Source organism: Brachybacterium sp. J144 (assembly GCF_036321705.1).
Classification (GTDB): Bacteria; Actinomycetota; Actinomycetes; order Actinomycetales; family Dermabacteraceae; genus Brachybacterium.
The window spans coordinates 112,178-169,848 of record NZ_JAZDCG010000004.1 but is presented as its reverse complement, the minus strand read 5'-3'; the positions used below and the strand labels follow the sequence as shown (position 1 = coordinate 169,848).

The following is a 57,671-nucleotide window of genomic DNA, read 5'->3' as shown; positions in this document are numbered from 1 at the left end:
ACGAGTACGAGGGCGCCGTCACCGTGCGGACCCTCAAGCCCCTCGCGCACGAGGTCGCGGTGCTCCTGCCCGACGGCACCACCGCGGCGATGGAGCATGAGTACGACGGCATCTGGACCGCGGTCCTGCCGCAGCCCCACCTGCCCTCCTACCGGGTGCGGGTGACCTGGTCCGAGGGCGCGGACCCGGTGGACCTCGAGGAGCCCTACCGCTTCCTGCCCACGATCGGCGAGCTCGACCTGCACCTCATGCGCGAGGGCCGCCACGAGGAGCTGTGGCGGGCGCTCGGCGCTCACGTGCGCACGATCGACGGGGTCGCGGGCACCTCCTTCACGGTGTGGGCCCCCAACGCCCGCGCCGTGCAGGTCGTCGGCGGCTTCAACGGCTGGCGCGGACGCGGCCACGCGCTGCGCAGCCTCGGCGCCTCGGGCGTGTGGGAGATCTTCGTACCCGGCGTCGGCGTCGGCGAGGTGTACAAGCTCCGGATCCTCGGCGCCGACTCGACCTGGCGCGACAAGGCCGACCCCATGGCGCGACGCACCGAGGTGCCGCCGGCGACCGGATCGATCGTGACCGACTCGGACTTCGAGTGGAGCGATGACGCCTGGCTCGCCGAGCGCGCCGACCACGATCCGCTCGCCACGCGGATGTCCGTCTACGAGGTCCATCTCGCGAGCTGGCGTCCCGGGCTCGGCTACCGCGAGCTGGCCGTCGAGCTGGTGGACTACGTGCGCGACATGGGATTCAGCCATGTCGAGTTCATGCCCGTCGCGGAGCATCCCTTCGGCGGCTCGTGGGGCTATCAGGTCACCGGCTACTACGCCCCGACCTCCCGGCTGGGAACCCCCGACGAGCTGCGCCATCTGATCAACGCCCTGCACGAGGCCGGGATCGGCGTGATCCTGGACTGGGTCCCCGCCCACTTCCCGAAGGACGAGTGGGCGCTCGCGCGCTTCGACGGCACCCCGCTGTACGAGCATGCCGACCCGCGCCGCGGCGAGCATCCGGACTGGGGCACGTACGTCTTCGACACCGGCCGGCACGAGGTGCGCAACTTCCTCGTGGCCAACGCCTGCTACTGGCTCGAGGAGTTCCACGTGGACGGCCTGCGGGTCGACGCGGTGGCGTCGATGCTGTACCTCGACTACTCGCGCGCCGAGGGGCAGTGGATCCCCAACCGCTATGGCGGACGCGAGGACCTGGAGAACATCGGCTTCCTGCAGGAGGCCACGGCGACCGCCGCCAAACGGGCCCCCGGCATCGTGATGATCGCCGAGGAGTCCACGTCATTCCCCGGCGTCACCCGGCCCACCTCCGAGGGCGGGCTCGGCTTCCACTTCAAGTGGAACATGGGCTGGATGCACGACACCCTCGCCTACGTGGGCCAGGACCCGATCCACCGCCAGTACCACCACGGCGAGATGACCTTCGCGATGGTGTACCAGTACTCCGAGAACTTCGTGCTGCCCATCAGCCACGACGAGGTCGTGCACGGCAAGGGCTCCCTGCTGCGCAAGGCTCCGGGGGACGACTGGCAGCAGGCGGCCACGCTGCGGACGACTCTCGCCCTGCAGTGGACGCATCCCGGCAAGCAGCTGCTGTTCATGGGCACCGAGTTCGCCCAGGGCACCGAATGGTCGGAGCAGGCGGGCCTGCCCTGGTGGCTGCTCGAGTACCCGTTGCATCGCGGCACCCACCAGCTGGTCAAGGACCTCAATGCCCTCCAGCGGGAGCTGCCCGCGCTCTACCAGCGGGATCAGGATCCGGGCGGTTTCGAGTGGCTGCTGGGCGACGACGCGGTCCACAACGTCTTCGCCTACCTGCGCCGGGACCAGGCGGGCGATCCGGTGGTCGTGGTGCTGAACTACTCGGCGCAGGCCTGGCACGAGCACCGGATCCCGCTGCCCGAGGGCGGGACGTGGCTCGAGGTGCTCAACTCCGACGCCCCGGTCTACGGCGGCAGCGGGGTCGGGAACCTCGGCCGGGTCCACGCCGAGCCGGTGGGGATGCACGGTCGCGAGCACTCCGTGCGGCTGTCGGTCCCGCCGCTCGGAGCGGTGGTGCTGATCCCCGAGCGGCTGCGTGCCGGCTGAGCCCCGCCCGCCGGCAGGCGCCTCAGAACAGGAGGTTCGCGAGGCGCTTGCGGGCGGGTCCGACGCGCGGATCCTCGGTGCCGGCGATCTCGAAGAGCTCGAGCAGGCGGGTGCGGACCGCGTCCTTCGTGTCCTGATCGGCGCCGCGCAGCAGGTCCAGCAGACGCCCGAAGGCATCGTCGACATGACCGCCCAGCATGTCCACATCGGCGGCGAGCATCTGGGCGGAGAGATCCCCGGGCTTCTCGGCGGCCGCCCGGCGCACCTCGTCGAGATCGACGCCCTGCGTGCGTCGCATGAGGGTGACGGTGGCGAGTCCGGTCCGCGCCTCGGCGTCGGCGGGGTTCTCGCGCAGATGCTTCTCGAAGGCGGCGACGGCACCGTCGAGGTCGCCCCGGTCGATCGCCTCGTAGGCCTCCGCGATGAACGGCGGCAGCGGCTCGGCGGCAGGCTCCTCGGCGCCCTCGGACCCCTCGCCCCCGGGCACCTCGAGGCCCTGCTGGCGCGCGAGGTCAAGGACCTGCGTGAGCAGCGTGTCGATCTCGCCGTCGGGCAGCACCCCGGCGACGATCGGCTGGACCTGGCCGAGCAGGAGCAGCAGCAGGCTCGGCAGCTGTTGGACCTGGAGCGCCTGGGCGACGCGCGGCTGCGTGTCGGCGTCGACCACCGCGAGGCGGACCGCCCCGGCGTGGGCGTCGACGCCGCGGCGCAGGGAGGCGAGGAAGCCGGCGCCCTCGGGCACGCGGGAGCTCGTGACCAGGAGCAGGGTCGGGACCTGCTGCGAGTCCGCGACGATCTGCTGCAGCCCCTGCTCGGTGACCGTCACCTCGTGCGCGGAGGCCTCCCCCGCGGTGGCGCCGCCGTCGGCGGGCTGCTTGAGGGCGGCGAGATCGATAATGCCGTAGGGATCGGTCACGGAGGAGCTCCTTCGACGGGTTCAGGACCCTGACAGTCTAGGGAACTCTCCCCGGGTGCGTCGTCACGCCCTCCGTCTCAGGAGCCGGTGGCGGTGAGCGCGGTGAGGGTGGCCCCGACGGGCTGGACCTGACCGCCGGCCTCGGCCGAGGGGATGTACAGCGCGACGTGGGTGCCGAAGGTGCGCACGAACTCCTTCGTGAACTCGCGGGTGCCGACCACCTTGGTGTACGCGTTGTCCTCGGCGTAGCGCATGGTCGCGCCGTCCTTGATGGTGACCTTGCGGGTGGAGGTGAGGGTGCCCATGACGAGCGCGCCGCCGTCGTCCGTGCGCAGGCCCGCGAACTCGTCCTCGCGCACCGCATACGTCTCGCGGATGGTCGCGCCCTCGTCCCACTCGACCCCGGCGTTGAGCGCCTTGCGCTCCTCCTGGATCTCGCTGTGCCGCGAGGTGATGAAGGGGTCGACGGCCAGCTGGTCCTCGGGATCCTTCGCGTCGCCGTCGGTGAGCACCGTCGCGTAGAGTGCCAGCGCCTCCGCGGGGGTCATCACCAGGTCCGCGGCGTCGATCGCGACGGCCTCGGAGCCGACGGCGGCGTCCGCGACGGTGGGCATGGCCACGTCGACCGCCTGCTGGGCCCAGCCCCAGGTGGTGTACGGCGAGCGGGCGTCGGCCTGCTGCAGGGCGACGAAGAAGGGCACGCCGTCAGCGGCCGAGTTCTCGACCAGGCCGATCGCGGTGCGCGGGAAGTCAGTGCCGGTCGTGGACATCGGCACCACGAGGGCGGCCCCGGGCACGGTGAGCTGGGCGGCCCACTCCTCGGCTTTGGCGATCAGCGCGTAGGCGGCGGTGCGGAACTCGACCGCGGAGCCGATGACGCGGGGCGCCAGCTGGGCGGGGTCGCGGGCCTCGTCGGCCGCGGTCACCGCGGTGCTGATCTCCGCGACGACGGCGTCGAGCTGCTCGGTGGTCTGCGCCGGGGTGGGCTCAGCGATCTCCGGTCCGGCGGGCGGGGCGGGCGGTGCCTCCGGCTCGGAGGCGCAGGCGGAGAGGACGCCGCCGACGAGGAGCGCGCCGGAGCCCGCGAAGAGGCTGCGGCGGGCGAGCGGGCGAGAAGTCATCGGGAGGTCCTTACTCAGGGGCGGGTGCGGAGCGGGCCGGGTCATCGGGGCTCCTGCCCCGGAGCGGGCTGCTCGTCGGACTCCGCGGACGGGTCGGACGGAGCGGACGGATCGAGCTCGGTGGACGGGTCAGCATCGGGCAACGCGTCGGCATCGGCGGAGCTATCGGAACCGGCGGCCTGCGCGGTCTTTGCGGTCTCTGCGGACTCGGCGTCTGCAGGATCCTCGGCCTCCTCGGCTTCCTCCGCCTCCACGGGCGCGAGCACCGCGGTGTCCTCGCCGTCCGCGGAGGCGCGGCCAGCGGGCGCCCCGGCGACGGACCAGGCGTTGGCGTCCTCGGCGTCCGCCCGGTCGTCGGCATCGCCGACGGCGCCGGCCGCCGCGGACCCGCCGACCACGATCGGAGCGGACGCACCCGGCTCGGCGCTCTCGAAGGCGTCGCTCTCCTGCGTCTCCTCGATCTCGTCCTCGTCGAGCCGCTCGCGGCGGCGTCCTCCGAGGGAGACCACGAGGAGCACCAGGCCGATCACGGCGACGGCCGCACCGCCGGCGTAGGCGAAGGGGACCCACTCGTTCTCGTCGTGCACGGGCCAGGTGATCGAGACCTGGTCCGCTCCGGGGGCGGTGCCGTCGGTGACGATGAGGATCGCGCGGTACACCTGCGCGTTCTCTCCGTGCTCGCCGGCGTAGAAGTCGGCCACGTCGATCGTCGCGGGGCTCGGGGTGGTCTCCACGGAGCGCCACAGGTCCGAGGTGGTCGGATCGGTCAGCTCGGCGGAACCGTCGGGGTTGACCTCCTGCGTGCTCAGGGTGGTCCAGTCGCTCGCCCCGGTGATGCGGGTGTAGCGGGTGCCCTCGAGGTAGGCCTCGAGGTCGGCGTTGGAGGCGGTGATGATCGAGACGTCGCTCGCGCCCTCGATGGTCACGGTGCCCTCCTCGCCGCCGACGTAGAGCACGCCGGGATCGATGAGCACCGCGGGCCCCGGATCGGAGAGGGAGACGGTCGCGGTGGTCTCGGTGTCGGGGGCCCAGGTGGTCTCGCCGAGGCGGCCCAGCACCAGTCCGATCAGTCCGAGCAGGACCAGGAGGACGGCGAGGAGTCGTTGCACGTGGAAGCTCCGTATCAGGCGGCCCGGACCGGGCACGAGGTGGTGGACCCGTCCACGATAGGCGGACGAGCCCGCCGGGGACACCTCCACGTGAGGTCCTCCACCTGGGTAAAGGCCCTCTCATGAGCGTCTCATCGGCGTCTCATGGGGCGGCCTGACGTACTCTGTCGGGGTGCGTCTCGTCGTTGCCCGCTGCTCCGTCGACTACACCGGTCGACTCACCGCCCACCTGCCCCTGGCCCCGCGCCTGCTGATCGTCAAGGCCGACGGCAGCGTGCTGGTCCACTCCGACGGGGGCAGTTACAAGCCCCTGAACTGGATGAGCCCGCCCGCGACGTTGCAGACCAGCACCCGCAGCGCCGAGGAGGCCGCGGCGGATCCCGAGGGCGACTGGCTCGAGCAGTGGGACGTGGTGCACGACAAAACCGGCGACCGCCTCCGGGTGCGCCTGCACGAGACCTACGAGGACTCCGCCCATGAGCTCGGCGTCGATCCGGGCCTGCAGAAGGACGGCGTCGAGGCGCACCTCCAGGCGCTGCTCGCGGACAACATCGAGACCCTCGGCAGCGGGTGGTCGCTCGTGCGCCGCGAGTACGGCACTGCGATCGGTCCGGTCGACATCCTCGCGCGCGACCCCGAGGGCCGCGCCGTCGCGATCGAGATCAAGCGCCGCGGGGAGATCGACGGCGTCGAGCAGCTGACCCGCTACCTCGAGCTGCTCAACCGCGATCCGCTGCTCGCCCCGGTGCGGGGGATCTTCGCCGCCCAGGCGATCAAGCCCCAGGCGCGCGTCCTCGCCGGGGACCGCGGCATCGACTGCGTGACCCTCGACTACGACGCCCTGCGCGGTATCGACGACGTCGAGTCCCGCCTGTTCTGACCCCTCCCCCTCTCGCGTCCGGAGACCCATGGGCACGCTCGCCGATCCGTCCACCCCGCTGAGGGTCGACCTTGCCCTCCGCGGCACCGCCGTGCTCCCCCAGGGCCTCGTCCCCGACGCGCTCGTGCTCATCACCGGCGAGCACATCGTCTGGGCGGGCGCCGCGCCGGCGGCCCCCGAGCACACGGCTCTCGCCGAGCGGGCGCACGACGGGCTGCTGCTGCCGGGGCTCGTCGACCTCCACTGCCACGGCGGCGGAGGAGCCTCCTTCCCCGATGCGGCCGATGCCGCGGAGATGCTCACCGCGGTGCGCGAGCATCGTCGCCACGGCACCACCTCGCTCGTCGCCTCTCTCGTCACCGCCGACGCCGACACGCTGCGCGCCCGGGTCGCGGACCTCGCCCGCCTCGCCGCCGACGACGAGATCGCCGGCATCCACCTCGAGGGTCCCTTCCTCTCCGTCGCCCGCTGCGGCGCCCAGAACCCCGAGCACATCGTCGCCGGAGACGCCGACCTCGTGCGGGAGCTCGCCCAGACCGCCGGCGGCGCCCTCGCCACCATGACCGTGGCCCCCGAGGCAGAGCAGGCCGACGCCGTGATCGACGCCCTCGCCGAGGTGGGCGCGATCCCCTCGCTCGGGCACACCGACGGCTCGAGCGCGACGATGACGGAGGCCGTGGCGCGGTCCCGTCGGGAGCTGCGCCGCGAACAGGGTCGCTCCCCCCGCCCCACCGCGACCCACCTGTTCAACGGGATGCGGCCGATCCACCACCGCGATCCGGGGCCGGCCCTCGCCGCGCTCGACGCCGCCTCCCGCGGGGAGCTCGTGGTGGAGGTGATCGCGGACGGCGTCCATCTCGACCACCGCACCGTCGCCCACGTCTTCGCCGTCGCCGCGGAGGGCGCGGTCGTCCTGGTGACCGATGCGATGGCCGCCGCCGGCATGCCCGACGGGCAGTACCGGCTGGGGTCGCTGGACGTCACGGTGGCGGAGGGCGTCGCGACCCTCACCGAGCAGGGGGCGATCGCGGGCGGCACCGCGCACCTCCTCGACGTGGTGCGCTGCGCCGTGCTCGAGGCCGGGGTGGACCTGGTCGACGCGGTCCGCGCGGCCTCCCTCGTGCCCGCGGAGGTGCTCGGGCAGCAGGACCGGATCGGCTCCCTCGCGGCAGGTCGTCGTGCCGACGCGGTCCTCGTCGACCGCGAGCTGCGGCCGCTGGAGGTCCTGCGCGGCGGAGTCCGGGTCGCCGACTGACCCGTCGGCGTCGTCGCCGACCGATCAGTCGGCGTCGCCGAGCACCATCCCGGTGGGGGCGGCCTCGAGCCAGGAAGTCATCGCCGCCCCGGAGACCCGGTCGACGACGGCGCGGAGCCGGCGCTCCCCCAGGAGGGAGAACTCGAGCAGGCAGCGCTCGGGCTCCCCGTCGAGCTGCGGGGGCAGGAACTCCCGGCGGACGTCGAGGATCTCCTCCCGGCGGATCACCACCTCCGGGCCCAGTCGCAGCGAGAAGGCCCGGAACCAGCGGAGCCGGTCCGGGCCGAAGCGCATCATGCCGTGTTGCCAGCTGGGCCCGCCCACCCAGGCGGACCGCCACAGGGTGCAGTCGAATGCGCCGCGCTGGCGGCTGAGCCCCACGTGCCGCAGCACGATCGCGCCCGCCGCCAGAACGACGAGCATCCCGATCCCCAGCAGGAGGATCGGGATGCTCACATGGTTCATCGGAGTCGGTCGCGGATCAGCGCGCCTGGGCGTCGACCTGCTCGGCGTCGTCCACGCCGATGGTCACGACATCCGAGTCGACCGAGACGAAGCCGCCGTGGACCACGCGCTCGGTGGCGGTGCCGTCCTCGGCCAGGATGCGCACCGCGCCGTCGCCGAGAATGGCGAGGGTCGGCTGCATCTGCGGCAGGATGCCCATCGAGCCGTCGACGGCCGGGACCACGACCTGTGCGGCGCGGCCGCTCCAGACCGTGCGGTCCGCGGTGACGAAGGTGACCTCGAGAGCACTCACGCCCCGAGCTCCTTGTCGATGCGGTGCTGGTTCTCGAGCACCATGTCGATGCCGCCGACGTTGAAGAAGGCCGACTCGGTGATGTGGTCGAACTCGCCGTCGCAGATGCCCTTGAAGCCCTCGATGGTGTCCTTCAGCGGGACGTCCGAGCCGTCCACACCGGTGAACTGCTTCGCGAGGTGGGTGTTCTGCGAGAGGAACTGCTGGATGCGGCGAGCGCGCGAGACGATCACCTTGTCCTCCTCGGAGAGCTCGTCGACGCCGAGCATCGCGATGATGTCCTGGAGCTCCTTGTTGCGCTGAAGGATCTGCTTCACGCGCACCGCGGTGTCGTAGTGGTCCTGGCCCACGTAGCGCGGGTCGAGGATGCGCGAGGTCGACGCCAGCGGGTCGATCGCCGGGTACAGACCGCGCGAGGCGATCTCGCGGGAGAGCTCGGTGGTCGCGTCCAGGTGGGCGAAGGTGGTCGCCGGGGCCGGGTCGGTGTAGTCGTCGGCCGGGACGTAGATCGCCTGCATCGAGGTGATCGAGTGGCCGCGGGTCGAGGTGATCCGCTCCTGGAGCACACCCATCTCGTCGGCCAGGTTGGGCTGGTAGCCCACCGCGGAGGGCATGCGGCCCAGCAGGGTCGACACCTCGGAGCCCGCCTGGGTGAAGCGGAAGATGTTATCGATGAACAGCAGCACGTCCTGGCTCTGCACATCGCGGAAGTACTCCGCCATGGTGAGAGCCGACAGCGCCACGCGCAGACGGGTGCCCGGCGGCTCGTCCATCTGGCCGAAGACCAGGGCGGTCTTGTCGATGACGCCCGACTCGGTCATCTCCTCGATGAGGTCCCAGCCCTCACGGGTGCGCTCGCCGACGCCGGCGAACACGGAGACGCCGTCGTGGTTGTTGGCCACGCGGTAGATCATCTCCTGGATGAGAACGGTCTTGCCGACGCCCGCGCCGCCGAACAGGCCGATCTTGCCGCCCTGCACGTACGGGGTGAGGAGGTCGATCGACTTGATGCCGGTCTCGAACATGGTGGTCTTCGACTCGAGCTGGTCGAAGTTCGGTGCCTTGCGGTGGATCGGCCAGCGCTCGGAGACCTGCAGCTCTGAGGCCGGCTTGTTCAGCGGGTTGCCGACCACGTCGAAGACGGTGCCGAGGGTCGCGTCGCCCACGGGCACGGAGATCGCGGCGCCGGTGTCGGTCACGGCCTGCCCGCGGACCACGCCGTCGGTCGGCTTCAGCGCGATCGCGCGGACCATGCCGTCACCGAGGTGCTGAGCGGTCTCGAGGGTCAGGGTCGAGTCCTCGAGGCCGGAACCCTCGGCGCGGATCTCGATCTGCAGGGCGTTGTACAGATCGGGGATGTTGCCCGGGGGGAACTCGATGTCGATCACGGCGCCGGTGACGCGTGCGACGCGCCCGGTGGCGGTCTGGGTCGGCGAGGGGGCGGTGGTGGTCATGTGCGGTGTCTCCAATGGGTGCGTCGGCGGGGCGGGGCGATACCGCCCGGGTGTCTGCGGGGTCTCAGCGTTCCGCGCGGCCGGAGCCGGCGAGGGCGTCGGCACCGCCGACGATCTCCGTGATCTCCTGGGTGATCTCCGCCTGGCGCGCGGTGTTCGCCAGTCGGGTGAACTTCCTGATCTGGGTCTCGGCGTTGTCCGTGGCCGTCTTCATCGCCCGCTGGGTCGACGCGTGCTCGGACGCCATCGCCTGCAGCAGGATGTTGATGATGCGGGCCTCGACGTAGCGCGGGAGCAGCTCGGCGACGACGGTCTCGGCATCGGGGGCGAAGGCGTACAGCGGGTACACCGGACGCTCCTCGCTCTCCTCCGCGTCCACCAGGCCCATCGGGACCAGGCGGACGGAACGGGTCTCTTGCACGAAGCGGGAGCGGAAACGCGTGCCCACCACGTACAGCTCGTCGAGGTGGACCGAGGGGTCCTCGTCGAGCAGGTCGGCCGTGACCGCCTGGGCGATCTCGCGACCGAGCTCGGGCAGCTCCGCCTCCTTGTAGGGGGTCCAGGCACGGTGCGGCGGACGGTTGCGGAAGCGGTAGTAGGTGTCGCCCTTGCGGCCGACGACGTACATGACCGGCTCCTTGCCCTGGTCCCGCAGCAGGTTCGCGAGCTGCTCGGCGTCCCGGATCACGTTGTGCGAGTACGGCCCGGTCATACCGCGGTCCGCGGTGATCATCAGGATGCCGACCCGGCCCGAGGAAGTGCGCTCCGCCTGCAGGAAGGGGTGGGCGATCTCGTCGGAGTGCGTGGCCACCGAGCCGATGGCGCGGGTTAGCGCCTCGGCGTAGGGCGTGGTGGCGAGCACGCGAGCGTGCGCCTTGGCGATGCGCGATGCCGCGACCATCTCCTTGGCCTTGAAGATCTTCTTCATGCCCTGAGCGGACCGGATCCGCTGCTTGTAGACCCTCTGCTGGGCTCCCATGTCTCTCCTCGTGCGGGGTGGATGCGTCCGGGCGGTGCCGCCGCCCCGTCTCCGGGGCGGCGGCGCTCGCATCAGCCGCGGACGATCTGCTCCTGCTCGATCTGATCGGCGTCGGCGCGGGCGTGCACGTCGCTGCGTGCCGCATCCTCGCCGCGGCCGGCCAGGAAGTCCCGCTTGACCTCGTCGAGGATGCGCGAGAGCTCCTCCTCCGTGGAGGACTCGAACTTGCCGGTGGTGCGGATGGCGTCGAGCACGCCGCCGTTGTGGCGCAGGTGCTCGAGCAGCTGGGCCTCGAACTCGCGGACGTCCTCGACCTCGATCTCGTCGAGCTTGCCGGTGGTGCCTGCCCAGATCGAGACGACCTGCTCCTCGACCGGGAACGGCGAGTTCTGGGACTGCTTCAGCAGCTCCATCAGGCGGGCGCCGCGGCTCAGCTGCTGCTTCGACGCGCCGTCGAGGTCCGAGGCGAACATGGCGAAGGCCTCGAGATCACGGAACTGCGCGAGCGAGATCTTCAGGGTGCCCGAGACCGCCTTCATGGCCTTGGTCTGCGCGGAGCCGCCGACGCGGGAGACCGAGATGCCGACGTCGACCGCCGGGCGCTGGTTCGCGTTGAACAGGTCCGACTGCAGGAAGCACTGGCCGTCGGTGATCGAGATGACGTTGGTCGGGATGTACGCCGAGACGTCGTTGGCCTTGGTCTCGATGATCGGCAGACCGGTCATCGAGCCGCCGCCCATCTCGTCGCTGAGCTTCGCGCAGCGCTCGAGCAGACGGGAGTGCAGGTAGAAGACGTCACCCGGGTAGGCCTCGCGGCCCGGCGGACGGCGCAGCAGCAGGGACACGGCGCGGTAGGCCTCGGCCTGCTTCGAGAGGTCGTCGAAGACGATGAGGACGTGCTTGCCCTCGTACATCCAGTGCTGGCCGATCGCGGAGCCGGTGTAGGGCGCGATGTACTTGAAGCCCGCCGGATCGGAGGCCGGAGCCGCCACGATGGTGGTGTACTCGAGCGCGCCGTTCTCCTCGAGGGTGGCGCGGACCGAGGCGATGGTGGAGCCCTTCTGGCCGACCGCGACGTAGATGCAGCGCACCTGCTTGTCGGGGTCGCCGGACTCCCAGTTCGCCTTCTGGTTGAGGATCGTGTCGATGCCGATCGTGGTCTTGCCGGTCTGGCGGTCACCGATGATCAGCTGACGCTGGCCGCGGCCGATCGGGGTCATCGCGTCGATGGCCTTGAGACCGGTCTGCATCGGCTCCTTGACCGCCTTGCGCTGCATGACGCCGGGGGCCTGGAGCTCGAGGGCGCGGCGGCCCACGGTCTCGATCTCGCCGAGACCGTCGATCGGGGCACCGGTGGGATCGACCACGCGGCCGAGGTAGCCGTCGCCGACGGGCACGGAGAGCACCTGACCGGTGCGGCGGACCTGCTGGCCCTCCTCGATGCCGCTGAACTCGCCGAGGACGACGACGCCGACCTCGCGGAGCTCGAGGTTCAGGGCGAGGCCGAGGGTGCCGTCCTCGAAGCTGACCAGCTCGTTGGCCATGACGTCGGGCAGACCCTCGACGCGCGCGATGCCGTCAGCGGCCTCGCTGACGCGACCGATCTCCTCGCGCACGGTGGCGCCGGCCTGGTAGGTGGACACCGCGGTGTCCAGGGCGTTCCGGATCTCCTCCGGGCTGATCGTGAGCTCAGCCATGTGCTGCTTCGCTTCCTCTCGGTCTCCCCGTCACCGGGGATGGTCTGGAAAATGCTGGGGACGCCGGGGCGTCGGTCGGGCCGTTCAGGCCACCAGCTGCCGGCGCGCCTGGGCGAGCCGGGCCAGTACGGTGGCGTCGTAGAGGTCGTCTCCGACCTGGATCCGCAGACCGCCCACGACATCCGGGTCGACCTGGAAGTTCATCTGCACCTGGCGGCCATACAGGCCCGCCAGGATGCCGCTCAGGCGGCCCTGCTGGGCCTCGCTCAGCGGCACCGCGCTGGACACCGACGCGAGTGCCCGGCGGCGGCGCTCGGAGGCGAAGCTCGCGAGCTCCGCGACCCGCCGCGCCGGCTTGACGTCGGAACGGCGGCCTGCGGCCCGGGCGGCCAGCGCCGCGGTCAGGCGGTGCGTGCGGCCCGAGAGCAGGGTGGAGAGGATCTGGGCGCGTCGCCCCGGGTTCTCCCGCTCCCCGTCGAGGGCACCGGTGAGCTCACCGCTGCCGTCGATGAGGCGCTTGACCTGGAACAGCTCCACCTCGACCTGCTCGAGCACTCCCTCGCTCTCCGCCTGCGCAAGCAGGGCGGAGACGCCGAGCAGCTCGAGGGCGTCGAGGATGTCCTCCTGCTCGGACCAGCGCCGACGGACGACCTCGAGAAGCAGCTCGAGAGCCTCGGCGCTGATCCTGCCGGCGAACAGCGAGCGGACGGCCTCCTCCTTCACGGCGGCCGGACGGCCGGGATCGGAGAGCAGGCGCACGAGCTGGTTGCTGCCGTCGACGGCATCCGCCGTCGAGAACAGCTCCTCGGCGAGGGGCTCGAGCGGACCGGAGCCGGAGACCGTGCGGAACACGGTCTCGGCCTGCCGGAGCGCCTCGTCGAAGGAGGCGGAGGAGGTTCCTCGCATCACAGGTCCTTATCGGGTGGTGGTCTGGGTCGACTCGAGGTCGTCCAGGAACCGGTCGATCACACGGCGGGAGCGCTCGTCGTCGGAGAGGGACTCGCCGACGATCTTGGAGGCCAGGTCGCTCGCGAGCGAGCCCACCTCTCCGCGCAGCTGCGTGGAGGCGGCGATCCGCTCCGCGTGCAGCTGCTGACGGCCGGCGGTGAGCACGCGGTCCGACTCGGCCTCGGCGCGTGCCTTGGCGTCGTCGACGATGGCCTGGCCGTCCTGGCGGGCCTTCTCGCGGATCGCGGCGGCCTCCTGACGGGCGGCGGCCAGCTCCTTCTCCTGCTCGGAGCGGAGGGAGTCGGCCTGCTCCTGGATCTTCTCGGCGTGGCGGATGCCGCCCTCGATCTTCTCGGCACGCTCGTCGAGCACGGCATTCATGCGGGGCAGCACGAACTTCATGAAGACGATCGCGAAGATCAGCAGGAAGAGCGCCGACCAGAAGATCTCCTCGGGGAGCGGGATCAGCAGGCGCCAGCCGGGGACGGTGTCTGCTCCTTCAGCCAGAATCATGGGCTGGGGCTCAGACGAAGATGAGGCCGGTGACGATCGCCAGCAGCGCGAGGATCTCGGTGAAGGCGACACCGATCAGCATGGTGGTCTGCAGCTGCGAGCGCATCTCGGGCTGACGGGCCTGCGCCTCGGCGGTCTTGCCGACGAGGATGCCGAGGCCGATGCCGGGGCCGATCGCGGCGAGGCCGTAGCCGATGGTGCCGATGTTTCCGGTCAGCTCGGCGAGGATCGTGGGCTCCATGGGGTGTTTCCTTTCATCGTGTCGCTGTGGCGCGACGATCAGGTCTGGCGTCGGGGGTGGTGCGGGATCCGCCGGCGGTGGCCCCTGGGCCTCCCGCCGGAGCGGAGGTCAGTGCTCGTCGCTCGTGGCGAGCTGGATGTAGACGGCGGTCAGCATCGTGAAGATGAATGCCTGCAGCGCCGCGACGAAGATCTCGAAGCCGTAGATGCCGATCGCCATGGCACCCGCGAAGGGGCTGATCGCCATGAGCCAGTCGCCCGAGAACACGAGCGCATGGGTCATACCGATGAAGACGACGATCATCATGTGGCCCGCGACCATGTTGGCGAGCAGTCGGATGGTCAGCGAGGCCCAGCGGATCACGAGCACCTGCAACAGCTCGATCGGGATCAGCAGGATGTAGATCGGCCACGGGATGCCGGGGGGCATGGTCTCGGACTTGAAGTAGCCGAGGAAGCCGTGCTTGCTGATGCCCGCGCCGACGTAGGTGACGAAGGTCCACAGGGCCATGAGCAGCGGCAGGCCGATCACGGAGGTGCCAGCGAGGTTGAGGCCGGGGATGACGCCCGCGAGGTTCATCGACAGGATGAAGAAGAACATCGTGATGAGCATCGGCGAGAACCGCTTGCCGTCCTTGAGGCCTAGCGTGTTCGCGATGATCGTGTTGTTCACGAAGTCCATCAGCAGCTCGATCACGCTCTGCATCCGGCCGGGGACCAGCTTCGCGCGAGAGGCGATGATGCAGGTGAGCAGCAGCACCGCGACCAGGATGATGAGGCGCACGAGCTGCACGCGGTTGAACTCGAAGGGAGTTCCCGCGAAGAGGATCGCGTCAGGGAAGAACTCCCCGAGCGTCGGGATGTGGAAGAACGATTCGCCCTCCGCGTAGAGGGCGGGGCTGTGGTCTGCGGTGTCCAGCACGATCTCCCAGGCGTTTCAGGCCTGACGCGCGGCGGCGTCGGCACTAGCTGTCACGTCGATCGAGTCCACTGCCGGTTGACGGCCACCGTGTGTGCGGCGATGGTCTGCGCCAGGGCGTACGGGGTGGTCGATCAGCGCTCCCACCTGCCCTGTCGGGTGTCCGCGAGCCGCGGTGTCGGCGCCTTGGGAAGCATAACAGAGAGTCAGGCCCCGGCCCGGTCGCGAGAGTCCTCCGTGGGGCCCTCGCGCGGGTCGACGTCGAGGGGCTGGCGCGAGCGAGCCATGAGCACGCCCTCGATCGTGATCGCCGGAACCGCTCCGACCAGCAGGGCGAGCCCGATCCAGAGCGACGAGACCGCGGCCAGGTCCTTCACCAGGACCAGGACGAGGATCACAATCAGCATCTTCCCCGCCCAGCTCCCGAGCACGGTGGCCGCCATGGTCAACGGGGACATGCGTGCACCGACGATGGTGATCACCAGGGTCGGCACGATGATGACGAGAGTCAGTCCGGTGCCGATCAGAGCGCCGTTGACCGCGGGCCCCTCTCCTCGGGCCAGGGCGATCGCGAGCACGATCAGGTCGAGCACCAGGCCGACGATCAGGGCGATCACGGCCGCGCGACGCATGGCGCGATCGCCGACGGCACGATGGCGGCGGGAATCGCCCGGACGGGGCGCGACGGCGCGCTCCGCGCCGTGCGGGGTGGTCTCATCAGACGGAGCGGGCATCGGTGGGGTCCTTCCGGTGACGGGCATGTCGCCACCTGAGCGGGTCGAAGGTCAGCAGGAGGGCCAGCAGCACGCCGCCGGTCCAGAAGAGCACCACGCCGCGCGTGTCGAGCACGAGGGGCGCGAGCAGCCCGGCGGAGATCACGACGGTCCAGAGGTACATGATCAGCACGGCCGTGCGCTTGGAGTGGCCCAGGCCCAGCAGGCGGTGATGGAGGTGGAGCTTGTCGGCGTGGAAGGGCGAGCGGCCGGAGCCGATCCTCCGCACCACGGCGAGCGCGAAGTCGAGGAACGGGATCACCATGACGCCGATCGGCAGCAGGATCGGCAAGAACTGCCCGAAGAAGTCCGCGCCGGAGAGGCGGGCGGGATCGACCTGACCCGTGACCGCGATGGTCGAGGCGGCGAGGAGCAGCCCGAGGAGCATCGATCCGGAGTCGCCCATGAAGATGCGCGCCCGGGTGAGGTTGTGCGGCAGGAAGCCTGCGCAGGCGCCAATCATCATCGCGGTGAGGAGAGCGGCCAGGGAGGAGTAGTCCGTCGCCGAGGCGCTGCGGGTGAGCAGGTAGGCGTAGGCGAAGAAGGCACTGCCGCCGATCGCCATCACACCGGCGGCGAGCCCGTCGAGGCCGTCGACGAAGTTGACGGCGTTCATGCTCACCACCACCACCAGCACGGTGAGGATCAGCGAGGCACGGGGCGAGAGGAGCGTGACTCCGCCGATGGGCAGGGTCACCAGCTGCACGCCCTGCCAGGCGAGGAGCAGCGCGGCGAGGATCTGCCCCGCCAGCTTGGTCATCCAGTCCAGGTCCCATTTGTCGTCCGCCGCGCCGAGCAGGCACACCAGGGCTGCCGCGGCGAGGATGCCCCAGGCCTGGCGCGAAGCGCGGAAGAGCCCCTCGAGGAAGGGCACGTTCGACGCGATCAGCATCGCGGCCACCACCCCGGCCAGCATCGCCACCCCGCCCAGACGCGGGGTCACCGCGTCGTGGACGTCCCGGGAACGCACCGCGGTCATCGCGCCCGCGCGCCGGGCCATCAGCCTCACGGCGGGCGTGGTCAGGAAGGTGACGGCCGCGGAGACGAGCAGGATGAACAGGTAGATCCTCACCCGGCGGGCTTCTCCTCGCCGGCCGCCGGGTCCGTCGCGGGCTCGGCCGGGACGGGCTCGGCCGGGACGGGCTCGGCGCTCTCCGAGAGCTCGGCGAGCTCGGGCTCCGAGGGGAGGTCGAGGGCCGGAGTCGGAGCGTCCTCGGGGCCCGCCCCCGCGGTCTCCTCCGTGACGTCGGCGGACCCGTCCGCTCCGGGTGCAACGTCTCCCGCGCCGGGCTCGTCCGTTGCGGCGGCGGACCCCTCGCCCGACTCCTCCCCGGACTCCTCGCCGGACTCCTCGCTGTGCGGCGCCGCGAAGATGTCGCCCACCGCCTCGATGATCTGCTCCCTGCTCAGCGACCCCTCGCGGACGATCTCCGCGGGGGTCACGGTCGTGTCGATGATGGTGGAGCTGGTCCCGAGGCGGGCGGTGCCGCCGTCGAGGTATACCTCGACCGCGTCGCCGAGCTGGGTCGCCGCGTCCAGGACGGTGAGCGCCGCGGGCTTGCCGTGGCGGTTCGCGCTCGAGACGGCGAGCGGCCCGGTGCGGCGCAGCAGGTCCAGCGCCACCTCGTCATCGGGCATGCGCAGGGCGACCGTGCCCCGGGTCTCCCCCAGATCCCAGGTGAGGGAGGGTTGCGCCTGCAGGATCAGGGTCAGCGCGCCGGGCCAGAAGGCGTCGGCGAGGTCCTCGACATACGGGGGGAGGTCGACAGCGAGGGCGAGCAGCACGGCATGGTCGCCGATGAGCACCGGCGGAGGGGTGTCCCGGCCGCGACCCTTCGCCTCGAGGAGCGCCTCGACGGACTCCGGGGAGAAGGCGTCGGCGCCGATGCCGTAGACGGTGTCCGTCGGCAGGACGATGAGGCGGCTCTCGCGGACGGCCTCGACGGCGGCCGTCAGCGCCGACTCGCGGGATTCGGGGTTCTGGGTGTCATGCACGCTCACCGGGTCAGTCTCTCACTTCCGTCTGCGGGCTCCGCCGATGTCCGACGGGCGATCAGGAAGCGGTCCCGGCCGGTGAGGTCGGCGGCGGTGGAGATCTCGGAGAAGCCGCCGGCCGCGCGAGCGGCCGCGCGGGCGGAGGGGCCCTGCACGTCGGCGTGCTCCATCACCAGCAGCCCGCCGGGACGCAGCAGCCGCCGCGCCCATCCGATCACGGCGCGCGGCACCTCGAGGCCGTCCTCCCCGCCCCCGAAGAGGGCGCGATGCGGATCGTGCGCGAGCACCTCCGCCTCCCGCGGGACCGCCTCCCGCGGGATGTACGGCGGGTTCGAGACGATCGCGTCGACGGGCCCCGCCGTGGCGAGTCCGGCCGGTTCGCCGAGCAGGTCGCCCTCGAGCACGCTCCCCCGCCGCGGGTCGACCGCCGCGAGGTTCTCGCGGGCGAGCGCGGCGGCGAGCGGATCGACCTCGACGGCGAGGACCTCGAGGCCGGGCAGCTCGTCGAGAGCGGCCGCGGCGAGGGCTCCGCTCCCTGTGCACAGGTCGACCAGGTGCTCGAGCGGCCCCCGGTGGTGCTCACGGAGCAGGTCGAGGGCAAGCTCCGTCTCGGGTCGCGGGATGAACACGCCGGGGCGGACGATCAGGTCCAGGCGGCGGAAGGGGGCGCGGCCGAGGATCAGCTGGAGCGGCTCGCGGGCCTCGCGACGGGCGGTGAGGCGCTCGAGCTCCGCGGCGAAGTCGGCCGGGAGGGCGTCGAGCAGGACCAGCGGACGGTCGGTGCGCGCGGCGGCGGCGAGCAGGGCGCGGGCGTCCGTGCTCGGCGAGGGGACGCCGGCGTGGCCGAGGCGCTCGGTGGTCGCGGCGAGCGCGGCGCGCAGCACGTGGCGCGGCTCGGGCGCCGACGCGGGCGGGAGCGTCATCCGGCGTCCTCCGCGGCCGCGTCCTGCTGCGCCTCGGCGAGGCGGGCGTGGCGCTCGGCGGCCCGGGAGGAGGCCACGAGGTCCTCGAGGTCGCCCGCGAGCACCTGGGAGAGGTTGCCGGCCTTGTACCCGGTGCGGTGGTCGGCCACGCGGGACTCGGGGAAGTTGTAAGTGCGGATCCGCTCCGAGCGGTCTACGGTGCGGACCTGGGAGCGGCGCGCGGCGGAGGAGGCCTGGTCCTGCTCGGCGCGGCGCGCGTCCAGCAGACGAGTGCGGAGGATCCGCAGGGCCTGCTCGCGGTTCTGCAGCTGGCTCTTCTGGTCCTGGCAGGAGACGACGAGCCCCGTCGGCAGATGGGTGATGCGCACCGCCGAGTCGGTGGTGTTCACGCTCTGCCCGCCGGGGCCGGAGGAGCGGAAGACGTCGATGCGCAGGTTCGCCGGGGCCATCGCCTCGGCGAGCAGCTCGCTCTCGTCGGTCTCGTCGGCCTCGGGGAGCACCAGCACACCGACGGCGGAGGTGTGGATGCGCCCGGCCGACTCGGTGACCGGGACGCGCTGGACCCGGTGCACGCCGGCCTCGTGCTTGAGATGGGCGTAGACGCCGTCGGCCGGAGTCGCGGCGGAGCGGGCGGTGATCGCCGCGGTCACGTCGCGCAGCCCGCCGAGCTCGGACTCCGCGCTCGTCAGCACCTCCAGGCGCCACCCCTTCGACTCCGCGTAGGAGCGGTACATGCGCAGCATCTCGGCCGCGAAGAGGGCGGACTCCTCTCCCCCGGCGCCCGCCTTGATCTCCAGGATCACGTCCCGGGCGTCATCGGGGTCGCGCGGTGCGAGCAGCTCCTCGAGCGCCGCGCGGTCCTCCTCGAGACGGGCGGCGAGCGTCTCCGCCTCCGCGACGACCTCCGGGTCGTCCTCGCCGATCTCGGCGAGCTCCCGGGCGGTGGCGAGGTCCGCGGCGGTCGCCTCGAGGCGATCGGCGACTTCGAGCACCGCGCTCAGCTCGGCGTAGCGCCGGCCGACGCGACGTGCCCGGCCGGCGTCCTCGTGCAGCGACGGGTCGGCCATCTCCTGCTGGAGCCGGCCATGCTCGGCCCGCAGCGGGCCGAGCCGCTCGGTGTCGGATCCCTCGGTCGACCGCAATTCGGCGCCCTCTCGTGCTCGGTGCGCCCCATGGGGCGCCGGGTCTCAGACGACGACGCCGGTGCACGCCCTGGGGCGTGCACCGGCGTCGGAGAAGACTCGGGTCGTCAGCTCTTCTTGCCGTAGCGGGCCTGGAAGCGGGCCACGCGGCCGCCGGTGTCCAGGATCTTCTGCTTGCCGGTGTAGAACGGGTGGCACGCGGAGCAGACCTCGGCGCGGATCTCTCCGTCGGCCTTGGTCGAGCGCGTGGTGAACGTGTTGCCGCAGGTGCAGGTGACCTGGGTGACCACGTAGGTCGGGTGGATGTCAGCCTTCATGGGGTCTCCTTCGTCGTGGTCGCTGGGTCGGCGCGCCGGGCGGGCACCGTGAACCAGAACCGACGCACCAGTCTGCCACGCGGGGGCCTCCCGCCGCGAGGGGCCGGCGCCCCTGTGCGCAACATCGCACCGTCCCGTGCCCGCCCGCCGGATCCCGTCGTTCGCCTCAGGCCGTCTCGCGGAGGATCAGGCGATACGGGACGCTGCGCCGCACCTGCTCCCCCGACATCGGCAGGCGGCCCTCGAACATGCCGTCCACGAGGTCGACCGCATGCTGAGCGACCAGGTCGATGTCGACGCCGATGCTGGTCAGCTCCGGGCTGAGGAGGGTGCCGAGGGCGAGGCCGTCGATGCCCACCACCCGCATCCGCCCCGGCACGTCCACGCCCCGCACCCGCAGGGCCTTGAGGGTCGCGAGCGCATGCGCGTCGTTCCAGCCGATCAGCACCTCGGGGAGAGGGTCCAGGGCGAGCGCCGTGTCGACCTGCTGCGCGGCGCGGGCGGCGACGGTCGGCTCGGGACCGATGGGGAGGATGCTCGCAGCGATGGAGCCGTCGAGTGCCTCGAGCAGGCGGCGGGCGCGCACGGAGCCCCCGCCGTCGTGCTCCGAGTCGAGGACGGCGGCGGTCCGCGTCCCCGTCGCGGCGAGATGCGCGGCGAGCGCGGCGAAGCCCTCCGCGGTCGCATACAGCACCCCGGCGGCGTCGCCCTCGGCCGGGACGTCGAGCCGGACCAGCGGCATGCGGTCGGGGACCTCGTGCCCGGCGCGGTCCGGCAGGCCGTAGCCCACGAGCGCGTCGACCCGGTGCACGAGGTCGCGACCGATCTCCGCCGCATCCCCCGTCGCGGTCTCGACCACGAGCACGTTCCAGCCGCGGGCGGTCGCCGCGCGCACCACGGCGCGGGCGATCTCGGGGAAGTAGGCGTTGGCGAGGTCGTCGACGAGAAGCCCCAGCGTGGGCGGCCCGGCGGCGACGAGCCCGCGGCCGAAGCGGCTCGGGCGATAGTTCAGCTGCTCGGCCGCGTCCAGGACCCGCTGCCGCGTGGCCCCGGAGATGCCCGGCATGTCGTTGATCGCCCGCGACACCGTCTGCCGGGAGACCCCGGCGAGCGCCGCGACGTCGATGATCGTCGCGCGGCGCCCGCCGCGGGTGGACTGGTCGGTCATGGTCGGGAGTGTGTCACGCCGACGGGGAGTCGGCGCGCAGATCGAGCCAGGCGACCTGCTGCTCGGTGAGCTGCACGCCGAGGCCCGTCATCGACGAGCGCATCTCGGTGATCGAGCGCGGGCCGAACAGGGGGAAGGTCGGGAAGGGCTGCGCGAGGACGTACGCGAGCGCGATCGCCGTGGGCGGCACGTCGAACTCCCGGGCGAGCGCGCGCGCTCGCTCGAGGCGCTCGAAGTTGCCGTCGGAGTAGTAGCAGCGCACGAGCTCGGCGTCCGAGCGGTCCTCGGGGTGGGCGCGGCCGGTGAAGAAGCCGCGCGCTTGGGAGGACCAGGGGAACAGCGGGATCTTCCGCTCGGCGAGCCAGGCCTTGGAGTCCGGGTCGGTCGCGTGCACGCAGCCGGCCCACGGGACGTCGAGCGCCTCGGCGAGGCCGAAGTGGTTGCTCAGCAGGCTGAAGCCCTGCTTGCCGTGGGCGGCGGCGTAGGCGTTGGCCTCGTCGACCCGGGCGGGGGTCCAGTTGGAGCCGCCGAAGGCGCGGATGCGACCGGCGCGCACGTGCTCGTCGAGGACGTCGACGAACTCCCCGACGGGGATGTCGAGGTTGTCGCGATGCATCATGTAGAGGTCCGCGTAGTCGGTGCCCTGGCGCTCGAGGGACTCGAGCAGCTGGCGCGTGATCGACTCGGGATCGCAGTGGGGGGTGTGGGCGCCCTTGGTGATCACGACGACGTCCTCGCGGATGCCGCGGTTGCGGACCCACTGCCCCAGGAGGACCTCGTGGTGGCCCCCGCCGTAGATGTAGGCGGAGTCGAAGGTGGTGCCGCCGGCTTCGAAGAAGGCGTCGAAGAGGGCCGAGGCGTGCGCGAGGTCGGGCTGGTTGTCGCAGCCCATGACCAGGCGGGAGATCTTCTTGTCGATGCCGGGCAGCTCGCCGTAGACCATCGGGGCGTCGTCCGCGACGCGCAGCGGCCGGCCGGAGACGGTGGGGATCTGCGCGTCGTCGCGCTCGAAGGGGTAGCGCAGTCCGATCTGGGCGCGCCAGGAGTCGAGCAGGCGGGACTGCGCGAGGCTGAACTCGAGGGGCAGCTCGGGCACCTCGCCGTTGCCGGCGGCGCGCGCGAGAGCATCGGCCTCGAGGGCGTAGGGATGAGCGGCCTCAACCTCGATCCGACGGGACTCCTCCCCTACGACATCGAGCTCGATGACCTGCTCGGCGCCGAGCGCCCACGGGTCGGCGAGACGGATCACGCCACGGGTGCCGGTGATCGTGGCGGACTGGGGGTCAGAGAGGCGCACACCGGTGCGCAGCGACGCGGTGGCCCCGCCGGCGAAGGTGAGCTCGGCGGCGGCCCACTCGTCGACCCCGGTGGGACCGAGGGTGCCACGCCCGACGAGCGCGGTGGGCTCGGCGACGAGGGTGCCCGCCGCCGCACCCGCGACCAGGCGGGCGAGGGAGAGCGGGTAGCAGCCGACGTCGAGGATGCCGCCGCCGGCGATCTCCGGATCGAACAGGCGACCCTCGCGGCGACCGGTGTCGAAGGAGAAGGAGGCGTCGACGCGGACCAGCTCGCCGATCGCGCCCTGGTCGACGAGCTCCAGGACCTGCAGGGTCTGCGGGTGGAAGCGGTACATGAAGGCCTCGAGCAGGGTCCCGCCGGTGCGGCGGGCGGCATCGGCCAGGGCCATGGCGGTGCCGTGGTTGGGCGCGAGCGGCTTCTCGCACAGCACGTGCTTGCCGGCCTCGAGCGCGGCGATGACGAGCTCGGCGTGGCCGGTGTGGACGGTGGCGACGTAGACGGCGTCGACCTGGTCCGAGGCGAGGATCTCCTCGTAGGTGCCGATCAGGGCGTCCTGGACGTCGTGCTCGTCGGCGAAGACGCGGGCGCGCTCGGGGTCGCGGCTGCCGGCGCCGACCAGGACGCCGTGCTCGCTGTGCGGGAGCTGGCTCGCGAAGCGTCGGGCGATGGAGCCGGGGCCGAGGACGGCCCAGCGGAACGGTGCGGATGCGGTGCTCATGGAGACGTCGTCGTCCTTCTCATCGGGTGTCACGGTGCGTGAACGTTCACGCGAGGATCACGCTACACGTCCGGCGCACCCGCCGCCACCGCTTCCCGGAAGGCGTTCCGACGCCGGCGCCCGCCCCGGCCCCGGCGCACCGTGACGCTTGACACACAGGCATACCGGTGGGCATCCTCCTGCCACCGTGAACGCTCACGGTCTGTGCCGCTCGACGATGAGGACTGCGCATGACCCCGCCCACACGACGAACGATCCTGCAGGCCACAGCACTCGCGACCCTCGGGTCCGGGGCGCTCGCCGCCTGCGGGTCCTCTCCCTCCATCTCCTCGGATCCCGAGGAGCTCGTGCTCTGGTACTGGAACCGCTCGGCCAGTCCGGAGCTCCTCGCCGAGGCCGCCGAGTCCATCCCCGGGACCGACGTCCACGTGCGCGCCGACGTGATCGGCACGAACTTCGACACCAAGCTCCGCACCAGCCTCGCCGGCGGCGCCTACATCCCCGACATCACGTACATCAACTCCAACAACGCCCTCTACTTCCGCAACGAGAGCAAGTTCCTCGACATGAACGAGCTCGGCGCGGCAGAGGTCTCCTCGGAGTTCTTCGAGTGGAAGTGGAACCTGGGCGTGACCCCGGAGCAGCGCTTCTGCTTCTTCCCCCTCGACATCGGACCCACCGGCTTCTACTTCCGCCAGGACGTCTTCGACGAAGCCGGTCTGCCCTCTAGCCCCGAGGAGGTCGCCTCCGCGGGCAGCACCTGGGAGGACTGGATCGCCCTGGGCTCCGAGCTCCGGGCCGCGACCGGCTCCGCGATGGTCAACACCGCCCGCCACGTCTACGAGCAGTTCCTCAACGCCAGCCCCGAGCGATATCTCGACGCCGAGGACTCCCCGCTCTACCTTGAGGGCGGCTCGGCCGTGCGCGAGGCATGGCGCCTGGCGGTCGCGGCGATCGACGCCGACATCACCGCCGGGATCCCCGACTCGCGGGGCACCGACCAGAACGCCGCCTGGTCAAGCGGAGCGACCGCCGGCCACATCCAGGCCGCCTGGTGGGCGCAGATCCTCCAGGAGTCGGCCCCGGACACCTCGGGGCTGTGGCGCATCGCCGAGCAGCCGGTCCGCGCCGGGAACTCCGGCGGATCCTTCGCGGCGATCCCCGAGACCTGCAAGGACCCCGAGGGCGCCTTCGCCTTCATCCGCTGGATCAACTCCGCCGAGAACCAGGCCCGCGCCTACAACGACGTGCAGCTGATCCCCTCCACACCCGCCTCCTACGACGGGGACCTGATGCAGTACCAGGGCGAGTTCTTCGGGGACCAGGACCCGCTGGCCTTCTTCAAGACGGCGGCCGAGTCGGTGCCCAGCTCCTTCATCTCCACCTGGGAGTCGCTGGTCTCGGGCAGCTTCTCCTTCGAGCTCGACAACGTCGAGTTCTCGGGCAAGGACCCCGAGATCGCGTGGGAGGACGCCGTCGCCTCCGCGGAGACGGTGCTGCGCAAGCGGGGGGTGATGGCATGAGCTCGATGACCGCTCCCCCGCCCGTGAGCGCCGGACGGACCTCCGACGCCGCGGTGCCCCGCACGCGCACGAAGGGCTGGCGCGGCGTGCTCGCGCACTGGCCCCAGTACCTCGCGATCGCCCCGTTCTACGTGCTCTTCCTGATCTTCGGCCTGTTCCCGATCGTCTTCTCGATCGTGCTGTCCTTCACGAACTGGGACGGCATGGGGCAGATCGAGTTCGCCGGCCTCTCCCAGTACGCCTTCCTGATCCAGGACTCGCGGTTCTGGAACGCGGTGGGCAACACCTTCATCATCTGGTTCCTCTCGACGGTGCCCATGCTGTGCCTCGCCCTCGGGATCGCCTTCCTGCTCCACCAGAACATCCGCCTGCGCGGCGTGTACCGGGTGGCGTTCTTCCTGCCCAACGTCACCTCGATGGTGGCCATGGCGATCGTGTTCGGCTCGGTCTTCTCGGACACCTTCGGGCTCGTCAACTCGGCGCTCACCGCGATCGGGGTGGATACCGTCCCGTGGCTGTCGAGCAGCTGGGGCATCAAGATCACCATCGCCGTGATGGTGATCTGGCGCTTCACCGGCTACAACGCGATCATCTACCTGGCCGGGCTGCAGTCAATCCCCACCGATCTGTACGACGCGGCGAAGGTCGACGGCGCCTCGACCTGGCAGATCTTCACCCGGATCACGGTGCCGATGCTGCGCCCGGTCATCCTCTTCACCGTCATCACCTCGACCGTCGGCGGTCTGAGCCTGTTCACCGAGCCGCAGGTGCTGCTCGGCGACTCCGGCGGCACCGGCGAGGCCGGCATGACGATCGTGCTCTACCAGTACAACCAGGCGTTCACCCAGTTCGACTTCGGCTACGGCTCCGCCATCGCCTGGGCGCTGTTCGTGCTCGCCTCCGTCTTCGCGATCATCAACTGGCGCCTGCTGAGCGACCGTGACCGTACTCCCCGTCGGCAGAAGCAGGAGGCCCGCCGATGAGCGCCGCCGATCCCACCACCGTGCCCACCACCTCCGCCGCGTCCGCCGCTCCCCCGCCCCATAGGGCGGCGCCCAGCGCGCGGGACCGGCGGGCGATCGCCGCCGGCCGCGTCGAGGCGGTCATCACGCACCTCCTGATCGTGATCGGGGTGCTGCTGTCGGTCTTCCCCTTCTACTGGCTGTTCGTCATGTCCACCTCGACGACCGGGGAGATCTTCGGCTACCCGCCCCGGCTGATCCCGTCGGACTCCTTCGCGACGAACCTTCAGAACCTCTTCGCGAGCGTCGACATCCTTGGGGCGCTGGTGAACACGCTGATCGTCTCGAGCGCCTGCGCGGTGCTGGTGATGTTCTTCGACTCGCTCGCGGCCTTCGCCTTCGCGAAGTTCGACTTCCCGGGCAAGAACGTGCTGTTCGTGCTGATGATCGCGACGTTCCTGATCCCGGGCAGCCTCTCCCTGGTGCCGAGCTTCATGCTCATGTCCTCGCTCGGCTGGGTGGGGACGTTGCAGGCGCTCATCGTCCCGGGCGCCGCGAACGCCTTCGGCATCTTCCTGCTGCGGCAGATGGCGTCGGGATCGATCCCCAACGAGCTCATCGAGTCGGCGCGCATCGACGGCGCGGGGTTCTTCACCACCTACTGGCGGATCGGGGTGCCGATGATGCGCGGCGGTCTCGCGTTCCTGGGCATCTTCACCTTCATCACGGCCTGGAACGACTACGTCTGGCCGTTGATCGTGCTGGTGAACCCGCAGCGGCAGACGCTGCAGACCGCCCTGCAGAACCTCAACTCCCTGTACCTCACGGACTACGGGATGGTGATGGCGGGCGCGCTGGTCAGCGTGCTCCCGCTGATCGGGGTGTTCATTATCGGCTCGCGGCACTTCATCGCGAACATCGCCGCCGGAGCGCTCAAGGGCTGAGCGTCCTCGACACCCTTTCCAGCCCGAGACGCACGACGGGCCGCCCTCCTGCCGGAGGGCGGCCCGTCGTGCGCGATGCGGGGAAATCAGCCGTCGGTGCGCTGGCCGACGCTCGGCGTGTTCTTCGCGACCGTCATCAGGAACTCGGTGTTGGACTGGGTCTTCTTGACCCGCTCCAGCAGGAGCTCGAGGGCCTGCTGCTGCTCGAGGGCGCCCAGGACGCGACGCAGCTTCCACATGATGGAGAGCTCCTCCTTGCCCATGAGCACCTCCTCGCGGCGGGTGCCGGACGCGTTGACGTCCACGGCGGGGAAGATCCGCTTGTCCGCGAGGTGACGGGACAGGCGCAGCTCCATGTTGCCGGTGCCCTTGAACTCCTCGAAGATCACCTCGTCCATCTTGGAGCCGGTCTCCACCAGCGCCGAGGCGAGGATGGTCAACGAGCCGCCGTTCTCGATGTTGCGCGCCGCGCCGAAGAACCGCTTCGGCGGGTAGAGCGCCGAGGCGTCCACACCACCGGAGAGGATGCGCCCGGACGCCGGGGCCGCCAGGTTGTAGGCGCGGGAGAGGCGGGTGAGGGAATCGAGCAGCACGACCACGTCGCGGCCCATCTCCACCAGTCGCTTGGCCCGCTCGATCGCGAGCTCGGCGACGATCGTGTGGTCCGTCGCCGGACGGTCGAAGGTCGAGGCGATGACCTCGCCCTTCACCGTGCGCTGCATATCGGTGACCTCCTCGGGGCGCTCGTCGACGAGCACGACCATGAGGTGGACCTCGGGGTTGTTGGTGGTGATCGCGTTGGCGATCTGCTGCATGACGATGGTCTTGCCCGCCTTCGGGGGCGCGACGATCAGACCGCGCTGGCCCTTGCCGATGGGCGAGACCAGGTCGATGATGCGCGGGGCGACCGCGCTCGGGGCGGTCTCCAGGCGGAGGCGCTCGTCCGGGTACAGCGGGGTGAGCTTGCCGAAGTCGACGCGCTGGCGAGCGCGTTCGACGGGCAAGCCGTTGACGGTGTCGACCTGCACCAGCGCCGGGAAGTTCCCCTTGCCCTGGTTGCCCTTGCTGCGGCGGTTGCGGCCGCCGGAGTAGTGCTGCTGCTCGACCTGCGGCTGCTCCTCGCCGTCGCGGGGAGCCTTGACCTGTCCGGTGATCGCATCGCCCTTGCGCAGGCCGTAGCGCTTGACCTGGTTGGTGGTCACGAAGACGTCGCTCGGCCCGGGGAGGTACCCGGTCGTGCGCACATAAGCGTTGTTGTCGCGGATGTCGAGGATGCCGGCGACGGTCATCAGCTCGTCGCCCTCGCGGACCTCGGGATCGTCCTGCGAGCCCTGCTGCTGGCCGCCGCCCTGCTGCTGGCCGCCCTGCTGCGGGGCGCCCTCGCCGCCGCGACCGCGACGCTTGCGGTCGCGCGAGCGGTTGCGGCTGCGGGAGCGTCCGCGACGGTCGTCGTCCTCGCCGCCGGAACGGTCGTCCTCGCGCTCGCCCGAGCGATCGGGCAGCTCGATGTCCTCGAGGCGACGGCGCTGGCCACGGTCCTGCTGCTGGTCGCGGCGGCGATCACCCTGGCCCGAGCGGTCCTGACCCTCGCGGCTCGGAGCGCCGTCCTGCGCCTCGCGATCCTGCTGCTCACGGCGGCGGTCGCGCTCCGGGCGGGACTCCGCGGAGTCACGGCTGGAGGACTGGTCCTCGCCCTGCTGGTCGCGGTTCTGCTGATCGGGGTTCTGCCGGGAGCGGCCGGTGCGCTCGGTACCGCCCTGCTCCTCGCCGGAACGCGCGGGCAGATCGATCCCGAGATCGGGGGCGGGAGCGCCCTTCGGGGCGGAGGCCCCGCGGGAGCGGCTGCGGGTCGCGCGGCCGGTGGAGCGGGCCTCCTGCGGTGCCTCGGCGGCGGAGTCCGCGGCGGCGGTGCGCCGCGCGGAGGCGGGGGCCGCCGACGCATTGCCGGCAGCCGGGGCGGAGCTCGGCGCGGTGTCGGAGGACGCGGAGGCGGAGGCGGGCTGTGCGCCCTGGCCGCCGGAGCGGATCGCATCGATCAGCTCGCTCTTGCGCAGACGGCGCGCGCCCCTGATCCCGAGCGAGCCCGCGAGGGCCTGCAGCTCGGGGAGCTTCTTGGCGGCGAGGTCTGCACCGGAGGTGGTGTCGTTCACCCGGTTTCCTTCCTGTCGGACCGGTGATCCGGTCCTCATCTGGGCTGGGGGTGGCCGGTCGCTGCGGGGACCGGAGGTCCGAGGGCGCAGCGGCACGGTCGCGCAGGGCTCGTCCCGCGGTGCAGGGCACCGGTGATCGGCCTGCTGAGGTGCTTCGGGATGCGTCGGCCTCGCAGCACGCACCTGCTGAGCGCGCCATGCGCGGAGCGGAGGGTGAATGCGGGAGCCGTTCAGGGGTGCATCGGGCGCGGATCTCCGCTCATCGTTCTGAGCGCGAGAGGCTGCACGGATCGATGCCGCCTGGACGCAGGGTCAACCTACCACAGGGCTCGAGGCGGTCTCCCGCAGCGGCACCTCCGCGATCCGCCAGGCGGCGGGATCGCTCACGAAGCGGCGCACGAGCGGCGCGACCTCGTCCCGCGCGGCGGCGAGGACGAGCACCGACGGGCCGGCCCCGGAGATCACCGCGGGGAACCCCTCGCGGCGCAGGACGCGCATCAGCTCGACGCTCTGCGGCATGCCCGGGGCGCGCTGCTCCTGGTGGAGGCGGTCCTCCGTCGCCTCGAGCAGGAGCTCGGGCGATCCGGCGAGGGCGTGCACCAGCAGCGCCGCGCGGGCGGCGTTGACCGCGGCATCGCGATGCGGGACCTCCGCGGGGAGCAGTCCGCGGGCGGCATGCGTCGAGAGGGTCGTGCGGGGCAGCAGCACGAGCGGCCGGAGCACGCCGGGCCCGAGGCGCAGCGGGGCGGCCCGGACCACGTCGCTGACGGTCCAGGAGAGCACCGCGCCGCCCAGCAGGGCCGGGGAGGCGTTGTCCGGATGCCCCTCGAACTCGCAGGCCAGATCGAGCACGGCCTGGTCATCCAGGGCCGCGGGGTCGGCGATCAGGCCGCGGGCGAGCAGCAGTCCCGCGACGGTCGCGGCGGCGCTCGAGCCGAGTCCCCGGCCGTGCGGGATGCGGTTCACGGTGCGCAGTCGCAGGCCGGTCTGCGGGGCGCCCGCGTGGTCGAGGCCCCGTCGAATCGCGCGCACCACGAGGTGCTCCTCCCCCGTCGGCACCTCGTCCGCCCCCTCGCCCTCGGCGTGGATCTCCACGCCGCCGGTGGTGGCCTCGAGCAGGAGGTCGTCACAGAGGTCCAGGGCAAGGCCGAGGGCGTCGAAGCCCGGGCCGAGGTTCGCGGAGGTCGCCGGGACGCGCACCGACACCCGCTGGTTCTGGATCCTCACAGGCCGATGGCCTCCGCGGCCGCGACCAGATCCACCGGGATGACGGTGGGAGTCAGGTCGTGCTGGGTGAGGGCGGTGTCTGTGTCCTTGAGCCCGTTGCCGGTCACGGTGATCGCGATCCGCGCGCCGGCGGGCACCAGCCCGCGCTCGGCCTGCTGGAGCAGTCCCGCCACGCCCGCGGCCGAGGCCGGCTCGACGAAGATACCCACCTCGCCGGCGAGCAGCTTCTGCGCGTCGAGGATCTGCTGGTCGCTCACCGCGTCGATGAGGCCGCCGGAGTCGTCGCGCGCGGCGACGGCGAGATCCCAGGATGCGGGGGCGCCGATGCGGATCGCGGTGGCGATGGTCTCCGGATCGGTGATCGGGCGTCCGGCGACGAAGGGCGCGGCGCCCTCCGCCTGGAAGCCCCACATGGCGGGGAGCGACCGGGCGAGGCCCTTCTCGTGGTACTCGCGGTAGCCCATCCAGTAGGCCGAGATGTTGCCCGCGTTGCCCACCGGGAGGATGTGGATGTCCGGCGCCTCGCCGAGCGCGTCGACGATCTCGAAGGCACCCGTCTTCTGCCCCTGCAGCCGGTAGGGGTTGACGGAGTTGACGAGCTCCACCGGATGCTCCGCGTCGAGCTTGCGGGCCAGCTCGAGGCAGTCGTCGAAGTTGCCGTCGACCTGGATCAGCTTCGCGCCGTGCACGACCGCCTGGGCGAGCTTGCCGGCGGCGATCTTGCCCTGCGGGAGCAGGACGGCGCAGGTGATCCCCGCGGCGGTCGCATAGGCGGCGGCGGAGGCCGAGGTGTTGCCGGTCGAGGCGCAGACGACCGCGGTCGCCCCGTCGGAAACCGCGCGGGACATGGCCGAGACCATGCCGCGGTCCTTGAAGGAGCCCGTCGGGTTCTGACCCTCGACCTTGATGTGCACGTCGGCGCCCACGCGTCGGGACAGCGCCGGGGCGGGGACCAGCGGGGTGCCGCCCTCGCCGAGGGTCAGCAGGGTGTCGCCGTCGGCGAAGGGCAGGTGCTCGCGGTATTCGGCGAGGACGCCGCGCCACTGGTGGGCCATGGGTCAGTCTCCTTCGATGCGCAGGACGGAGTCGATGCTGAGGACGGTCACCGTGGAGGAGAACTCGTCCAGCGCGGCGGTCATCGCGGACTCGAGCGCGCGGTGCGTGCTGATGCCGATGTGCGCCGTCGCGGGGCCGTCCGCGCTCCGGTCGCGTCCGAGCTCCTGGTGGATGGTCGAGATCGAGATGCCGCGTCCCGAGAGGGTGCCGGCGATCTCCGCGAGCACGCCCGGGCGGTCCTCGACCGTCAGCGACACGTAGAACGCGCTGCGCAGCTCCTCGAGCGGCGCCACCTCGAGGGCGGCGTAGCGCGACTCGCGCGGGCCCATGCCGCCGCGCACCCGCAGCCGCGCCGCGGAGACGACGTCGCCGAGCACGGCCGAGGCGGTCGGGGCGCCGCCCGCCCCCTGTCCGTAGAACATCAGCGAGCCCGCGGCGTCGGCCTCGATGAACACGGCGTTGTACGCCTCGGAGACGGAGGCCAGCGGGTGGCTGTCGGCGATCAGCGCCGGGTAGACGCGGGCGGAGATGCGCTCCCCGGACTCGTCCTCGACGCGCTCGACGATCGAGAGCAGCTTGATCGTGCGGCCCATGCGGGCGGCCGCGGCGATGTCCTGCGCGGAGACCTCGGTGATCCCCTCGCAGTAGACGTCCGCGAGCCGCACCCGGGAGTGGAAGGCCAGGGAGGCGAGGATCGACGCCTTCGCCGCGGCGTCGTGCCCCTGCACGTCGGCCGTCGGATCCGCCTCGGCGTAACCGAGCTCCTGGGCGGAGGCGAGGGCGTCCCCGAAGTCCGCGCCGGAGCGGGTCATGGCGTCGAGGATGTAGTTCGTCGTGCCGTTGACGATGCCGAGCACGCGCTGGATGCGGTCGCCCGCGAGGGACTCGCGCACCGGGCGCACCAGCGGGATCGCCCCGGCGACGGCGGCCTCGAAGTAGAGGTCGACGTCGTGGCGGTCGGCGGCCTCGTACAGCTCCGCGCCCTCCTGGGCCAGCAGCGCCTTGTTCGCGGTGACGACGCTCGCGCCGCCCTCCATGGCCCGCAGCAGCAGGGTGCGCGCGGGCTCGATGCCGCCCATCACCTCGATGACGAGGTCGGCGTCGTCGACGAGCGCGCCGGCGTCCTCGGTGAGCAGGCCCGCGGGCACGAACTCGCCGCGGTCGCGGGTCAGGTCGCGGACGGCGACGCCGATCACCTCGAGGCGGGCCCCGATGCGGTGCGCGAGGTCCTCGCCCTGCTCGGCGATCAGCCGCAGCACCTCGGTGCCGACGGTCCCGGCTCCGAGGACGGCGACGCGGAGCACCGGCAGGTCGGTGCCGACAGGGGGGTTCTCAGTCATCTCCGGGGGTTTCCTTCCCTGGACAGGGGGCCGACGGGCGGGCCGTGAGGGCCCTCGCACTGTAGCCGAGGACGCTCGTGGTCGGTGACCGTCGATGAACGTGCGTGATGGATCCTCAGCCGAGGTCGAGGCCGAGGAGGTCCTCCTCCGTCTCGCGGCGCACGAGGGTGCGGATCTCGCCGTCCCGGACGGCGACCACCGGCGGGCGCGGGACGTGGTTGTAGTTGGAGGCCAGCGAGTAGCAGTAGGCGCCGGTGACCGGCACCGAGACGAGGTCACCGCGCTGGACGTCGGCGGGGAGGTACTCGTCCTTGACCACGATGTCGCCGCTCTCGCAGTGCTTGCCGACCACGCGCACCACCTCGGGCCGCTCCCCCGAGATGCGCGAGGAGAGCAGGCAGGAGTAGTCGGCGTCGTAGAGGGCGGTGCGGATGTTGTCGCTCATGCCGCCGTCGACGGAGACGTACACGCGGTGATGCGGTCCGCCCAGACGCACGTCCTTCACGGTGCCGACCGAGTAGAGGGTCTGCGTGGACGGGCCCGCGATCGCACGGCCCGGCTCGAAGGAGACGTGCGGGACCTCGAGCTCGAGCTCGTGACACTGCTTCTCGACGATCCCGGCGATGCCCGCGGCGAGCGCCTCGGGGGTCGAGGGCGTGTGCTGCGTGTTGTACATGACGCCGAAGCCACCGCCGAGGTCCAGCTGGGTAATCGTGTGTCCGAGCTCCTCGCGGACCCAGGCGACGAGGTCGAGCACCCGACGGGCGGCGACCTCGAAGCCGCCGGTGTCGAAGATCTGCGAGCCGATGTGGGAATGCAGGCCGACGAGCTCGAGATGGCCGGCGCCGAGCACCTCCCGCACCCCCTCGAAGGCGGCGCCACCGGTGAGCGAGAGGCCGAACTTCTGGTCCTCGTGGGCGGTGGCGATGAACTCGTGGGTGTGCGCCTCGACGCCGGTGGTCACGCGCAGCATCACCGCGGCCCGCACCCCGGCGGCGGCGGCGAGCTGGTCGACCCGGCCGATCTCGTCGAGGGAGTCGACCACGATCCGGCCCACCCCGGCGTCGAGGGCGCGACGGATCTCGGCGTCGGACTTGTTGTTGCCATGCAGGGCGATGCGCTCCGCGGGGAACCCGGCGCGCAGGGCGACCGCGAGCTCTCCGCCGGTGCAGACGTCCAGTCCCAGACCGTCCTCCTCCACCCAGCGCGCGACGGCGCCGCACAGGAAGGCCTTCCCGGCGTAGTAGACGTCGGCCCCGGCGTGCGGGCGGAAGGCCTCGGCGAAGGCGTCCCGGAAGGCGCGGGCGCGGGCGCGGAAGTCGACCTCGTCGAGCACGAAGGCCGGGGTGCCCACCTCCTCGGCGATGCGGGCGACGCTCACGCCGCCCACCTCGACGGCGCCGTCGGCCCCGCGCACGGTCGTCTCGGACCACAGACCGGGGATGAGGGTGTTGACGTCGGCGGGGTACGGCAGCCAGGTGGGGGCCGCGTCGTTGCCGTGGAGTGCTCCGGCCTCGTGGGCGCGCATCGTGCTCCTCGTTCGGGGGTGGTGGGTCGAGCCCCGAGGGTAGGACGGGACGGGCGTCGCCGACCGAGCGGTCCAGCAAGCGGTCCGCGTCCCGTCCGAGGGGCGGGCGCGACGGGTACCCGGGGCCATTCTGCCCGGTCAGGGCGTGGAGGGACGGCATGGCGTCGACCCGTCGCCGGGACGGGGTGACGGAGCCCACTTGATAGTGTCGGAGGGACCCCCGGACCTCGCAAGGAGCCGCCGCATGCCCACTACCGCGCCCGTCACCCCGACCGGCCACGAACTCGTCGTCGTCGCGAACCGCCTCCCCGTCGATTCCCGCACCCTGCCCGATGGCGCCACCGAGTGGGTGACGAGCCCCGGCGGGCTCGTGACGGCGATGGAGTCGGTGATGCGCACCGTCGACTCGGGGGCGTGGGTCGGATGGGCCGGATCGCCTGGCGAGGCGCCGGAGCCCTTCGAAGCCGACGGGATGAGCCTCTTCCCCGTGGCCCTCTCCGCGGAGGACGTGGAGAAGTACTACGAGGGCTTCTCCAACGCGACGCTGTGGCCGCTCTACCACGATGTGATCGTGGACCCCGAGTTCCACCGCGGCTGGTGGGACTCGTACGTCGCCGCGAACCGCCGCTTCGCGCGCACCGCCGCCGAGGTGGCGGGTGCCCACGGCACGGTCTGGGTGCACGACTACCAGCTGCAGTTGGCCCCGCGCCTGATCCGCGAGCAGCGCGACGACCTGCGCATCGGCTTCTTCAACCACATCCCGTTCCCCTCGGTCGAGCTGTTCTCGCAGCTGCCCAAGCGGACCCAGATCCTCCGCGGTCTGCTGGGCGCGGACCTCGTGGGCTTCCAGCGGGAGAGCGACACCCAGAACTTCCTCACCAGCGTGCGGAAGCTGCTGGGGCATCACGTCGACGGGCAGACGGTGCACGTGCCCGGGATCGGCTCGGCCCCGGGCCGCCAGGTGCAGGCCCGCACCTTCCCCATCTCGATCGACTCCGCGGCCGTCTCAGAGCTCACCCAGCAGGAGGAGATCATCGAGCGCGCCGCGCAGCTGCGCCGGGACCTCGGCGAGCCGCGGCGGATCGTCCTCGGCGTGGACCGCCTGGACTACACCAAGGGAATCCGTCACCGCCTGAAGGCCTGGGGCGAGCTGCTGGACGAGGGGATCATCGATCCCCAGGACACCGTGATGATCCAGGTCGCGACCCCCTCGCGGGAGCGGGTCGATGCCTACCGGCAGCTGCGCGACGAGGTCGAGCTGACCGTCGGCCGGATCAACGGCGACCACGCTCCGATCGGGCGCCCGGCCGTCTCCTACCAGCATCGCTCCTTCGACCGGCGCGACATGACCGCCCTGTACATGGCCGCGGACGTCGTGCTGGTGACGGCGCTGCGCGACGGCATGAACCTCGTCGCCAAGGAGTACGTGGCCTCCCGCCCGGACCTCCGCGGTGTGCTCGTGCTGAGCGAGTTCGCCGGCGCCGCGGACGAGCTGCGCGCCGCGATCACCGTCAACCCGCACGACATCGACGCGCTCAAGGGAGCGATCCTGCGCGCGCTGGAGATGGCGCCGGAGGATCAGGAGGAGGCGATGACCTCGCTCCGCCACCAGGTGATGGAGCACGACGTGCAGGCCTGGGCGCACAGCTTCCTCGAGCAGCTCGAGCAGACCGGCTCCCCCGAGACCCGCCAGCCCCCGCGGATCCGCCTCAGCGGGGATGCGGTGAGCGAGCCCGCGGCGGTCGACGCGGCGCTCCAGGCCCTCGTGGAGCGGCCCCGCCTCCTCATCGCCTCCGACTTCGACGGGGTGCTCGCCCCCATCGTCGCGGACCGTGACGCGGTCGAGCCCGACCAGCGCTCGCTCGCGGTGCTGCGGGAACTCGCCACCCTGCCCGGGGTGTCGGTGGCCCTGGTCTCCGGGCGGGCCCTGGCCGACCTCGACCAGCACACCTCGATGCCCAGCTCCGTGGTCCTGGTCGGCTCACACGGCGCGGAGGTGGGGGCCCTGCCGGCGGAGATGCACGCCGAGGTGCTCGACTCGGCGGCGCTGACCATGACCCCGGAGCGCCGGGAGCTGCTGGACTCGATCACCCTCGCCCTGCAGCGGATCGCGCTGGCTCATCCGGGGGCGGAGGTCGAGACCAAGCCGGCCGCCGCGGTGCTCCACACCCGCAATGCCCGCGGTCGCGGCGGGGCGAATGCGACCGAGGAGGCGCTCGAGCTGGCCATGACCCTCCCGGACGTGACCGTGACCCCGGGCAAGGAGGTCGTGGAGTTCTCCGTGGTGCACACCTCCAAGGGCGCCGCGATGGAGGCCCTCAGCCGCGCGTGCGCGGCCGACGCCTGGCTCTACCTCGGGGACGACGTCACCGACGAGACCGTCTTCGGCCGTCTCGGCGAGGGGGACGTGGGGATCAAGGTCGGCGGCGGGGACACCGCGGCGTCGCTCCGCATCGCGGGCACCGACGAGGTGCGCGGCGTGCTCGAGGCGCTGCTCGCCGCCCGCCGCGACCGCGCCTGAGGCGGGCGACCCGCCCCGGGACCGCCACCCGTCACCGGGCGGGGCAGGTCAGGTCCCGAGGAGCAGCTCGGCCCGGCGCCAGCCGCGCACGGAGCTGAGCACCGCGATCTCCTCCGCGGTGCTCAGTTCCTCCGGGGTGAGGGGACGCTCCGCGATCCGACGGGCCTCGAGGGCGAGACGCCGGCCCACGCCGGGCAGCAGCCCGTCCTCGAGAGGCGGTGTCCACCAGCGCCCGTCGCGGCGCACGGCGAGCGAGGCGATGCCGGTCTCGGTCACCCGACCGTCCCGCCCGCGCAGCACCACGTCCTGCACCCGCGGATCCCGTGCCCGGGCCCGCTCGAGAGCCGCGACGAGGTCGTCCCTGTCGGTGGTCTTGTGCCGCACCGCCGGGTCGTCGGGGTCCCGGTTGCGATCATCGAGCGCGAGGAGGACCGGTCCATCGGCGGCCTCCGGGAGCGGTCGCTCGGTGATCCGGGCCGTGCCGTCGAGGCCGAGCGCGAGCCGCAGCACGCGGTCGCAGCCCTCGGCGGCGCGAGTGCGCAGCAGCGCGGCGAGCCGGTCCCGCTCGGCGGGGATCGCGAAGTGGTCCGCGGAGGCGAGGATCCGGTCGAGGTGCTGCTCGAGGTGGACGGGGATCCCGCCGCGCACGGCGAGCGTCTCGAGCAGGGCGAAGTCCGCCGGGTCGGGGACGGTGACCCCGGCCCCGGCGGTGGACACGGCGGGCGCTCCCCGCCCGTCTTCGCACAGCGCATCGAGCACGCGGGCCTTGATCCGAAGCTCGGCGGCCTCGGCCCGGGGCTCGGAGGCCCACGTGATCCCGCCGCCCACCCCGTACTCGGCGGTGCCGTCGCCCCCGGGCGAGGTGTCGACGACGATGGTGCGGATCGCGACGGACAGACGCCAGGTGGCGGGGAGTTCCCCGGACGCCGTGGTGCGACGCGGGGTGAGCAGGGCGATAGCGCCGCAGTAGACGCCGCGCGGGGAGTCCTCGAGCTCGCGGATCAGCCCCATGGTCGACGACTTCGGGGCGCCCGTGATGGAGCCGCAGGGGAAGGTCGCCCGCAGAGCGTCCGCGAGGTCTGTCCCCGGGCGCAGGCGCGCGGTGACCGTGCTGGTCAGCTGCCACAGGGTGGGGTACGGCTCGGCGTCGAGCAGGGCGGGCACCTCCACGCCGCCGATCGTGGCGAGGCGGGCGAGGTCGTTGCGGAGCAGGTCCGCGATCATGACGTTCTCCGCCCGCTCCTTCGGGCTCCGCAGGAGGCGCGCCCGCGCCTCGGCGTCGGCGGCGAGCGTGCCGCCGCGCGCGGCGGTGCCCTTCATGGGCCGGGTGGTGAGGAGGTCCCCCTCGCGGGCGAGGAACAGCTCGGGGCTCGCGCTGAGCAGCGTCCGGTCCCCCAGGTCGAGATAGGCGCCGTAGCGAGCCTGCTGGGCGTCGAGCAGGTCCAGGTGGCAGGCGAGGAGGTCGCCGGTGATCCGTCCGCGCAGGCGGGTGGTGAGGTTGACCTGGTAAGTGTCCCCCGCGGCGATGGCCTCGCGCACCCGCTGGATCTTGCGGGCGTGCTCGGCCTCGGAGGTCTCCGACCGCCACTCCTCGACCCGGTAGGGGCCGAGAGAGTCCGGCCGGCTGCCCGCGGGCATCTCCCGGACCTCGTCGGCGATCACGAAGCGCACCAGCGGCAGGGCGGGATCCGGGGCGCGGGTGGTGAGGACGGGGTCGAGGGCGGAGGCGGCCTCGTAGGCGATCATGCCCGCGGCGTATCCGCCCGCGTCGACGTGCTCCTGGACGGCGCGGAGGACGGGCAGCACCTCGTCCGGGGCGTGGGCCGCGAGGACCGCCCGCGCGGGGCCGAGCTCGAGGGCGCGACCGGTGGCGTGATCGTCGAAGCGCGCGATCGGGGTGCGCGAGCTCGATCGCGGTCTCTCGGACGCCGCGGGTCCTGCGGGCTCTACGGTCAAGGTCTCCTCCTCCCACCCGGCGGAACCGCGAGGGCCCCGGTCGCGCTGTGCGCACGACCGGGGCCCTCGATGGTGCCCGCGACAGGATTCGAACCTACGACCTTCTGCTCCGGAGGCAGACGCTCTATCCACTGAGCTACGCGGGCGGACCCGGTGAGTCTAGCAACTGCTCACCGGCGATGGCGACGCGAGCGGGTCGCGCGACCGAGGAGGGAGACGGAGGTCACCGCGGCAGCGGCAGCTGGGCGCCGTGGAGCACGGCCGAGGGGTCCGCGGCGATGCCGAGGCCGCTGGGCGCGGCGCCGGAGCGGACCAGCAGGTCGCCGACGGCGGCGATCATCGCTCCGTTGTCCGTGCACAGTCGGATCGGCGGGATGCGCAGCGAGATGCCCTCGGCGTCGCAGCGCTCCTGGGCGGCGGCGCGGAGCCGGGCGTTGGCGGCGACCCCGCCGACGATCACGAGGGTGTCCAGGCCGCGGTCCTTCACGGCCCGGACCGCCTTGGTGACGAGCACGTCGACCACGGCCTGCTCGAAGGAGGCCGCGACATCGGCCACGGGGACGGCCTCCCCGGCCCGCTCGAGGGTCTCGACGGTGCGGGCCACGGCGGTCTTCAGCCCGGAGAAGGAGAAGGTATAGGGCGCATCGCCCGGCCGCAGCATCGCGCGAGGGAAGGAGAAGGCGGTGGGGTCGCCCTCGAGGGCGGCGCGGGAGATCGCGGGACCCCCCGGATAGCCGAGGCCGAGGAGGCGGGAGACCTTGTCGAAGGCCTCGCCGGCGGCGTCGTCGAGGGTGTCGCCGAGGTGCTCGATGGGGTCGCGCACGAGGTCGCCCACGGCGAGGATCGAGGTGTGGCCGCCGGAGACGATCAGGATGATGCTGCGCTCCGGCAGGGGGCCGTGCTCGAGGGTGTCGGCGGCTGCGTGGCCAGCGAGGTGGTGGACGCCGTAGAGCGGGCGGTCGAGCGCCCAGGCGACGGACTTCGCGGCGGCGAGCCCCACGTGCACGGCGGTGGCGAGTCCCGGCCCCGAGGTGACGGCCACATGGGTCACGTCACCGAGCTGGACGCCGGCATCCTCCAGGGCGAGGTGGAGGGTGGGGACGGCGGCCTCGAGGTGGGCGCGGGCGGCGATCTCGGGGACCACTCCCCCGAACTCGGCGTGCTGGCGGGCGCTCGAGGCGAGGCCCTGGCCGAGCAGCACCCCCTCCGAGACGATTCCGAAGCCGGTCTCGTCGCAGGAAGATTCGACGCCCAGCACCACGGGCGCGCCGCGGCGGATCACCGCAGGATCGACATCGGGTTGGAGTAGTTCCCGGACTCGTCGATCTTCGCGAGGTGCAGGTGGCAGCCGGTGGAGCGGCCGGTGGAGCCGACGTAGCCGATGATGTCGCCCTGCTCGACGGTGGCACCCTCGGAGGTGTTGAAGCCCTGGAGGTGGTAGTAGCCGGTGACGATGCCGTTGCCGTGGTCGATCTTGACCCGGTTGCCGGAGGCGCTGTTGTACTCGACGGCGATGACGGTGCCGGCGGCGGAGGCCTGCACGGGGGTGCCGCAGGCGTTGCCGAAGTCGACGCCGTTGTGACCCTTGAAGTAGCCCAGCACGGGGTGGATACGGCCGCCGAAGCCTGAGGTGACGGGGCCGTCGACGGGACGGATGAAGCCGCTCTCCGAGACCGGCCCGGTGGGGGCGACCTCGGGCTCGGGCTCGGGGACCTCGATCTCGATCCCGGTCGCGTCGGTTGCGGTGTCCTCGGTCGCCTCGTCGCTCTCCGCGTCCTCGGCGGGGGCGGTGCGCTCCTCGGAGCGGGTGGAGGCGTCATCGGCCTCGCGGGTCTCCGGCGCGGCGGTCACGGCCTGGGCGACCGGCAGGGCGACGGGGGCGGGGGCGGCGGCCTCGACGGGGGCGACCTCGGCGAGCTGCGCGGCGGTGTCGACGCTGTCGGCACCGGGCTCGTCGATGCCGGCCGCGGCGGCGGCGAGGGGGGCGGCGATGGTGGCGGTGGCGAGGACGCCGAGCACGCCGGCCTTCATCATCCCCGCGGGGAGGGCCGCGTCGCGGTGGGTGCCTCCGGTAGCCCGGAGCTTGCGCACCGTAGCGCGTCCTGCTGCGCGGTGATTCGCCACGTCTCGACCTGCTTCCTCAACGACCGTACTGATTCCGTGTTCTCGCGTCTGTCCCGGGACGCAGGACAGGGGAAGTACGCGTCGCCGAACAACCGCATTCACGCTACGGGGCATCCCGGGCGAGAGACGAGCACGTCAACCGGCTCATTGCCAAGTTTTTGCCGTCACGCCCCGAAGTGGGGGAAGTCTTGACGAGCCCGGTCGCGAGGAGCACGTCCCGTGACCTTCGCGCCCGGTCGCGGGGGACCCGGCTCACAGTGCGGGGCCGCTCCGCGGGTGCCTCCCGATTCCGAGGCGACGTGGAGGGCCCCGGTCTAGAGTGTCGGCATGTCGACCCCTGAGCAGGCCGCTCCCACCAGCAGCTCCACCGCGTCCGCGCCGGTGCGCGTCGTCGTGATCGAGGACGAGCCGACCATCACCCGGGCCATCGCGGACCGACTCACCGCGGAGGGCTGGGAGGTCTCGACCGCCGGTGACGGCCCCTCGGGCGTGCGCGCGGTCGCGGAGATGCGGCCCGACGTGGTCGTGCTCGACGTGATGCTCCCCGGCTTCGACGGGCTCGAGGTCTGCCGTCGGATCCAGGCCGATGAGCCGGTCCCGGTGCTGATGCTCACCGCGCGCGACGACGAGACGGACATGCTCGTGGGCCTCGGGGTCGGCGCCGACGACTACATGACCAAGCCCTTCTCCATCCGGGAGCTGGTGGCCCGGCTGAAGGCGCTGCTGCGCCGGGTGCGGCGGACCGCCCCGGTCGCCCCGAGTGAGCAGGAGAAACAGGTCGCCCTGCAGATCGGCGATCTGGTGATCGACCGTGCGGGCCGACGGGTGATGCGCGCGGGCGTCCCGGCGCACCTGACCCCCACCGAGTTCGACCTGCTGTTGTGCCTCGCCAACGCTCCCGGCACGGTCCTGACCCGGGAGCAGCTGCTCGCGGACGTCTGGGACTGGGTCGACGCGACGGGCACCCGCACCGTCGACTCGCACGTCAAGGCATTGCGCCGGAAGCTCGGCGCGGATCTGGTGCGCACCGTGCACGGCGTCGGCTATGCGCTCGAGATCCCCGAGGAGGACGATCCCGAGCAGCCCGCCCCCGCCGGGGACGGCGCCTCCTCCCCCGCCGCCGGGGCGGACCCCCGCTCCACCTCATGACTCCCGCCGCATGAGCGGTCTCGCCGCGCCGGGGCCGGAGGCGCAGCCGCCCGGCGCCCCGGTCCGCACAGTCCACGCGGACACCCCGCTCCGCCCCGCCCGAGGGAATCGACGTCGCGTCCCGGACCGGCTCGACGTGCGGCCGCTGGACAGCGTCCGCTCCTTCAAGGTGAAGCTCGGGGTGCTCGTCGCCCTCGTGGTGACGCTCGCCGCGCTGCTCACCCAGGTGTCGATCCGGGCCGGCATCGAGCCGTTGCTCGCCCTGCCGCTGGTCGTGCTCATCGCCCTGGTCTTCACCCAGGTCCTGGCCCGCGGCATGACCTCCCCCCTGCGGGAGATGACCCGGGCGGCGCAGGCGATGGCCCGCGGCGACTACACGCAGAGCGTCCGCACCACGAGCCGGGACGAGGTCGGCCAGCTGGCCTCGGCCTTCTCCGCCATGGCCGCGGAGCTCGAACAGACCGACCGCATGCGCCGGGACCTGGTCGCGAACGTCTCCCACGAGCTGCGCACCCCGGTCGCCGGTCTGCGGGCCCAGCTCGAGAACCTCGTCGACGGGGTCACCGAACCCGACCCGGCCGCGCTCTCCGTCGCCCTGTCGGAGACCGAGCGGCTCTCCCTGCTCGTGGACCACCTGCTCGACCTCTCCCGGCTCGACGCCGGCGTGATCGACCTCGATCTCGAGGAGATCGAGCTGACCCCCTTCCTGCACGAGGTGGTCGATTCCGCCGCGCTCGCGTCCGGGGGACGCGATGTGCGCTGGACCGTCGAGGTGGAACCTCCGGACCTGCGGGTCCTCGCCGATGCCGCCCGCGTGCACCAGGTGATCCACAACCTGCTGGAGAACGCCGCGCGGCACTCGCCCGCAGGGGGTCGGATCCGCGTCGGCGCCGCGCGCACCGCGGCCGACGACGGGGTGCTGATCGACGTGCACGACGAAGGGCCCGGCATCGCGCGCGAGGACCGCGACCGCGTGTTTGAGCGTTTCCAGCGCGGAGGGCGCTCGGATTCCTCCGGCGGGACCGGGCTGGGCCTCGCGATCGCCCGCTGGGCCGTGGGACTGCACGGCGGCACGATCGAGGTCCTCGACGACCCGCGCAGCGAGGCCGCGGAGGACGGCCGCTCCTCCCTGATCCGCGTCGTCCTGCCCGACGACCCGACGTGATCGCGCCCACGTGACGACCCCCACCCCGCAGGCCGTCGGCAGGCCCTCCGTGCGCACCACCTGGTCGCGCCCGCTCCGTTAGGCTGGACGCATCCGTACCGCTCGATTCGAGAAGGCTGGCGATCTCAGAGTGTCACAGCAGACACACGGCTCCGGAACCCCGGAGTTCGGCCCCAATCAATGGCTCGTGGATGCACTGCGCGACCAATGGGCGGAGGATCCCTCGAGCGTGGACCCCAGTTGGGCGGAGCACTTCGCCGCCACGGGTCCGTCGTCTCCCGTGAGCTCCTCCCCCACGGCATCGGCCCCTGCAGCGTCGCAGGAGCCGACCGGGACCGGCGCTGACGGCGCGGCCCCCACCACCGCGACGTCCGCCGCTGCGACCTCCGTCCCGGAGGATCACGACGCCGCGGCCCCTGCCGGGACGGCACCGGCCGACCCGCACCCCGCTGACTCACCTCCCGCCGACGCGACTCCCGCCGATCCGGCCCCGGCGACGCCCGCGCCGGCCACCACCCCCACCGCGAAGGACCCCGCCCCCGTGAACCCTTCCCCCGCGACCCCGGCCGTCTCGACCACCTCGGACCGCCCCGCGAAGGTCCCCACGACCACCGCGCAGATCCCGGCCGTCGAGGTGCGCGAGCCCACTGCCGTGAAGCTGCGCGGCCCCGCGGCCGCCGTGGTGCGGAACATGGACGAGTCGCTCACCGTGCCGACCGCGACCTCCGTGCGCGACGTGCCGGTCAAGCTGCTCTTCGACAACCGGATCGTCATCAACAATCACCTCAAGCGCAATCGCGCCGGGAAGGTGTCCTTCACCCACCTCATCGGCTGGGCGATGATCGAGTCGATCACCGAGATCACCGACATGAACAACGGCTTCTCGGTCGACGAGAAGGGCAAGCCGCTCCTCCTCCAGCGCGAGGACGTGAACTTCGGCCTGGCGATCGACATGCCCCGGCCGGACGGCTCCCGTGGGCTCGTGGTCCCCAACATCAAGGCCGCGCAGCGCTTCGACTTCCAGGGCTTCTGGAAGGCGTACGAGGAGGTCGTGCGCAAGGCTCGCGCCGGCAAGCTGACCATGGAGGACTTCACCGGGACGACGGTCTCGCTGACCAACCCCGGCGGCATCGGCACCGTCCACTCGATCCCGCGCCTCATGCAGGGCCAGGGCGTCATCGTCGGCGTCGGCGCGATGGACTACCCCGCGCAGTTCCAGGGCGCGAGCCCCGCGACCCTCGCCGAGCTCGCGGTCTCCAAGGTCATGACCCTGACCTCGACCTACGACCACCGCATCATCCAGGGCGCCGCCTCGGGCGAGTTCCTCAAGCGGATGAGCGACAAGCTGCTGGGCAAGGACGGCTTCTACGACCGCGTCTTCGCCTCGCTGCGGCTGCCCTACCAGCCCATCCGCTGGGTGCCGGACAACCCCTTCAAGGACTCGAAGTCCGAGCGCCTCGCCCGCGTCATGGACCTCATCCACTCCTTCCGCGTGCGCGGCCACCTCATGGCCGACACCGATCCGCTGCGCTACAAGGTCCGCAGCCATCCCGATCTCGAGGTCGAGACCTACGGGCTCACCCTCTGGGACCTCGACCGCACCTGGCCTACCCGCGGCCTCGGCGGCAAGGAGGAGATGACCCTCCGCGACATCCTCGGCGTGCTGCGCGATGCCTACTGCCGGTCCATCGGCGTGGAGTACATGCACATCTCCGATCCGGAGGAGAGGGCCTGGCTGCAGCGGGAGATGGAGACCCCGCGGCGCGCCTTCGACAAGGCCGAGCACACGCACATCATGGACCGCCTCAACGCCGCGGAGGCGTTCGAGACCTTCCTGCAGACCAAGTTCGTGGGCCAGAAGCGCTTCTCCCTCGAAGGCGGCGAGTCGGTCATCCCGATGCTCGACGCGGTCCTCCACGGCGCCGCGCACGAGGGCATCGACGAGGTGTGCATCGGCATGTCGCACCGCGGCCGCCTCAACGTGCTCTCGAACCTCGCCGGGAAGAGCTACGGCCAGATCTTCCAGGAGTTCGAGGGCAACTTCGGCCAGACCCTGGGCTCGGGCGACGTCAAGTACCACCTGGGCACGGAGGGGACCTACACCTCGCACGACGGCGAGACCACCAAGGTCTACCTCGCCGCGAACCCCTCGCACCTCGAGGCCGTCAACCCCGTGCTCGAGGGCATCGTGCGCGCCAAGCAGGACCGCCTCGAACGGCCGGAGGAGTTCCCGGTGCTGCCCGTGCTGGTCCACGGCGATGCGGCCTTTGCGGGCCAGGGCGTGGTCACCGAGACGCTGAACCTCTCGGAGCTGCGCGGCTACCGCACCGGCGGCACGATCCACGTGATCATCAACAACCAGATCGGGTTCACCACCCTGCCCGACTCGTCGCGCTCCTCGTACTACTCGACGGACGTCGCGAAGTCGACACAGCTGCCGATCTTCCACGTCAACGGCGATGACCCCGAGGCCTGCGTGCGCGTCGCCGAGATCGCCTTCCGGTACCGCCAGAAGTTCCACCGCGACGTGGTCATCGACATGGTCTGCTACCGCCGCCGCGGTCACAACGAGGGTGACGACCCCTCGATGACCCAGCCGGAAATGTACCGCCTGATCCAGGAGAAGCCCTCCACGCGCAAGCTGTACATGGAGGCCCTGATCGAGCGCGGCGATCTCACCGAGGAGGAGACCGAGGGCCTGGTGCGCAACTTCCAGCAGCACCTCGACGAGGCCTTCGCCGCGAACCGCTCGAGCTCCGACGCGGACCCCGCGACGAGCGTGCAGGGTCTGGACCTGCCCTCCTCGCAGCGCTCCTTGGGCCCGGCGGAGCCGGTCGAGACCGCGGTCGGCCTCCCGGTCCTGCACCGCATCGGCGCGGCCCACGGCGAGGCGCCGGAGGGCTTCACCGTCCACCCCAAGCTCGCCACGGTGCTCTCGCGCCGCGAGCAGATGGCCGTCGAGGGCGGGGTGGACTGGGCCTTCGGCGAGCTGCTGGCCTTCGGCTCCCTGCTCATGGAGGGCACCCGCGTGCGCCTGGCCGGCCAGGACTCGCGCCGCGGCACCTTCGTGCAGCGTCACAGCGTGCTCATCGACCACGAGAACGGCGACACCTGGACCCCGCTGTCCTACCTGTCCGAGGATCAGGCGCGCTTCAACGTCTACGACTCCTCCCTCTCGGAGTTCGCCGCGCTCGGTTTCGAGTACGGCTACTCGGTCGAGAACCCCGAGTCCCTCGTGCTCTGGGAGGCTCAGTTCGGCGACTTCGTCAACGGCGCGCAGACCATCATCGACGAGTTCCTGTCCTCCTCGGAGCAGAAGTGGGGCCAGAACTCCTCGGTCGTGCTGCTGCTCCCGCACGGTTACGAGGGCCAGGGTCCCGACCACTCCTCCGCGCGCATCGAGCGCTTCCTGCAGCTGTGCGCCGAGGACAACATGCGCGTGGCCCGTCCCTCGACCCCGGCGAGCTACTTCCACCTGCTGCGCAAGCAGGCCCGGACGGAGCCGAAGAAGCCGCTGATCGTCTTCACCCCGAAGTCGATGCTGCGCCTGAAGGCCGCGGTCAGCCCTATCGAGGACTTCACCACCGGTACCTTCGAGCCGGTCCTGCCGGACACCACCGCGGATCCCGCCGCGGTGCGTCGTGTGCTGCTGGTCTCGGGCAAGCTCTACTGGGACCTGGTCGCGCGCCGCGAGCAGATCGGCGCCGAGGACACCGCCATCGTGCGGGTCGAGCAGCTGTACCCGCTGCCCGCCGAGCAGCTCGCCTCGATCCTCTCCGCCTACCCCGACGCGCAGCTGGTGTGGGTCCAGGACGAGCCGGAGAACCAGGGCGCCTGGGGGTTCATGGCCATGAACTTCGCTGTCTCCGTCGGCCGCACGCTGAAGGTCGTCGCCCGTCCCGCCTCGGCGTCGCCGGCAACCGGCTCCACCTCGACCCACAAGCGCGAGCAGGAGGAACTGCTCGTGCGGGCCTTCGAGTCCTGAGCCGACGGCGGGCTGCGGCGAGGGTTCGCCCCTCGCCGCGGCCCGCCGTTACAGTGGTCGTCCCCATCCCCACCCCTGGAGGTCTCGGTGCAGTCCGTGCCCACGCAGTCCGCTCCGTCCGCGGAGTCCCGGATCCGTCTGATCGCCCTCGGCGACGAGCTGCTCGCCGGCGTAGGGGACGCCCGCGTGCTCGGCTGGCTCGGTCGGGCCGTGGCCAGCGAGCAGGGAGCGGACAACCGGGTGGACGTCTTCACCGCGGCCCTGCCGGGCGAGACGTCCGCCGCGCTCGCGGAGCGGTGGGACGAGGAGGTGCGGCTGCGCACCGACGCCGAGGCACAGGCCGACGGCAGCATCGAGCACAAGGTGGTCCTGGCCCTCGGCCGTGCGGACGTCGCCTCCGGCCTGTCCCTGGCCCGCTCCCGGCTAAACCTTGCCAAGGTCCTCGACGGCCTCGAGCGGCTGCGCGTCCCGGTGTTCGTGGTCGGCCCGCCGCCGAGCCGCGATGCGGGCACCACCGCGGGGGTCCGCGAGCTGTCCGCCGCCTTCGAGGACGTCTGCTCGCGTCGGCGGGTGCCCTACATCGACACGGTCGGCGGGCTCTCCGGCCACGACCAGTGGGAGTCGGACATCGCGCGCTCCGGCGGCGACCACCCCGGGCAGACGGGATACGGGCTGATGGCCTGGCTCGTGCTGCACGGCGGCTTCGGGAGCTGGCTGGGCACCTCCGCGTGAGGTGCGCCCCATCGCGGGGTCGGTGAGAGACGGACCCTCGGTGCTCCGACGGCACTGTGGCACAATCGTCGGGTTACCCGGGTGAGGAAGGAGATCGTGATGAGCAAGCGAGGCCGCAAGCGCAAGTCCCGTCGCAAGAGCGGCGCGAATCACGGCAAGCGCCCCAACGCCTGACCGTGATCGCGCCCTGCGCGAGAAGACCGGAGGCTCCTCCCCATTCGGGGAGGAGCCTCCGGTCTTCTGTTGCGGGGCAGCTCGGCTCAGGGACCCGTGATCTCCCGGCGCGTGGTGGTAATGCGCACGGAGGCGGCGGTGCCGTCCGCGCGGCTGGTCACCGACACGGTGCGGCACTGGACGGCGATCCGCTCCCGCAGGGTGCTCGGGGCGCGGTCGACGCAGCTGCGGCGCACCAGCTCCTTGAGTCGGCGCAGGCGCTCGATCTCGTCATGGCACTCGACGCAGCCCGCGGCGTGGTCGAGCATACGATCGACTGTCTCGCGCGGCAGCTCGCCGTCGAGGGCCTCGGCCAGACGGTAGCGCGCCTCCCGCGCGGTCTCGGCGTCAGGCGTCGCCCCGGTGCGGTCCTCGCTCATCGTTCCTCCTCCCGATCGGCGCGGCCGGTCGTGGTCTCGTTCTCGCGCGCAGGGCGCAGGTAACCGCTGGTCACCGCATAGTCCGTCAGCTTCTCGCGCAACTGGCCGCGGCCGCGGTGGAGGCGGGACATGACAGTGCCGATGGGCGTGTCCATGATCTCCGCGATCTCCTTGTAGGCGAAGCCCTCGACATCGGCGAGGTAGACCGCCATCCGGTAGTCGTCCCGCAGCTCGCCGAGCGCCTCCTTCACGGCGGAGTCGGGCAGGTGGTCCAGCGCCTCGTTCTCCGCCGAGCGCAGGCCCAGCGAGCTGTGCGACTCGACCTCGGCCAGCTGCCAGTCCTCGACCGTGTCGGTCCACGCCTCCTTGGGGCGGCGCTGCTGCTTGCGATAGGTCGAGATGTAGTTGTTGGTCATGATCCGGTACAGCCAGGCGCGCATGTTGGTTCCGGGAGTGAAGCGGTCCGCGGCGCGGAAGGCCTTCATGAAGGTCTCCTGGACGAGGTCCTCGGCGTCATGGGGATTGCGGGTCATCCTCAGCGCGCCGCCGTAGAGGGAGTCGACGTGGGAGAGCGCCTCGGCCTCGAAGTCGAAGGGCTCCGCGGTCTCGGAGTCCGCCGTGGGCTCGGGCACCTCGGTGTGCGGGGAGTCCGGGGAGCACTGAGGTCCCTGAGAGTCGGGAGTGCCCTGAGGTCCGAGTGGATCGGAGGGAGCGGGGTAGGTCGCGTTCATCGCGTCCCAACCTACGTCAGGCAGGCCTGCGGCGCGGGCGGCCGATGGCGCGTCGCGACACGGGGAGGGCTGCGGGAGCACCGCTGCGGTCATTCCTCGTCCTCCCTCGTCCTGTCTCGTCCTGTCTCGTCCTGTCTCATCCTCACACTCAACGTCCGGGGTCCCGGGTGTGTTCCCGCTGTCCTGCGGATCACGCGTGCGCGGTAGTGTGGACCCGGCGACCGCCGACGCCGTCCGTCGGCCCTGCGGCCGCCTTCGCCCGAGAACGCCCAGAACGTGAGGACACCATGGCCCTGGTCCGCCGCATCGCCCGTCCCCTGCTCGCTGCACCCTTCATCCTCGAGGGTGTGCGCACCGCCCTGCGCCCGGAGCGGGAGATCGAGGTCTACCCGCCGGCGTTCGACGCGGCGGACGCGAGCCTCGCCAAGACCTCCCTGCCCTCCTTCGTCGACGCGCGCACCATCATCCGCGTCTCGGGTGTCGTCGCCGCCGGCGCCGGCGTGCTCTACGCGACCAACCGCAACCCGCGCCTCGCCGCCCTCGCGCTGCTCGCGACCACCTCGGTGGGCTGGGCCGGTCGCCGCAACGTGCTGCAGCTGCGCGGGGAGGAGCGGGTGACCGAGATCCAGTCGATCCTCACCGACGCGGGTCTGCTCGGCGGCCTGCTCCTCGCCGCCGTAGACCACGACGGACGTCCATCCCTCGGCTACCAGGTGAACAAGTTCGTCGAGCGCAGCCAGAAGAAGGCCGCCGCCACGCAGAAGGGCCTCGAGAAGAAGGCCGGCAAGCTCGAGGCGCAGGCTCGTGACGCGGTGCAGACCGCGCAGAAGCAGCTCGCCGACCAGAAGCGCTGACCGTGGCCTCCGAGGTGCTCTGGCGGGCTCCCGTCGCCGACGGACCCGTCGACGCCCTGGTGCGCGTTCCGGGCTCGAAGTCGCTCACCGCCCGGTGGATGGTGCTGGCCGCCGCCGCGGAGGGTCCCTCCGAGCTGCGCGGAGCGCTGGTCTCCCGCGACACCCGCCTGATGCGCGACGCCCTCGAGCGGCTCGGCGCGACCCTCGAGGTGGCCGGCGACTCGCTCCGGATCACGCCGATCCCCCCTGCCACGGTCGAGCCCGCGGAGCCGGTCGAGATCCATGCCGGCCTCGCCGGAACGGTGATGCGTTTCGTGCCGCTGCTCGCCGCGCTCCACCACGGCGACGTGCGCTTCACCGGGGACGAGGCGGCGCTGGTCCGACCGATGCACGCGGTGATCGACGCGCTGCGCCAGCAGGGGGTCGAGGTCACCGAGCACGGCGTGCCCGGGCACCTGCCGATCACCGTCCACGGCACCGGTCGGCTCGCGGGCGGTCGGATCCTGCTCGACGCCTCCGCCTCGAGCCAGTTCGTCTCCAACGCCCTGCTCGTCGGGGCGAGGGGCGAGGGGGATCTCGAGCTGGTGCACACCGGCGAGACGCTGCCCTCGCTGCCGCACATCGAGATGACCCTGGAAACCCTCCAGGCCGTCGGTATCGAGGCCGCGGCGCACCGCGACGAGCTGGGACGCCCGGTGTGGACCGTCAGCCGCGGCGACGTGCACGCCCTCGACATCACCGTCGAGCCCGACCTCTCCAATGCGGGTCCCTTCCTCGCCGCGGCCCTCGTGACCGGCGGGACCATCTCGATCGACGAATGGCCCCGCTCGACCACCCAGCCCGGCGATGCCTACCGCGACCTGCTCACCCGCATGGGCGGCGAGGTGTTCCGCGAGGGCCGGGCGATGACGCTGCGCGGAGGCGGGGCGATCCACGGGCTCGAGGCGGACATGTCGGCCGTCGGCGAGCTCGTGCCCACCATCGCGGCCCTCGCGGCCCTCGCCGACTCGCCCTCCCGGATCACCGGGGTCGCGCATCTGCGCGGTCACGAGACCGACCGGCTGCGGGCTCTCGCCACCGAGCTGACCAAGATCGGGGCGCACACCGTCGAGCTCGAGGACGGGCTGGAGATCACCCCGGGCCCGCTGCGCGGCGACGTCTTCGAGTCCTACGAGGACCACCGCATGGCGACCGCGGGAGCGATCATCGGGCTGCGCGTCCCGGACCTGCAGGTGGTCGACATCGCCACGACCCGCAAGACCCTCCCGGACTTCGAGGGGATGTGGCTGTCGATGCTGCACACCGAGATGCCGGCGAACGGAAACGCGTGAGCAGGTCGCGACGCGACTGGGACGAGTCCGACGTCCGCGTACGGCCGAGCCGGCGCGGCTCCCGCCCGCGGACCAAGGACCGTCCCGCCCACGCCGACGCGATCACCGCGCGGGTGGTGTCGGTGGACCGCGGCCGCTGGCGGACCGTGGTCGAGGACGGCCCCGACGCGCCGCGCGAGGTCACGGCCATGAGGGCGCGGGAGCTCGGCCGCTCCCCCGTCGTCCCCGGCGATCTGGTGGGGCTCGTCGGCGACACCTCCGGCCGGGACGGCAGCCTCGCCCGAATCGTGCGGATCCAGGAGCGCTCCTCCTTCCTGCGCCGCTCCGCGGACGACGACGACCCCACCGAGCGGCCCCTGGTCGCGAACGTGGACCTGATGGTGATGGTGACCGCGCTGGCCGACCCCGAGCCGCGCGGCGGCATGATCGACCGCTGCCTCGTCGCCGCGTACGTCGCCGGGATCGATGCCCTGCTGGTGCTCACCAAGGCGGACCTGCGCTCGCCCGACGACTTCCTCACCACCTACGCCCCGCTCGGCCTCGAGCACGTGGTGACCGAGCGCACCGCCGCGGGCGGGATCGACGGGCTCGACGCGCTGCGCGAGCGGCTCGCGGGGCGGGTCAGCGTGCTCATCGGCCATTCCGGAGTCGGCAAGTCGACGCTGCTGAACGCGCTCGTGCCCGGCACCGACCGGGCCACCGGCCACGTGAACGACGTGACCGGTCGTGGCCGGCACACCTCCTCCTCGGCGCTCGCCATGCCCCTGCCCGAGGGCGCCGGCGGCTGGGTGATCGATACCCCCGGGGTGCGCTCCTTCGGACTCGGCCACGTCGACCCCGACGAGCTGCTCGACGCCTTCGCGGACCTCGCGGACCTCGCGGAGTCCTGCCCTCGCGGCTGCACCCATCTCGAGGACGCCCCGGACTGCGCGCTCGACGAGCAGGTCGAGGCGGGCGCCGCGGGCAGCGCCGGCCCCGCCCGGCTGACCTCCTTCCGCCGGCTCGCCGTCGCGCTGCGGAAGAACGACCCCTGGGCGCTCTGAACCGTCCGCCATCGGCCGCTCGGAGCTCTCCCGCTCCCGCCCGGAGGACGCCTCGGCGCCGCCGCCCCCGCGTCGCTCCCGGTCACCGCGGGGTCCTCCCCCTAGGCTGAGCCCCATGTCCAGCCGTTACGCCGATGACCTGCGCCTGGCCCACGTGCTCGCCGATGCCGTGGACCAGCTGACGATGTCCCGCTTCAAGGCGCAGGACCTCGAGGTCTCCACCAAGCCGGACCTCACCGAGGTCACCGATGCCGATCGCGCCGCCGAGCAGCTGGTGCGCGCCCAGCTCTCCCGTTCCCGCTCCCGCGACCAGGTGATCGGGGAGGAGTTCGGCTCGACCGGGTCCTCGCCGCGGCAGTGGGTGATCGACCCCATCGACGGGACCGCGAACTTCGTGCGCGGCGTGCCCGTCTGGGCGACGCTCATCGGGCTCATCGAGGAGGGCCGCCCCGTCGTGGGTCTGGTCTCCGCGCCGTCCCTCGGGCGCCGCTGGTGGGGCGGGACGGACGCCGGGGCCTGGACCGGCTCCCGGCTGAGCAGCGCGACGCGGCTGCAGGTCTCGGGCGTGGACCGCATCGAGGAGGCCTCGCTGTCCTACTCGTCGCTGCACGGCTGGGCCGAGCGCGAGCGGCTGCGGGAGATGCTGAACCTCATGCAGCGCTTCTGGCGCACCCGCGCCTACGGCGACTTCTGGTCCTACATGCTCGTCGCCGAGGGAGCCGTGGACGTCGCCTGCGAGCCCGAGCTGGCCCTGCACGACATGGCCGCGCTGGTGCCGATCGTGACCGAGGCGGGCGGCCGCTTCACCTCCCTCGAGGGCGAGCCGGGCTGCTTCGGCGGCAGCGCGGTCGCGAGCAACGGTCTGCTCCACGAGGACGTCCTCGCCGCGCTCACCGGCGAGGACTGAGCGCCCCGAGTCGCCCCGGGTCTGCTCCCGGACGCGCCCACTGAACGATCCGCCCCCGAACGCACAGCGTCCCGGCCCCCACGACGGGGACCGGGACGCTGCGTCGTTCCGCGGGAACTGCTCCCGCGGGCGGGATCAGCGGCGCAGACGGGCGCGGAGGGCGAAGGCGCCGCCGCCCAGCGCGGTCAGGCCGAGCGCCCCGGCGACCAGCGCCACGACGCCCTGGGCGCCGGTGCGGGCAAGAGCACCCGGACGGGAGCCGTCAGCCGACTGCTCGGATCCGGTGCCTCCATTGCTGGAGCCGCCGGTGCCGCCAGCTGCATTGTCGTCGGAGCCGTCGGAGCCGCCGTCGCTCGCCCCCGGGGTGGTGGGCTCCTCGGCGGGAGCGGTCGGCTCCTGCGTCGGCTCGGTCGGCTGCTCGGTGGGCTCCGACGGCTCCGTGGGCTGCTCGTCATCGTCGTCCGAGGGTGCCTCGGCCTGCACACCCTCCGGGCCGACGAAGCCGGCGCGGGCGAAGAGGGTCTCGCCGTTCGCGTCGTCGAGCGCGTCGTTGTCGGTGACGACGTAGACCTCGCCCGACGCGGCGACCGCGAGGCTCTCGACCTTCTCCTGGGTCCAGCCGTTCGTGGACTCGAGCAGCGGCAGCAGGTCGTAGCGCTCGCCGACGGTCTCTGCGAGGGGCAGCGCCTCACCGGCGGCCGCCCCCTCACCCGGCAGGGTGACGGTGACGACGGACTTCAGCGCGGCGTCGGGCCCGTTCAGGGAGTCCCGCTCGACCAGGGCGAAGCGGCCGTCGCCGAGGTCCGCGATGGCGGAGAGCCCGATCCTGTCGCCGTCCACCGCGGTGGTCTGGAGCTCGTAGCCCCAGTAGCTCCAGGTGCCGGCCTCGAGGTCGTAGCGGGCGATGCGCGCGGTGTTCTCCGGGTCGCCGTCGACGACGCCCTGGATCACGGCGTACAGGGCCGCGCCGTCCTCGGCGATGGTGACGCCCTCGAAGCCGCGGCTCGCGAGGCCGTCCGCCACGTCCTCGGGCAGCAGCACGGTCTCGAGGACCTGTCCGTCGGCGTCGACGTGCATCAGCGAGTTCTGGATCTCCCAGGTGCCGTCGTCCTCGCGGGCGCCCTCAGAGGCGACCCAGAAGGTGCCGTCGGCGAGGGCGGTGACGCCCTCCAGATCGGACTCGAGCGGGGAGCCGTCCTCGCCGGTCAGCGCGATCCGCTCGCGGATCACGGCCGGGGTCGCGGAGGCGTCGATGCGGAAGATCGCGGAGGTGGTATAGCCCGAGTCGCTGACGGAGACGAACTCGCCCTCGGCGCCGGGCACTGCGGACATGTCGCTGAGCGCGCCCCAGGTGATCGGCAGGCCGTCGGCGTCGGGGCCGGAGACGATCGTGCGGTCCTCGTCGGTCGCGGCGCCGAGCTCGTAGACCTGGACGGTGGCGCGCACGCCGGCCTCCGCGTCGTCCTCCTCGGAGGAGACGACCAGCAGGTTCCGCTCCGGGATGGGCAGCAGGCCCTCGGGGCCGGGGGTCGAGGACAGCGCCTGCTGATACACGGGGGCCGACGGGTCGGTCACGTCGTAGACCGCGACGAAATTGCCGCGCTCGGAGCCGACGAAGGCGAGGGTGCGGTCGCCGTAGCGGGCGACGGCGATGCCTTCGGGCTCGGTGCCCTTGGCGTCGGAGCGCTTCTCCGGGTACTGGCCGATCTCGACCGCGAGGTGGTCCATCTGCGAGCCCGAGTTCCAGGTGACCTCGCCGGTGGTGACGTCGAAGATGGTCCAGGTGCGCGAGCCGCCGAGCCAGTCGCCCTCGTCGGCGGTCGCGACATGGGTGTCGTCGATCCAGGCGATCGCGTCGGGCTCGCGCTCCTCGGTGATCGTCTCGGTCAGGGTGATGTCGCCGTCCTCCTCGATGTCCACGTTCTCGACGGTCGAGGAGCCGGCGAAGAAGGACGTGAGGACCTCGCCGGAGGCGACGTCGATGACGGCCAGGGCGTTGTTCTCCTGGAGTGTCACGACCACGCGGGAGTCGTCGGGGCTGACCTTCACGTACTCGGGCTCGGCGTCCTCCGCGGCGGTGAGGCCGGGGAGCCCCGCGAGCTCGATCCGCTCCACGTCCCAGCCCTCGACGTCACCGGAGAGGTCGAGGTGAGCGAGCCAGCCGGTGGGCTGCTGCGGGATGTCGCCCTCCTCGAGGCCCTCGGGGGTGAACTCCTCGTCGCGCTGGTTCTCGATCGCGATGTACGCGTCGGAGCCGGTGGAGGTGATGTCGATCGAGTCGGGCTGCCCGCCGAGCTCGATGGTGCGGATCACCTCGTGGGTGTCGGCGTCGAGCACGGACACGTGACCCGAGGGGTCGGTGAACTCGCCGTCGGTGGTGTCCACGACGATGAGCACGTAGTCCTCGAGGGCGTAGACCGAGGTGGGCTCCCCCTCGACGTCCACGCCGCCGAGGGGGCGGGGGTTCGACGGGTCGGAGATGTCGGTGATGCCCACGCGGCCGCCGCCGGCGTCGGTCGAGTACACGGTCATCCCGTCGGGGCTCACCGACGAGATCTCGGCGACCGCCGACGCGGAGACGTCGGAGTTCGCGTACGCCGGCAGGGTCGCGACGCGGGTGAAGTACGGGTCCTCGCCGTGGGACTCGCCTGGGGCGGCGAGGGCGGGGAGCATGAGCGCGCCGGTCAGACCGATCGCGCCGCACGCGGCGAGGGCGCCGAGGCGGGCGATCACGGGACGCGGTGCACGGGAGGTGCGGGACATGGGCAGGCCTTTCTGCAGGGTCCACCGGCCCTCGCGCGAGCGCACTGGGGGCGGGAGGGGCGCGAGCGCGCACCGTCGGACGGCGAGGAGGAACGTCGAGAAGCCCATCACCTCACTGTGACGAGAAGGTGAACGGCGTCCATCGGGACCGGCGCGGCGACGTGTCCGGCGCGGCCTCGCTACGATGAGCGGACCCAGCGTCGCGAGGAGGTCGGGAGAAACCCTGCCCTCTCGCGCGCCCGTTCCCGGACTCTCGGAGGATTCGCCTCATGACCGTCAAGCGCGTCGCACTGCTCACCGCCGGGGGCTACGCCCCGTGCCTGTCCTCCGCCGTCGGCGGCCTCATCGAGCGGTACAACGAGCTGGTGCCGGACGTCGAGATCATCGCCTACAAGCACGGCTACTGGGGGCTGCTCTCCGACGAGAAGATCGTCGTCGATGAGACGGTCCGCGCGAAGGCCGGCCTGCTGCACGACTTCGGCGGCTCCCCCATCGGCAACTCGCGCGTGAAGCTCACCAACTCCGCGGACCTCGTCAAGCGCGGTCTGATCGCCGAGGGCGAGAACGCTCTCGAGGTCGCCGCGAAGAAGCTCCAGGCCGACGGGGTGGACGTGCTGCACACCATCGGCGGCGACGACACCAACACCACCGCCGCGGATCTCGCGAAGTACCTCGCGGACAACGACTACCCGCTCCAGGTCGTGGGTCTGCCCAAGACCATCGACAACGACATCGTGCCGATCCGTCAGTCCCTCGGTGCGATGTCCGCCGCGGAGCAGACCAGCATCTTCGCGCAGAACATCATCGCCGAGCACGGCTCGAACCCGCGCATGCTGATCGTCCACGAGATCATGGGCCGCGCCTGCGGTTATCTCACCGCCCAGGCCGCCGCCTACTACCAGGATTGGCACGCGAAGCAGGAGTGGCTGCCCGAGATCGGCCTCGCCCCGGAGAAGTGGGACGTGCACGCCGTGTTCCTGCCCGAGCTGGCGCTCGACATCGAAGCCGAGGCGGCGCGCCTGCGCACCGTCATGGACGAGGTGGGCAACGTGAACATCTTCCTGTCCGAGGGCGCGGGCATCCCCGAGATCGTCGCCGAGATGCAGGCCCGCGGCGAGGAGCCGGAGAAGGACCCCTTCGGCCACGTCAAGATCGACACCATCAACCCCGGCCAGTGGTTCGCGAAGCAGTTCGCCGAGAAGCTCGGCGCCGAGAAGGTCATGGTCCAGAAGTCCGGCTACTTCTCGCGGTCGGCGAAGGCCAACCCCGAGGACCTGCGCCTGATCAAGTCGATGACCGACCTGGCCGTGCAGGTCGCCCTCGAGGGCGGCTCGGGCCTCATCGGCCACGACGAGGAGCGCGGCAACGTGCTGCGCGCCGTCGAGTTCGAGCGGGTCGCCGGTCACAAGGCCTTCGACATCGAGCAGCCCTGGTTCGCGGACGTCATGGAGCGCACCGGCCAGACGATCACCCCCGCAGCCGCCCACTGACCCGACCCGCGGGACGGGAGGAGGAGCCGATGAGCACCGCTGGATCACCCCTCCCCCGTCCCCGCGTGCGGACCTGGCGCCGCAGCCTGCGCGCGCTCGCCCACAGCGGGCGGGCGCGCGCTCTCGCGTTCCAGGAGCGGGAGGAGCGGAGCACGGGGTTGGCGGATCCGCCGCCCGGCCCGCGCGCCGTCGGATGGCGGCGGGACAGCGGCCCGCTGGACTCCCCTCGGCCCCTCCGCCCCCAGCAGGGGCAGCTCGGCGACTGCTGGGTGATCGCCTCGATGCTCGCGATCCACGAGACCGCACCCGAGCGCCTCACGGACCTGCTCACGGTGCAGGAGGACGGCCGGGTCGCGGTGCGCCTGCCCGCCGTGGCCGAGC

Annotated in this window: 49 protein-coding genes and 1 tRNA gene (2 of these 50 running past the window's edge); 18 read left to right on the top strand and 32 right to left on the bottom strand. The window is 72.0% G+C overall.

Translation table 11 applies throughout. From position 1 onward, the window contains the following. Positions 1–2,093, top strand: partial view of a 1,4-alpha-glucan branching protein GlgB gene (gene glgB / locus V1260_RS02955; RefSeq protein WP_329745303.1) — the 3' portion only. It extends 127 nt beyond the left edge of the window; only the last 2,093 of its 2,220 coding nucleotides appear in the window; its start codon lies beyond the left edge, outside the window; the stop codon is at positions 2,091–2,093. Positions 2,094–2,115: 22 nt separating this feature from the next. On the opposite strand, the gene V1260_RS02950 is transcribed toward glgB, so the two are convergent. From V1260_RS02950 to V1260_RS02940, 3 genes are all read right to left on the bottom strand, one after another. Continuing rightward, a complete protein-coding gene (locus V1260_RS02950; RefSeq protein WP_329745302.1) occupies positions 2,116–3,009 on the bottom strand; it encodes a co-chaperone YbbN in 894 nt (297 codons plus the stop codon). A gap of 77 nt (positions 3,010–3,086) precedes the next feature. Beyond that, positions 3,087–4,130, bottom strand: coding sequence for a hypothetical protein (locus V1260_RS02945; protein WP_329745301.1), 1,044 nt, complete (start codon positions 4,128–4,130; stop codon positions 3,087–3,089). Between the two features lie 41 nt (positions 4,131–4,171). Continuing rightward, entirely contained in the window at positions 4,172–5,329 is a 1,158-nt protein-coding gene (locus tag V1260_RS02940; protein ID WP_329745300.1) for a hypothetical protein, read from the bottom strand. Positions 5,330–5,411: 82 nt separating this feature from the next. On the opposite strand from V1260_RS02940, the gene nucS reads away from it, so the two are divergent. Continuing rightward, entirely contained in the window at positions 5,412–6,119 is a 708-nt protein-coding gene (gene nucS / locus V1260_RS02935; protein WP_329745299.1) for an endonuclease NucS, read from the top strand. Between the two features lie 28 nt (positions 6,120–6,147). After that, positions 6,148–7,374: an N-acetylglucosamine-6-phosphate deacetylase gene (locus tag V1260_RS02930; RefSeq protein ID WP_329745298.1), complete on the top strand. Its 1,227-nt coding sequence runs from the start codon at positions 6,148–6,150 to the stop codon at positions 7,372–7,374. Between the two features lie 24 nt (positions 7,375–7,398). Here V1260_RS02930 and V1260_RS02925 read toward each other — a convergent pair whose 3' ends face one another. The 17 genes from V1260_RS02925 to V1260_RS02845 all read right to left on the bottom strand — a co-directional run bounded on the left by V1260_RS02925 (position 7,399) and on the right by V1260_RS02845 (position 23,216). Continuing rightward, positions 7,399–7,839, bottom strand: coding sequence for a DUF2550 family protein (locus V1260_RS02925; protein ID WP_329745297.1), 441 nt, complete (start codon positions 7,837–7,839; stop codon positions 7,399–7,401). 16 nt (positions 7,840–7,855) lie between these two features. Then, positions 7,856–8,131, bottom strand: coding sequence for a F0F1 ATP synthase subunit epsilon (locus tag V1260_RS02920; RefSeq protein WP_329745296.1), 276 nt, complete (start codon positions 8,129–8,131; stop codon positions 7,856–7,858). Further along, on the bottom strand, positions 8,128–9,585 hold the full coding sequence (atpD, locus tag V1260_RS02915; protein WP_329745295.1) for a F0F1 ATP synthase subunit beta: 1,458 nt from the start codon (positions 9,583–9,585) through the stop codon (positions 8,128–8,130). The genes V1260_RS02920 and atpD overlap by 4 nt, the downstream gene beginning before the upstream one ends. Positions 9,586–9,649: 64 nt before the next feature. After that, entirely contained in the window at positions 9,650–10,564 is a 915-nt protein-coding gene (locus V1260_RS02910; RefSeq protein WP_329745294.1) for a F0F1 ATP synthase subunit gamma, read from the bottom strand. Positions 10,565–10,635: 71 nt separating this feature from the next. Further along, entirely contained in the window at positions 10,636–12,261 is a 1,626-nt protein-coding gene (gene atpA / locus V1260_RS02905) for a F0F1 ATP synthase subunit alpha (RefSeq protein ID WP_329745293.1), read from the bottom strand. A gap of 84 nt (positions 12,262–12,345) precedes the next feature. Further along, a complete protein-coding gene (locus V1260_RS02900) occupies positions 12,346–13,167 on the bottom strand; it encodes a F0F1 ATP synthase subunit delta (protein ID WP_329745292.1) in 822 nt (273 codons plus the stop codon). Positions 13,168–13,176: 9 nt separating this feature from the next. After that, complete coding sequence (locus V1260_RS02895) at positions 13,177–13,722, bottom strand: F0F1 ATP synthase subunit B (RefSeq protein WP_329745291.1); 546 nt, start codon at positions 13,720–13,722, stop codon at positions 13,177–13,179. A gap of 10 nt (positions 13,723–13,732) precedes the next feature. Further along, complete coding sequence (gene atpE / locus V1260_RS02890) at positions 13,733–13,963, bottom strand: ATP synthase F0 subunit C (protein WP_329745290.1); 231 nt, start codon at positions 13,961–13,963, stop codon at positions 13,733–13,735. Between the two features lie 108 nt (positions 13,964–14,071). Continuing rightward, positions 14,072–14,884: a F0F1 ATP synthase subunit A gene (gene atpB, locus V1260_RS02885; RefSeq protein ID WP_329745289.1), complete on the bottom strand. Its 813-nt coding sequence runs from the start codon at positions 14,882–14,884 to the stop codon at positions 14,072–14,074. Between the two features lie 203 nt (positions 14,885–15,087). Next, positions 15,088–15,615, bottom strand: a complete 528-nt coding sequence (locus V1260_RS02880; protein ID WP_329745288.1) for a hypothetical protein — start codon at positions 15,613–15,615, stop codon at positions 15,088–15,090. After that, a complete protein-coding gene (locus V1260_RS02875; RefSeq protein ID WP_329745287.1) occupies positions 15,599–16,726 on the bottom strand; it encodes an MraY family glycosyltransferase in 1,128 nt (375 codons plus the stop codon). The genes V1260_RS02880 and V1260_RS02875 overlap by 17 nt, the downstream gene beginning before the upstream one ends. Beyond that, positions 16,723–17,655 (bottom strand): L-threonylcarbamoyladenylate synthase, encoded by a 933-nt coding sequence (locus V1260_RS02870; protein ID WP_329745286.1) that lies wholly within the window; start codon positions 17,653–17,655, stop codon positions 16,723–16,725. Before V1260_RS02870 ends, V1260_RS02875 begins: the two co-directional genes overlap by 4 nt. Continuing rightward, complete coding sequence (gene prmC / locus V1260_RS02865; protein WP_329745285.1) at positions 17,652–18,572, bottom strand: peptide chain release factor N(5)-glutamine methyltransferase; 921 nt, start codon at positions 18,570–18,572, stop codon at positions 17,652–17,654. The genes V1260_RS02870 and prmC overlap by 4 nt, the downstream gene beginning before the upstream one ends. Continuing rightward, the gene (gene prfA, locus V1260_RS02860; protein ID WP_329745284.1) at positions 18,569–19,714 is read right to left on the bottom strand and encodes a peptide chain release factor 1; all 1,146 of its coding nucleotides are present in this window, start codon (positions 19,712–19,714) and stop codon (positions 18,569–18,571) included. Before prfA ends, prmC begins: the two co-directional genes overlap by 4 nt. Before the next feature lie 107 nt (positions 19,715–19,821). After that, entirely contained in the window at positions 19,822–20,031 is a 210-nt protein-coding gene (gene rpmE / locus V1260_RS02855; RefSeq protein ID WP_329745283.1) for a 50S ribosomal protein L31, read from the bottom strand. Between the two features lie 166 nt (positions 20,032–20,197). After that, complete coding sequence (locus tag V1260_RS02850) at positions 20,198–21,199, bottom strand: LacI family DNA-binding transcriptional regulator (protein ID WP_329745282.1); 1,002 nt, start codon at positions 21,197–21,199, stop codon at positions 20,198–20,200. Positions 21,200–21,212: 13 nt separating this feature from the next. Beyond that, complete coding sequence (locus V1260_RS02845; protein ID WP_329745281.1) at positions 21,213–23,216, bottom strand: aldo/keto reductase; 2,004 nt, start codon at positions 23,214–23,216, stop codon at positions 21,213–21,215. Between the two features lie 230 nt (positions 23,217–23,446). On the opposite strand from V1260_RS02845, the gene V1260_RS02840 reads away from it, so the two are divergent. Genes V1260_RS02840 through V1260_RS02830 form a run of 3 tightly spaced genes read left to right on the top strand, consistent with a single transcriptional unit; the run spans position 23,447 to position 26,645 of the window. Beyond that, positions 23,447–24,739 (top strand): ABC transporter substrate-binding protein, encoded by a 1,293-nt coding sequence (locus tag V1260_RS02840; protein WP_329745280.1) that lies wholly within the window; start codon positions 23,447–23,449, stop codon positions 24,737–24,739. A gap of 5 nt (positions 24,740–24,744) precedes the next feature. Then, positions 24,745–25,722 carry a carbohydrate ABC transporter permease gene (locus V1260_RS02835; protein ID WP_329745279.1) on the top strand — a complete coding sequence of 326 codons (978 nt, stop codon included), beginning with the start codon at positions 24,745–24,747 and terminating at the stop codon, positions 25,720–25,722. Continuing rightward, positions 25,719–26,645: a carbohydrate ABC transporter permease gene (locus V1260_RS02830; protein WP_329745278.1), complete on the top strand. Its 927-nt coding sequence runs from the start codon at positions 25,719–25,721 to the stop codon at positions 26,643–26,645. The genes V1260_RS02835 and V1260_RS02830 overlap by 4 nt, the downstream gene beginning before the upstream one ends. A gap of 86 nt (positions 26,646–26,731) precedes the next feature. Here V1260_RS02830 and rho read toward each other — a convergent pair whose 3' ends face one another. From rho to lysA, 5 genes are all read right to left on the bottom strand, one after another. Further along, positions 26,732–28,795 carry a transcription termination factor Rho gene (rho, locus tag V1260_RS02825; RefSeq protein ID WP_329745277.1) on the bottom strand — a complete coding sequence of 688 codons (2,064 nt, stop codon included), beginning with the start codon at positions 28,793–28,795 and terminating at the stop codon, positions 26,732–26,734. A gap of 312 nt (positions 28,796–29,107) precedes the next feature. After that, positions 29,108–30,022, bottom strand: a complete 915-nt coding sequence (gene thrB, locus V1260_RS02820; RefSeq protein WP_329745276.1) for a homoserine kinase — start codon at positions 30,020–30,022, stop codon at positions 29,108–29,110. Continuing rightward, entirely contained in the window at positions 30,019–31,077 is a 1,059-nt protein-coding gene (thrC, locus tag V1260_RS02815; RefSeq protein WP_329745275.1) for a threonine synthase, read from the bottom strand. Before thrC ends, thrB begins: the two co-directional genes overlap by 4 nt. A gap of 3 nt (positions 31,078–31,080) precedes the next feature. Beyond that, positions 31,081–32,418 carry a homoserine dehydrogenase gene (locus tag V1260_RS02810; protein ID WP_329745274.1) on the bottom strand — a complete coding sequence of 446 codons (1,338 nt, stop codon included), beginning with the start codon at positions 32,416–32,418 and terminating at the stop codon, positions 31,081–31,083. A 115-nt stretch (positions 32,419–32,533) separates the two neighbouring features. Continuing rightward, entirely contained in the window at positions 32,534–33,946 is a 1,413-nt protein-coding gene (lysA, locus tag V1260_RS02805) for a diaminopimelate decarboxylase (RefSeq protein ID WP_329745273.1), read from the bottom strand. A 244-nt stretch (positions 33,947–34,190) separates the two neighbouring features. Here lysA and V1260_RS02800 point away from each other — a divergent pair, with 244 nt between their 5' ends. Beyond that, positions 34,191–36,467 carry a bifunctional alpha,alpha-trehalose-phosphate synthase (UDP-forming)/trehalose-phosphatase gene (locus tag V1260_RS02800; RefSeq protein WP_329745272.1) on the top strand — a complete coding sequence of 759 codons (2,277 nt, stop codon included), beginning with the start codon at positions 34,191–34,193 and terminating at the stop codon, positions 36,465–36,467. Between the two features lie 48 nt (positions 36,468–36,515). Here V1260_RS02800 and V1260_RS02795 read toward each other — a convergent pair whose 3' ends face one another. The 4 genes from V1260_RS02795 to V1260_RS02780 form a co-directional block, all read right to left on the bottom strand. Then, positions 36,516–38,423: a bifunctional chorismate-binding protein/class IV aminotransferase gene (locus V1260_RS02795; RefSeq protein ID WP_329745271.1), complete on the bottom strand. Its 1,908-nt coding sequence runs from the start codon at positions 38,421–38,423 to the stop codon at positions 36,516–36,518. A 70-nt stretch (positions 38,424–38,493) separates the two neighbouring features. Continuing rightward, positions 38,494–38,569, bottom strand: a tRNA-Arg gene (locus V1260_RS02790). 77 nt (positions 38,570–38,646) lie between these two features. After that, positions 38,647–39,705, bottom strand: coding sequence for a tRNA (adenosine(37)-N6)-threonylcarbamoyltransferase complex transferase subunit TsaD (gene tsaD / locus V1260_RS02785; protein ID WP_329745270.1), 1,059 nt, complete (start codon positions 39,703–39,705; stop codon positions 38,647–38,649). Beyond that, the gene (locus V1260_RS02780) at positions 39,702–40,514 is read right to left on the bottom strand and encodes a M23 family metallopeptidase (RefSeq protein ID WP_329745269.1); all 813 of its coding nucleotides are present in this window, start codon (positions 40,512–40,514) and stop codon (positions 39,702–39,704) included. The genes tsaD and V1260_RS02780 overlap by 4 nt, the downstream gene beginning before the upstream one ends. 360 nt (positions 40,515–40,874) lie before the next feature. On the opposite strand from V1260_RS02780, the gene V1260_RS02775 reads away from it, so the two are divergent. From V1260_RS02775 to V1260_RS15810, 5 genes are all read left to right on the top strand, one after another. Then, the gene (locus tag V1260_RS02775; RefSeq protein ID WP_329745268.1) at positions 40,875–41,696 is read left to right on the top strand and encodes a response regulator transcription factor; all 822 of its coding nucleotides are present in this window, start codon (positions 40,875–40,877) and stop codon (positions 41,694–41,696) included. 10 nt (positions 41,697–41,706) lie between these two features. Beyond that, the gene (locus V1260_RS02770; protein WP_329745267.1) at positions 41,707–42,861 is read left to right on the top strand and encodes a sensor histidine kinase; all 1,155 of its coding nucleotides are present in this window, start codon (positions 41,707–41,709) and stop codon (positions 42,859–42,861) included. Between the two features lie 130 nt (positions 42,862–42,991). Beyond that, on the top strand, positions 42,992–46,846 hold the full coding sequence (locus V1260_RS02765; RefSeq protein WP_329745266.1) for a multifunctional oxoglutarate decarboxylase/oxoglutarate dehydrogenase thiamine pyrophosphate-binding subunit/dihydrolipoyllysine-residue succinyltransferase subunit: 3,855 nt from the start codon (positions 42,992–42,994) through the stop codon (positions 46,844–46,846). Between the two features lie 87 nt (positions 46,847–46,933). Beyond that, positions 46,934–47,578: a GDSL-type esterase/lipase family protein gene (locus tag V1260_RS02760; RefSeq protein WP_329745265.1), complete on the top strand. Its 645-nt coding sequence runs from the start codon at positions 46,934–46,936 to the stop codon at positions 47,576–47,578. Between the two features lie 99 nt (positions 47,579–47,677). Further along, on the top strand, positions 47,678–47,752 hold the full coding sequence (locus tag V1260_RS15810; protein WP_370297284.1) for a 50S ribosomal protein bL37: 75 nt from the start codon (positions 47,678–47,680) through the stop codon (positions 47,750–47,752). 86 nt (positions 47,753–47,838) lie between these two features. Here the strand turns inward: V1260_RS15810 and V1260_RS02755 are convergent, their stop codons facing one another. Together V1260_RS02755 and V1260_RS02750 are read right to left on the bottom strand one after the other, a co-directional pair. Next, positions 47,839–48,171, bottom strand: coding sequence for a zf-HC2 domain-containing protein (locus tag V1260_RS02755; protein WP_329745264.1), 333 nt, complete (start codon positions 48,169–48,171; stop codon positions 47,839–47,841). Next, on the bottom strand, positions 48,168–48,803 hold the full coding sequence (locus V1260_RS02750) for a sigma-70 family RNA polymerase sigma factor (RefSeq protein WP_442878106.1): 636 nt from the start codon (positions 48,801–48,803) through the stop codon (positions 48,168–48,170). The genes V1260_RS02755 and V1260_RS02750 overlap by 4 nt, the downstream gene beginning before the upstream one ends. 386 nt (positions 48,804–49,189) lie before the next feature. On the opposite strand from V1260_RS02750, the gene V1260_RS02745 reads away from it, so the two are divergent. From V1260_RS02745 to V1260_RS02730, 4 genes are all read left to right on the top strand, one after another. Beyond that, positions 49,190–49,756 carry a hypothetical protein gene (locus tag V1260_RS02745; RefSeq protein ID WP_329745262.1) on the top strand — a complete coding sequence of 189 codons (567 nt, stop codon included), beginning with the start codon at positions 49,190–49,192 and terminating at the stop codon, positions 49,754–49,756. Between the two features lie 2 nt (positions 49,757–49,758). After that, the gene (aroA, locus tag V1260_RS02740) at positions 49,759–51,087 is read left to right on the top strand and encodes a 3-phosphoshikimate 1-carboxyvinyltransferase (RefSeq protein WP_329745261.1); all 1,329 of its coding nucleotides are present in this window, start codon (positions 49,759–49,761) and stop codon (positions 51,085–51,087) included. Beyond that, positions 51,084–52,130, top strand: coding sequence for a ribosome small subunit-dependent GTPase A (gene rsgA, locus V1260_RS02735; RefSeq protein ID WP_329745260.1), 1,047 nt, complete (start codon positions 51,084–51,086; stop codon positions 52,128–52,130). Before aroA ends, rsgA begins: the two co-directional genes overlap by 4 nt. A 115-nt stretch (positions 52,131–52,245) precedes the next feature. Then, the gene (locus V1260_RS02730) at positions 52,246–53,037 is read left to right on the top strand and encodes an inositol monophosphatase family protein (RefSeq protein WP_329745259.1); all 792 of its coding nucleotides are present in this window, start codon (positions 52,246–52,248) and stop codon (positions 53,035–53,037) included. Positions 53,038–53,172: 135 nt separating this feature from the next. On the opposite strand, the gene V1260_RS02725 is transcribed toward V1260_RS02730, so the two are convergent. Then, on the bottom strand, positions 53,173–55,800 hold the full coding sequence (locus V1260_RS02725) for an esterase-like activity of phytase family protein (protein ID WP_329745258.1): 2,628 nt from the start codon (positions 55,798–55,800) through the stop codon (positions 53,173–53,175). A 269-nt stretch (positions 55,801–56,069) separates the two neighbouring features. Between V1260_RS02725 and V1260_RS02720 the strand changes: the two genes are divergently transcribed. Together V1260_RS02720 and V1260_RS02715 are read left to right on the top strand one after the other, a co-directional pair. Further along, positions 56,070–57,290, top strand: a complete 1,221-nt coding sequence (locus V1260_RS02720; protein WP_329745257.1) for a pyrophosphate--fructose-6-phosphate 1-phosphotransferase — start codon at positions 56,070–56,072, stop codon at positions 57,288–57,290. Positions 57,291–57,319: 29 nt separating this feature from the next. Then, positions 57,320–57,671: the 5' end (the start) of a C2 family cysteine protease gene (locus V1260_RS02715; RefSeq protein ID WP_329745256.1), read on the top strand. It continues 467 nt past the right edge of the window; only the first 352 of its 819 coding nucleotides appear in the window; its start codon is at positions 57,320–57,322; its stop codon lies beyond the right edge, outside the window.

What these genes read in the sequence shown, in the direction of transcription:
- V1260_RS02945 (WP_329745301.1), bottom strand. Translation starts at nt 4,130, where the DNA reads ATGACTTCTCGCCCGCTCGCCCGCCGCAGCCTCTTCGCGGGCTCCGGC.
- V1260_RS02930 (WP_329745298.1), top strand. Translation starts at nt 6,148, where the DNA reads ATGGGCACGCTCGCCGATCCGTCCACCCCGCTGAGGGTCGACCTTGCC.
- V1260_RS02925 (WP_329745297.1), bottom strand. Translation starts at nt 7,839, where the DNA reads ATGAACCATGTGAGCATCCCGATCCTCCTGCTGGGGATCGGGATGCTC.
- atpD (WP_329745295.1), bottom strand. Translation starts at nt 9,585, where the DNA reads ATGACCACCACCGCCCCCTCGCCGACCCAGACCGCCACCGGGCGCGTC.
- V1260_RS02910 (WP_329745294.1), bottom strand. Translation starts at nt 10,564, where the DNA reads ATGGGAGCCCAGCAGAGGGTCTACAAGCAGCGGATCCGGTCCGCTCAG.
- atpA (WP_329745293.1), bottom strand. Translation starts at nt 12,261, where the DNA reads ATGGCTGAGCTCACGATCAGCCCGGAGGAGATCCGGAACGCCCTGGAC.
- V1260_RS02900 (WP_329745292.1), bottom strand. Translation starts at nt 13,167, where the DNA reads ATGCGAGGAACCTCCTCCGCCTCCTTCGACGAGGCGCTCCGGCAGGCC.
- V1260_RS02895 (WP_329745291.1), bottom strand. Translation starts at nt 13,722, where the DNA reads ATGATTCTGGCTGAAGGAGCAGACACCGTCCCCGGCTGGCGCCTGCTG.
- atpE (WP_329745290.1), bottom strand. Translation starts at nt 13,963, where the DNA reads ATGGAGCCCACGATCCTCGCCGAGCTGACCGGAAACATCGGCACCATC.
- V1260_RS02880 (WP_329745288.1), bottom strand. Translation starts at nt 15,615, where the DNA reads ATGCCCGCTCCGTCTGATGAGACCACCCCGCACGGCGCGGAGCGCGCC.
- prmC (WP_329745285.1), bottom strand. Translation starts at nt 18,572, where the DNA reads ATGACGCTCCCGCCCGCGTCGGCGCCCGAGCCGCGCCACGTGCTGCGC.
- rpmE (WP_329745283.1), bottom strand. Translation starts at nt 20,031, where the DNA reads ATGAAGGCTGACATCCACCCGACCTACGTGGTCACCCAGGTCACCTGC.
- V1260_RS02850 (WP_329745282.1), bottom strand. Translation starts at nt 21,199, where the DNA reads ATGACCGACCAGTCCACCCGCGGCGGGCGCCGCGCGACGATCATCGAC.
- V1260_RS02845 (WP_329745281.1), bottom strand. Translation starts at nt 23,216, where the DNA reads ATGAGCACCGCATCCGCACCGTTCCGCTGGGCCGTCCTCGGCCCCGGC.
- V1260_RS02840 (WP_329745280.1), top strand. Translation starts at nt 23,447, where the DNA reads ATGACCCCGCCCACACGACGAACGATCCTGCAGGCCACAGCACTCGCG.
- V1260_RS02835 (WP_329745279.1), top strand. Translation starts at nt 24,745, where the DNA reads ATGACCGCTCCCCCGCCCGTGAGCGCCGGACGGACCTCCGACGCCGCG.
- V1260_RS02830 (WP_329745278.1), top strand. Translation starts at nt 25,719, where the DNA reads ATGAGCGCCGCCGATCCCACCACCGTGCCCACCACCTCCGCCGCGTCC.
- thrC (WP_329745275.1), bottom strand. Translation starts at nt 31,077, where the DNA reads ATGGCCCACCAGTGGCGCGGCGTCCTCGCCGAATACCGCGAGCACCTG.
- V1260_RS02810 (WP_329745274.1), bottom strand. Translation starts at nt 32,418, where the DNA reads ATGACTGAGAACCCCCCTGTCGGCACCGACCTGCCGGTGCTCCGCGTC.
- lysA (WP_329745273.1), bottom strand. Translation starts at nt 33,946, where the DNA reads ATGCGCGCCCACGAGGCCGGAGCACTCCACGGCAACGACGCGGCCCCC.
- V1260_RS02800 (WP_329745272.1), top strand. Translation starts at nt 34,191, where the DNA reads ATGCCCACTACCGCGCCCGTCACCCCGACCGGCCACGAACTCGTCGTC.
- V1260_RS02775 (WP_329745268.1), top strand. Translation starts at nt 40,875, where the DNA reads ATGTCGACCCCTGAGCAGGCCGCTCCCACCAGCAGCTCCACCGCGTCC.
- V1260_RS02770 (WP_329745267.1), top strand. Translation starts at nt 41,707, where the DNA reads ATGAGCGGTCTCGCCGCGCCGGGGCCGGAGGCGCAGCCGCCCGGCGCC.
- V1260_RS02755 (WP_329745264.1), bottom strand. Translation starts at nt 48,171, where the DNA reads ATGAGCGAGGACCGCACCGGGGCGACGCCTGACGCCGAGACCGCGCGG.
- V1260_RS02745 (WP_329745262.1), top strand. Translation starts at nt 49,190, where the DNA reads ATGGCCCTGGTCCGCCGCATCGCCCGTCCCCTGCTCGCTGCACCCTTC.
- V1260_RS02730 (WP_329745259.1), top strand. Translation starts at nt 52,246, where the DNA reads ATGTCCAGCCGTTACGCCGATGACCTGCGCCTGGCCCACGTGCTCGCC.
- V1260_RS02725 (WP_329745258.1), bottom strand. Translation starts at nt 55,800, where the DNA reads ATGTCCCGCACCTCCCGTGCACCGCGTCCCGTGATCGCCCGCCTCGGC.
- V1260_RS02720 (WP_329745257.1), top strand. Translation starts at nt 56,070, where the DNA reads ATGACCGTCAAGCGCGTCGCACTGCTCACCGCCGGGGGCTACGCCCCG.